A 57,671-nucleotide genomic window follows, 5' to 3' on the forward strand; every position below is an offset into this window, starting at 1 on the left:
TCGAATAGCTACAGTCTGATAGATCGACTCTTCAATTTTCTTCTTGCCAAACTTCCCTTTCTTAAAGGATTGGGTTGTTTCCAACTCATCCTCAATAGTAATACCCAAGCCGGCAAGCAGTTCAATATGTCCTTGATCGCTTACAATTTCTGCAGCATCCAGAACAATTTGTCCTCCTGCAATCAGCTGGATGGTTTCTTCCGCGGTAAGCTTGGATTGTAAGTAACTAACTCCAGATTTCTGTATGTACCAACCACCTTTCTTACCGTCATAACTTGAAGTTACTTCTTCAGTTCCGATTGAAATATTGCCATTCGCAGCGAAGGTTAGTGTACCTCCTGCATTAACGGTGACGCCGTTAAGGGTGATATCAGAGTGACTACGCACCACGACACTTCCATCGGCTGAGATAGAAGATACCTCACCAAAGAAACCGCCAGTCTCATCTCCAAAGTCGTAACGGTGAACAAGCGTCTTGGCTTCAACGCTGCCGGCAGCAATAGATAAGTCACCACAGTCATCAAATTGACTGGACAGTAAAAGAAGAGAGCCTCCGGCCACTAGACTCAAATCACAAGCAGTCACATTGCTGTTCACGGCTGTGAAATGACCGGCCACGTTTAGGAATTTCTGACGGCCAAGCTTGATAGCTACATCTTGAAGGGTGATACCCGCAAAGCTGGCATTGCCATTTATCTGTACTTGGTGATCTGTAACTTTGTGATCTCTAACGGTGCTGGCACTGAGATATACCACTGGTACAACCACGGTTTCACCCCGAATAACCCGACGCTCAGGCCAAATCATGTCGTAGGGGCTGTTCTCACGGCCAAATTTACTCGAAGGAATAGGATCGCCATAGACTTCTGTTGTGCTCGCCGATGTCGCATAAAGATAGGCATTGTCATAAAGCGTCTTTAATTGAGATGCTTCATCTTTAAAACGCTGATCCGTCGAATCGATCAGATGGCGTCCTAATAACTCGTGAATCTGGTCACGTACATACCGGGATTGAACAAAGGAGTCGCCTACCAGTTTAGGGTTATCATATACCGGTATTATGGTGGTGATGTCTCCAACCCCGATTGGTACATAGGTGACCTCTCCCAGGGACTTAATATGTCCATCCCTCAAGCGCCTATAGAAGTCTTCGATACTTGTATAGCCATTTTGTACGGCAGTATCAATATAAGGTGCCGCAGAGTATTGGTAACTTCCACTACCGGAAGTAAACTCAATTTCCGCAATTGAATCCAAAACCTGCTGAATCTGCCCAGAGGTTAATGCCACCGCATAAGCCGGCAACATTGTCTGAAACAAGAAGAAAAAAACGATTAAATGGGTGAAAAATCGCATACCCATGCCTTTCCTTTGACAGGTGTTTATATCTCTATTCATTTTTAACAACCGACTCCTTAGGTCCACCAGTCAAATTCTGCAAAGAACTTAGAGATCGTACTTTTCAAGGATTCGTACATATCTTTCATCACTTCGAAAAGAGAGAATTCTTTACTTTCGGCTTTACTTCTTTCGCCGGAAGTCAGATTGAGAGGTATACAGCTACTAGATGAACATCCAGTGGCATCACTTACCTCAAAATACCAATCATGGGTCCAGAATAATTTAAGGGTATCATTTGATATCTGCGTGCTTGGAGTCCAAGTTTGATTAGTCATCCACCCCCCCCAAACGGGAACACGACCATCTGTTGCCCAAGCTAAAGGGTGCATATAATAATATTCGTCTTCCCACCATTCAGGGGCATGAGCAGTAATCAGATTACCTATAGCTACCTCTTGAAATCCATCAAAAGTATTTAATGTTCTACTTACAAATTGAGAATTACTTTTCACATTTCCATGAATATAAAATAAGGAATCCGCATACCTCGCATCATTAACAACAATCTGTGTGTCTGGACCACTGCCTCCCCCTTGACACTCAACATCAAAACCAACAGGTAGGTTAGAGGAACCTATACACACACTGAATTTATCAACTGTGGTCTTACTTACTCCTTTATACCCAATTCCATAATCATGGAGGCGACCAACGGTAACTGTCTCCCCTTTCTCATTGAGAACGCCTGTGGTAAGGACTGCATTACCAAATATCTCCAGATAGCCGGTACTATTGATAATCCCCTTAGATGCATAAGCTTCCAAGTCTCCTAAAGAAACAATAATTCCGGGGGGGGAGTAAGTATATGCCCGGCTATCTATGGTTTCTTCGGTCTCTCTATCCCAGTTTGACGAATCTATGCCTGTATAATAGTTCCTATCCAGAAGGGTGAGGTTTCTATATCTCTCATTAATAATATAGGGTGCATCAATCTTAAATCCGCCAGACTTATTGTTTACACGTAAAACAGCCGAAGAGTTTAAGATATAATTTCGGGCCTCGATTTCTAATCCATTCTCACCAGCCACTGCAGTTTGATTAACCCGATTACGAGACAATAGGGTATATTGGCTTTCTGGAACCTGCTCCCAATAGGGATTAATATTTTCAAAGCCTTTCGCCTTGATTCGCACTTTTTGACCATGAATCTGAGCCGAGGTATCTGCTGGCTGGTGATGGCTATTTGTGGTACTTACATTTATTTCACTTCTATAAAAGGTTCCCAGCTCTGAAGTCTCTGACGTTGTTAATATCAAATCATCTGAAACAAACGTGAGCAGCTTGTTAACACTGGACTCTGGAGCCAGGTATGGAGTACGTGAACCATTTCTCACAAATCCATTTTGCGACTGAACATCAACAGTTCCACCGGTAATACGGCCACCAAACTGATTGTATACATTTTTATCAGCCCAAACTGCAAGTGTACTACCACCCTCAAGTTGACCAAAATTGACAAATTCATCGGCGGCCAATTCCAACTTATGGGCAAACAAATCCGCCTTATTTTCAATACGCCCTTTGGCGATTGCCACAAGGTTATACCCTTGTATATCACTAGCTGAGATGGGAAAGAGAAGATCACTATTTGACTTTAAGGTGATATCGCCATCACTTTTAATATTACCTTCTATTTTTGAGGTGCAGTTACCAAATGACTGAACGGTAATCGATTCACCTGAAGATAAGACTTGATCCTTGTAACGCACCGAAGACAGAAAATCAGAGGTCGTATCAATATCTGTCTCTAGCAGTAAACATCTGGAACTTGTCAACTTTACAGAGGCCGCTTGAATCTGCCCCTTTAGAAGGTCGGCCGAAGAAGAAGCTATAGTCGTTATATTTTCTATCTGTTGTGAATCATAATTCCAATTCACATTGCCAATCAAGGCATTGACTAAGCCGGTACCGAGCTTATATTTTCCATCCTCGGACGGTACATAGCCATAGCCCTCTTTATTTACTGGCTGCTGAAGGTTTATGCTTCCATCTAGATTCAACTCATTGGCAAGTACCTCAAACAGCAAAGCGCCAGGCGCCTCCATGTTTTTAATGGTAACTGCGCCTTGTTTAACTGTTAATGCACCAATATTTGAGCTTGTATCCGTGATACTACTGGCAGGGCTGCCGACTGCAAATGTTAATCTAGCAATGTTATCAAAACTGCAGTTGCTACACTTGATAGTGCCGTAGTTATCTTTAGAGATAAACAATACATCAGCCGGTGCGCCTAGAATTTCTACGGAACCGTTTATATCTATATGATTGGCTGCAATAACAATTAATGATGCAGGTTCAACAGATGAAGAGTCTTCCAGCTGGCCAGGGATATTTAACAGTTGCAGGGGCTGACCTGATACTGAGAAGGTGTTGAACTGGTTATAAGAGATGCCGCTAGAATTCGCGGATCTAATTCTTAGCGTATCGACACTTTCATTATCTATTAATGATATTTCATCTGAATGACCGCTCCAGGGCGATATTGTAGAAGCATATGCCCCTCCCTGCACCCCAAGAAGCATTAAACCTAATAACACTCTCTTTGCAATATTCTGCGAATATTTCCTCATTTGCTCCCCATAATTTACCAATACGATTCAGCCAATTATTCAACACCTAAAAACAGGGCACCATTCCCAGGCATATTTGGGCGCGGAGGTTAGCAGGCACATACATGGCCGGTCAACCAACTTCTAACTCAATCTCAGTCTTTTATCTTAAGCGATCATATATTTAATAAATGCACCTCCTGACGGGCACCACAAGAGCACAAGAGGGAGGTAGCAAATAATAATGAGGAAAAAGAAGAGAAAGTTTCTACAGAGAGTATCTGAACAACCCAAAAAGCCCTATAAAAGACCCATTCAAGCCTTGCACCTCGCTGCAAAACTTGATTTCAGCGCAACATTACATTTCACTTAATTATCATAAGATCTTATATACGGAGTAGTACAGGGACATCTCCATTTATCATTCTAAGCATTACCGCATGTTGAGCCTTTTAATTGGCAAGAATTCACGCATACATCTTTACTGAATTATCCAGGATGGTCTGGCCAGGTAAGATAATGTTCGCTCCTATTCGCCCCTAGCAGTACAGTACAATTTAAATAGTTCTTGAGCACACTTCGAGGCTTTACCAAAGTGCCATTTGAAAATACGGTTACCCCAGACATCCCTGACTTTCAGTAATCTGCACTATTGTCAGCATGTGCTAAATTTATCCCCCAATACAAACATTCCTGCTATTACTTGCAGGAATGGTTTTAAAGCTCACTGTTACCCCTAATCCATCTATTCAAAAGATGTTAAAATCCGCTCTTCTCTGAAAGCGCAACTTATGCGCGCAACAGCTAAGTAACTCCCCAAGACTGGAATTGATTTAACCTATGTCAAAGTATCTACTTTTTTTCTCACTCCTCCTGCCTAGCCTTGCTTTTTCCGCTGGTGGTTCAACTGACACTGGTGTCATTGAGGTTATGTATGTCAATGGAGGCTGGACGATGGTTCGACTACCCGCTTTAGATGGCGCACAACCTGGAAGCAAAAACAACCCCGATAGCTGCCCCAATAGTAGTTACTATGCACTTCAACCGGATACCGCTAACTATGAAGCTTTGCATTCAACTCTTTTAGCCGCTCAGTTGGCCAACAAAAAGGTAAATTTCTGGGTAAGTGGATGCGGCGGACAGTCTAATCAATATCCAAAGATAAGTTCTGTCTATTTGTATTCAAACTAAAGAAACTCTAAAAGCAGTCATCTATTACCAGGTTACAGTCATTACGGCAATAAATGACTGCTTTTTAGTCTCAGTTTAACCACATATTACAATTAACATACATTTGTTCATCTATATTTATTTGCACATCAAGGTTAAAACCAGCAATGAAGACAATAGCTTTAGCATTCCTCCTATTACTTTCTAGCTTTGCTCAAGCTGGCGCTAAGTCAGACCAGGAAAATAAACTTTATATTAGATGGATTGAAACCGGGTGGAGTAAAGACGGAATTGTAATCAACTTCGATAGAGTTATCACCTATAGCGATACGGCCCCAAATTGTAACTGGGGAAGTAGTGTATATGTCAGTAAGAACAATAACGCAATGATGGATCAAATATTATCCATTGCCTTGGCCGCGCAAATGGCAAACAAACCTGTAGCAATCTATGTATCTGATGTCTGCGCAGGAAATCGTGCTGAATTAATCTCCATTCAAATATGGAGAGAGTGAAGTCTTTGCACCCCATTTAAATAAAGATACCCACCTACTACGAATGCTCGCTGCATTTAATTCTGATAATTTAAAACTAAAAAGAGGCGATGCTATATTTACATCGCCTCTTTTGTAGGGATCACATATCGTCATTTAAATGCAGATGATCACTTAGGCTGACTACTACTCACGTAGAAATTTTATTTGATAAGCAACAGGAATAATATTCGCTCACTCCAAGCCTTACAGTGGTCTTTGCCATCATAATCTCTAAAGCCACTTATTACTGCTCAAGACTGACTCTACTTCTCGAACATTCCAATAACCTTACAGGTGGTTTCATCAACATTCACAGACACACTTACCCCCCGAGCTTTAGCTGACAATAAGAAAGCATATTCTTGATCAAAGCTATCACGACTTCTATCAAGACAATTCCTTGTTGGCCACGCAGGGTAACAGGTGCAACTATTTCTCGAAACTCCAACCTGAGAAAAAGTTATTGTCTTTCCATCATAACCCACCCCCACATATTCTAACTTCCCCTGATGCCAATCAGCTGCACTTACCGAAGAAATCAAAGATAAAACCAACACCAATAGATATTTCATTTCACCCACACATTAACACTTATATAAACTTACAATTTAAAGAAGCGATTGTTACTACAAAGAATATGTTACAGCTTCAAAAAGGAACGACTCAATGTTGGAACCGCCTCTTCTGAAGCACTAACACACGCCATCTAAATACATATGATCACTCTACAAAATTATTACTATTTACGTAGAATATCTATTCGATAAGCAACAGGAATAGTATTTGCTCCATTCCAAACCTTACAGCGATCTTTACCGTCATAAGCGCCAAAGGCCACCTTGTTTCCGCTTAAGTAGGCAGCCAGTAAGGCGCTGTACATCTCTTGACCTTCTTCTGTATCAAACTCAATAGCTATATATCTTCCAGCCCCCCAATTCTTCCAAGTCGCAGTACAACCGTTAGGGTTCGGCCCCTCATCGGTAAGAGTGGCAATAGCATATCCCTTATAGGTGCGAAGATACTCAACAGGACTACTCCCCACATCATAAGAAAGAGCCTGCCCACTCAGTAAAACTAAACCACTGAATAACCACTTGGCAGAATGTAAAATTTTACCCATCTATTAACTCTCTTTAAAATTTTTGAATCATAGCCTTAGAGGCGGAAATATATCAAAGACCCCACTTGCAAATATACACCTTCATAATTTTTATGATCTCCCCGCAATCTGCGCAATTACACCTCACCGGATTTAAGCATGTTGATAACATAGCTTGAGCAGAGATGGTCATGCTTTAAGTTTCCACCCCAGAAACAGTTAATCAACCAGCAGATTTTGCCCAGCGACAGGAAGAGGCTCAGTAGATGCTAGAAAATGTGATCATAGCTCATTCACTAAATTTTTTTGGAAACCTTATAACCCATCAAGTATTTACCGGGTCCATCTGAAAGCGGAAGTTCTCTGCAATCCTGGCCACCAAAAGAGATAGATCAGGTAACGAACTCCCAATGCCATGGATGTCTACGCTTACCAGCCTGTCATCACAATAGAAGCGAGAAGGTCACCCATCTCTACATCATTTTACTTGCAAATATTTCCTGCCAATATATCGCCCACCAATAATACAGGGAATATATATTACTAATGCATAAATAATGGCCCACTCAGAAGAATTCATAAAAGCAATAAAGGTAACCAGCAAATAGGGGACTGCTGCAACAGCCAATACAATTTTGGCATTCATTGAGGCCGTATCCTCACTTGTACGCGCCGCCAAAACGCCACCCATTAACAATATCAGGGGTAATGAGATAATACTCATCAGCAAGTACAGGGAATGGAAAGGAATAGCAGATAATAGATACAACCAAGAGGCCAAACCGGCAGTAACGGTAAAGAATGCTATACCACATGCCGCCGGGCTTTGCGGTATATTCTTACTGTTTGCTGCACGGTAAAGTGCAATCAATATAGTAACAGCCCCAACTATTAATAAAACATTCATATTAAACCTCAATTCTGTTATCTACAGCCGCACAAAAAAGCCTAGAAAAGAAAATTCATCGAAAAATACATATCAAAAAAAATAACAACCCACCACAAAAAGTGAACTCTCCCAGCCTTACAACTAATTTTCAGGAAAAATAATCAAATACCTTACCTATAAGTTCTAGGTCCTGATAACCTTCAGGATCAATCTCTCTGTTTAGCACCCTTTTTATATAATCCGTATCGCCAAGCAACCCACGTACAACACAATAATGTACGCATCGCATTCCTCGCGTTACTTCAGGAACACTTAGGTATAATTTTTCCTTAGTATCTAAGCAATACTGCTCGTCTATATACTCCTTACCAAACTGAATTATTCTACCCAAATTAGAAAAAACTTGTTCCACTGCCTCTTGCTGACTGCCAAAATCTTTAACATAGACGGTAAATTCCAGAGGATACCCCAACTCTTTCCTATGAATTTTTTTTGAAAAAGTAGCAACTTTACCAACTGGAAGACCTGACAAATCAGATACTATAACTTCGACCTCCTTAATATAAACACCTACCGCAGGCTGTATCACTGCTGCGGCGGGAGAACCATAAAAAAACCAAAAAGGATCAATTATGAGGTCACAAAATTTTACCGGGCGAGATTGATACCGTTTAGATACAAACTTCCAATCTTCAAGTTCTTCCGCCTTCAGTTTGGCTGCCGCAAGAACATCTGCTTTAAATGTCATATAACCTCTAGAAAAGCAAAACTGCTTAAAAATGAGCAAGCAGCCAATCAAGTCTTTATTGCACTAATAAATTTGCTCTACAACTCCACCCGATCCCCATGGCTAGGCGGCATTGAAGTAACGATAAAAACCAAATCTATGGAGGTCTTATTGAACAGCTGATGAGGAATCCCAGCGGCTATATGCAAACCCTGGCCGGGAGAGAGCAAATACTCTTCACCACCACATTCAATCGTGGCCGTGCCCTGTAGTACAAAGAAAAACTGTTCAGATTGCCGGTGCAGGTGTCGAACTTCTGAGCAACCAGGAGGCACTCTCTCCTGAATCACACTGAGAGAATTGGTTCGTACCAAGTGCCAGCCATCGCAGCCCTCTCCCCAGGAGTAGTGGGCAGCATTTTCTTTTGTGACTACTGGCATCACCCCTCCCCCCGCAATCTACGCAAATACTCCTCGCGGGATTTACGCATATTGATGACATGGCTTGCGCTGAGGCGATCGTGCATCAGGTTTCCACCTAAGAAGCAGTTAATCAACCAGCCGATCTTGCCCAACGGTAGGGTGAGGGTGAAGCTCAGTAGGCGCCAGAGGCCGTGGCCATAACCTATTCGCTCAAATTTTTTGTTGGTGACTTTGTAGCCCATCAAATATTTACCCGGCGTCGCCTGAAAGCGGGAGCTCTCTGCAATCCAGGCCATCAGCAGATAGGCCAGGCAACAGATTCCCAACGCCATGGTTATGGCGGCGCCTTCTGGCATATCGTATACCTTCATCATCACAATGGAGGCGATAAAGCCAACCACGACGTACAACAACAATACATCCAGTAAGACAGCAACGCCTCGGGCCAGCAAGTGGCCAAAGTAGTATTGATCGTAGGTTTCTTCCGGCTGAGTTATTTTCTGCCGGATCAGCTTGCGCCCACCTCGGAGCCCTTGGGCGGGGTCCACAGTAACTTCTTCGCTATGCAGCGAATTAAAAATGCAATCACAAAGGGACTCGCCCAAGGCGCCGTATAAATAGGAGGCATTACCATTCCAGTCGAACAAGCTATTGCAGTACTGAAGAATATTGTTAGAAATCTGAGCTTGTTTTTTACCTTTAGAGGTAACTTCACTAGCCTGCAAATTTATTCTGGCAAAACGTTCGAAGATTGAAAGGCCCAGATTCCAATTATATTCCTCATCGAGCATATAAGGTGTATCGGTGAGAAAACGCCAATTCTCTTTTACATTGAATTTACTGGGCGCTTGCAGCAGCCTATCCACTTGCTCCAACACCCGATGGTACTCGGCAATTCGCAGTGCTCGCTGTGGGTCTTGTTCAGTGTCATCCTCTTCAATAGGATTTTCTTGCACATTATCTTCTTGTGCATTCTTAACTTCAGGATGCTGCTCTTCAGCATGTTTCTCTGTAGAGGCCCCCTGCTGTCTCTCACCCCCAGTTTCCTGATCCTGGGCTTGATTCAGGTCAAGAGTGTCTTTTGATGGAGCTTGCTCAATAGCTTCTGAAGAGACTGGGGAGTGGTCTTGATGATTTGGCTCACTATTTTGTTGCACCTGGGGCTCTACTTGACCCTGTAATTGCACGGCCTCAGGGGAAAGTGCAGCCCGCTCAGCACTTGCAACTTCCGCAAGCACCTCGGTACTTTGCGGTTCCTCACTTTCCTTTTTCTCTTCTTTAAGCTCCTCAGCGGCTTTCAGGGCCCATTTATAGGCGCTGTGTAACTGCTGAAACTCTTCGGGCTTTTCATCCGGGCGGGTTTGCTTCAGTTTTTTTGCGTAGGCGCGCTTGATCGCCCGCGCATCATCGCAGGGTGCTAGCTCGAGTATCTCCCAGGGGCTCATTAAATCCAGTCCTCACCGTCGAGCTTATCGAAAATCTCCGTGAGTTCGGTACGCGCCTTGCCAATCTCCACCAGGTTTTGTTTATCCAAAACCCGATCGAAGCTGGCGAGCAATTTAGCTATATAATCGCGCTGCTCGCCGAGGCTCGCTTCATACAAGCGTTCACCACGGGCGAGTAGCGCCCGGTTTTCCTCATCTTCACGGGGATGAAATTTGAGCTTGGCCAGTTTTCCCAACGCTTGGGCTTTATCCTGTTCATTCAGGGCGCCCGGCGTAAATTCCACTAACTTATTATATGTTTTACCGGTGGAAACGACGGTGACATCCACTTCCAGCAAACCGTTCATATCATAGCTATAGCGCACTTCCACCACTTCCTCGCCCCGGGGTTTCTTGGGTACCGGCACCGTGAGCTCGCCCAGATAAACATTTTTCTTTACCAGGCGATTTTCCCCCTGGTAAATATCGATACAAACTTCGTTCTGATCATCGCGGGCAGTGCAGACGCTACGCACAATACTGACAGGTACCACGGTGTTGCGCTCAATAATCGGCAGGAAGTAATTGCCCAGCTGCGGGCTGTCTTCATTCACGATGCCGGTACCCAGGGTGTAGGGGCATACATCGGTGAGGACGATATCATCCAGCGCGGAGTTTTTTTCCTTGAGCCCGGCTTGAATGGCCGCTCCCATGGCGACAACAGTATTTGGGTCCAGGTGGCAGGAGGGTAAGCGGCCAAACATACGTCCCACCATAGAGCGGAACAGTGCCAGGCGGGTGGAACCGCCCACCAATACCACTTCGTCAATTTTAGCGGGCGGCAAATCAGCATCGCGCATGGCGCGCTCAATCGGACGCTTGGCTCGCAGCAGTAACGGGGTACTGAGTTTCTCAAACCATTCGGGAGTCGCTTTCCATTCGAGTTCGCGTCCACCGAGGTTTAATTTAAGTAACTGCTCTGCCTGCTGGCTGATACGGCGCTTGGCCGTTTCCATCTGCATATACAGGTTCTGCAGTTCGCGCGGTTTCAGGGAAGATTTTTTCAGCTGCAATTCTTCCAGAACGCTATCGATCATCGCTTCGACAAAATCCTCACCGCCCAGGTAGTTATCCCCAGCACTGGCATGTACTTCCATAATGCCATCGAAGAATTCCAGGATGGAGACATCGAAAGTACCACCGCCCAGGTCTAGCACCAGGAAATTCCCCTCCCGCTTATCGTGCAGGCCGTAGGCAATTGCCGCAGCAGTAGGCTCGTTGATCAGGCGCTCTACCTTGAGGCCTGCCAGCTCTCCAGCCAATTTTGTCGCCTGGCGCTGGTTATCGTTAAAGTAGGCGGGCACACTGATTACCGCTTCGCTGACCTCTTCCCCCAGGAAAGCCTCTGCATCCTCTTTGAGAGAGCGCAGTACCAAGGCGGAAAGTTCAGTAGCAGTAAATTGTTGGCGACCCAGTTTGACTTGATGATCGGTGCCCATCAGGCGTTTAAAGGCGGCAACGGTGGTATCACTGTGATTGATCAGGCGCTCTTTTGCGGTTTTCCCCACCACTAGCTTGCCAGTGTCATCCAAACCAACCACCGATGGGGTCAAGGCCTCTCCCAGGCGATTGGGAATCAGCTTCACGCCATCTTCCGTTAAAACCCCACAGGCGCTATTGGTGGTACCCAGGTCAATACCAATAATGGCCATAAATCCCCCTACCTATTTTTCTCAAAACTTGATCAAGCACAGTCGTACCAACGGGTTTTTATACGGTATTTCCCGCAAGCTGGTTGGCGCGATATTCTAAGCGTCCCTGCACAAAAATAGCCAGAGAGTGCAAGCACACGAAAGGCAAGTGCTGAAAACCACACAAATAGACTGGCCGTAAAACAACCCTCCTTCTGGCAGTTCCACATAACTGCCATATCCTTAGAGTCATTCGAAATCCACGAAGAGGCGCGGCCTTGTTGATGGGTAGATTTGAGGGAGTGAACCTCAAAGGGGATCTCTTTGGTGGAGTCACCACAGCCGTGGTTTCGCTACCCATGGCACTGGCGTTTGGGGTTGCTTCCGGGGCAGGAGCCAGTGCAGGGCTGTGGGGGGCCATTCTGATCGGGCTATTTGCCTCCTCGTTTGGGGGTACCCGAACCTTAATCTCTGAGCCTACCGGTGCCATGACAGTAGTAATGGCTGCGGTGATCACCACCATGATGGCAGAGCACCCCGACCAGGGACTGGCAATGGCCTTTACCGTGGTCATCATGGCGGGCATTTTTCAAATTGCTTTGGGGGCGTTAAAGCTTGGCAAATATATTGTCTTGATGCCCTACAGCGTGGTCTCAGGATTTATGTCCGGGGTGGGTATTATTCTGGTAATTTTGCAGATTGGTCCGTTACTCGGCCAACCCACGCCCGCTGGCGGGCCGATGGAAACCGTGCAGGAACTGCCGGAGCTAGTCAGAAATACCCACTATGGGGAACTCTTCCTCGGTTTACTCACCCTCGGAATGCTGTTTTTTTTACCAAAGAAACTCAAACAGCTGGTTCCACCCCAACTGGTGGCACTAGTCGCCATTACCTTGCTTTCCATGGTGTTGTTCGACAACGAAGAGATCCGGCGCATCGGCGAAATTCCCAGTGGGTTGCCCTCCCTGGTTTTACCCAACATCACTTTTGATATGTTGTCCACCATGCTGATTGAAGCGTTGGTGCTCGGCACTCTGGGCTGTCTCGATACCCTGTTAACTGCGGTAATAGCCGATAGCCTGACACGCAGGGAGCACAACCCCAGCCGGGAATTGATCGGCCAGGGCATCGCTAACACCGTATCCGGTTTGTTTGGCGGGCTGCCCGGCGCGGGTTCCACTATGGGGACCGTGGTGAATATTCAGGTAGGGGCACGTTCTCCTCTGGCCGGTATAGTGCGTGCGCTGATTCTACTGCTGGTAGTGCTCTGGTTTGCCCCCCTGACGCAACCGATTCCTATGGCGGTATTAGCCGGTATCGCGGTGTTCGTCGGCATTAATATTCTCGACTGGAGTTATATCCGACGCGTTCACCATCACCAGGTGGCAATATTCCCAACCTTTATTATGTACAGCGTTCTGCTGATGACCGTGTTTGTGGGCTTGATTTATGCCGTGGCCATTGGTGTATTCCTCGTCAATATCATCACCATTGAGCGGCTCAGCCGTATCCAGGAAAAAAGTGTTAAAGCGATTTCTGATGTCGAGGAAGGCGACCCCCTCAACCGGCAGGAAAGGGAGATGCTGCGGCAATCGAAAGGCCAGATCCTGTTTTTCTTTTTATCGGGCCCAATGTTGTTTGGTGTATCCAAGGCCATTACTCGCCAGCAAGCCGCAGTGGGTAAATTTAAAGTCATCATTATGGATTTAAGTACAGTACCCATGATTGATACCACCGCTGCATTGGCACTGGAAAACACCATGCGTGATGCCATTAGTTTGGGTTGCAAAGTCTATCTGTACTGCCCCAATGAGCCAACACTGGACAGGTTGGAGAAATTACATATCCGGGATTGGATGGACGAGGATTGTTTTGTAGAAAGCCGGGTTGAGGCCCTCATCAAAGGCTTGGATTTTCTCAATCGCGAAGGCGAAAAAAAGGCCTGACCCGCCCTACTAATAAATGCAGTATTTATAGAATAAAACATCTATTTAACCTGCAGCCTTAAAATGACATTTTAATGGGTAAGCTTTTTTAATTTGGCAAATATTCATTACCCTTTTCTATTTTGCCTGAATGTAAAATGATAAAAATCAAAGCAAAAAGCGGAGTCATAACCCCGCTCAAATTTTCCACGCCACACTTTAGCTAAAATTCTGCAGCCATTAGGGAGACAAACGATCCAGCGTCCACAAACCTCTATCATCGGCGCGATAAATAAAGCGGTCGTGCAGGCGATTGGCACCACCCTGCCAAAATTCCACCGAGTGTGGCACTACCCGATAACCGCCCCAAAAATCTGGCAGCGGCACTTGTCCATCTGCAAAGCGCGCCTTTTCTTGGTCAAACTGTTTTTGCAGTTCCTCACGGGATGACAGTGGCTGGCTCTGGCGCGAGGCCCAGGAGGCCAGCTGACTTTCCAGTGGCCGGGACTGGAAATACTGCTCGGCATCCTCACGCGTCACCGACTCCACATTGCCGCTAACAATGACCTGACGCTCCAGGCTGTGCCAGGGGAACAGCAGGGATACCTGCGGGTTCTTCTCCATATCATGCGCTTTTTTGCTCTGCAGGTTTGTGTAAAAAACAAAGCCGCGCTCGTCAAAACCTTTTAGCAATACAATGCGCTGGGTGGGCTGGCCGCTGCTATCGGCCGTGGCCAGACACATGGCACTAGGGTCAGAAAGTTTGGCCGCCAGTGCCTCCTCAAGCCATTCGCGAAACTGCTCCACCGGGGTGGCTTTTAACTCCGAACGGCGCAAACCGCCAAGCAGATATTCACGACGCCATTGATCGATTTCCATGGTGCTACTTCCTAAGTTATTCAAGCTCAAAATATATCCAGCCAGCTGAAGCAAAGCGATTTTTATTCCAGCTACGCGACAAATCTTCTTGTATCGCAACTCCCTTTACACAAGGAATCTTGCGGCTCGAGCGCCAAGTTTCCTGTCGCGATACGGGACGAATCTCAATTTTCCTGCGTATTTCCCCTCGCAGGTGCAGACTCTGCGGGCGCTTGCGTGCTTTTTAGTGGGCCGCTAGGCTCACGGCATTTTTACACAAATAAGGAAAATGGTGGCTATGTCCTCTGCGCCCACATGCGCCCAGGTGCTCATGCGCCTGCTGCGCGACTACCAGGTGGAAAAAGTCTTCGGCATCCCCGGTGTCCACACCATCGAACTGTACCGAGGTCTGCCCGGCAGTGACCTGATGCATATCACTCCGCGCCACGAACAGGGTGCCGCCTTTATGGCGGATGGCTATGCCCGTGCCAGTGGCAAGATTGGTGTCTGCTTCCTGATCACCGGCCCCGGTCTCACCAACGCCGCCACCGCCATGGCGCAAGCCTATTCCGATTCGATTCCCATGCTGGTGATCTCCGCAATCAATCGCCGCGAAGACCTGGGCATGGGCCGCGGTCGCCTGCATGAACTGCCACAACAGAGTGATGCCAGCCGCGGCTTCTGTATCTGGCAGCACACGCTCAGCCAGGCTGAGCAATTACCAGAGGTGATGGCACGGGCATTCCAGCTGCTGCAGTCCAGCCGCCCGGGGCCTGTGCATATCGAAATCCCCATCGACCTGTTCCCGGCTCCCATGCCCGGCCAACTGGAAGACTACAAAGCTGCACCAGCCGCTATGGCCCCGGCGGCAAATAGCGCTGCTATATCCACGGCCGCCGAATGGCTGCAATCCGCCCAGCGCCCGGTCATCCTCCTCGGCGGCGGTGCCCAGAGCGCCGGCAAAGCGGCTACCCAAATTGCTGAAAAAATTGCTGCCCCGGTATTTCTGTCTCTGGCCGCCAAGGGCGTTGTGGATGAACGCCATCCACTGTGTGGCGGTGCCAATCTGAGTTTCGATTGTGTACGCAACCGCGTGCAGAATGCGGATGTGGTGCTGGCCGTGGGCACCGAACTCTCTGAAACCGATCGCAACCTGGTGCGGGACGATTACGCCTTCTCCGGCAAACTGATTCGTATCGATATAGATGCTGCACAGCTGGTATGCAACGCCCAACCGGATCTGGCGATCTGTGCTGACGCCAAAGAGAGCCTGCAGCAATTGGAAGCCGCCCTGATCCAACGCGATGCAACAGCAGGCGAACATTCTGAAAAAGAGGTAGCCCAGTTACTAAAAGACTGTCGTAAAGAATGGTGGGATGGCTCCGAACAACGCTTCCCCTGGGTTGAGGCCCTGCGCGAAGCCCTGCCGGAAAACGGTATCCTGGTGACAGACTCCACCCAGCTGGCCTATAACACTAACCACGCCCTGCCCCTATATCATCCGCGTAGCCATGTGACCTGCACTACCGGTTATGGCACCCTGGGCTTCGCCCTGCCTGCGGCAGTTGGCGCCAAGCTCTCTAGCGAGCGGGATGTGATCGCCCTGATCGGCGATGGCGGCCTGATGTTTACCCTGGGCGAATTGGCGGTGGCTGTTGAGCAACGTTTACCTCTGCCCATCCTGGTATGGAATAACGCCGGCTACGGCGAAATCCGCGACTTTATGGATGCGGCGGAAGTGCCGCAGGAAGGTGTAAACCTGAGCACCCCGGATTTTGTTGCCCTGGCCAAGGCCTTTGGCGCCGAGGGCTGTCGTATCGACCAGCCCGGCCAATTGGCGCAAGCAGTAGCCGATGCCCTGGGCCGCCAGACCCCAACCCTGATCGAAATCAGCGCGCCTTCAGGCGCAGAACAAATGGAAGCGTGACATGACAGATCTCAGCAAACTGCCCACGGGCAAGCTGTTTATTAACGGCGAATGGCGCGAGCCTCTGGGTACCGGGACTCACCCGGTGATCAACCCGGCCACCGAAGAATTAATCTGCCAAGTGGCCGAAGGCTCGGCCGAAGATGTGGATCTCGCCGTGGAAGCCGCGCGCCAAGCCTTCCACAGCTGGCGCAACAGCACCGCACAGATGCGCCGCGAACTGCTCAACGCCATTGCCGACGGTATGGAAAAACGCAAGGAAGATCTGGTTCAGGCCGTGTCCCAGACACTCGGCTGCCCCGAACATATCACCCGCTGGTTGCATGTGGATGGCCCTATCTATGCCATGCGCTACTACGCCGAGCGCACCGCAGAAATGGAAAAAACAGAGAAGGCCGGCCATTCCGTACTGTTCCGCGAGCCCGTGGGCGTGTGTGGTTTTATCACTCCCTGGAACTACCCACTGCACCAGTTTGTGGGCAAAGTGGCCCCGGCCCTGGCCGCCGGCTGCACCATGATCACCAAACCCGCCGAGATCACGCCGCTGCAAGATTTTGTGATGGCGGAAATTATTGAAGAGGCAGGAGTCCCCGCCGGCGTCTTCAACTTGGTACCCGGTGCCGGCTCCGAAGTGGGTGCGGCACTCTCTGCCCATCCCGGTATCGATATGGTCTCCTTCACCGGTTCCACTCGCGCCGGTGTGGAAGTGGCCAAGGCCGCTGCGCCCACGGTGAAGCGCGTAACCCAGGAATTAGGTGGTAAGTCCCCTCTGATTATCACCCCCGATGCAGATCTGGAAGCCGCCGTGCGTTGGGGCTGTGAAGATGTGTTTATCAACAGTGGCCAGACCTGTACCGCCCTCACCCGTATGCTGGTACCTGCCGAACGCTATGACGAAGCGGTAGAAATCGCCCGCCAGGTAGCCGAAGACATCGCCATGGGCACCAATGAAAATGCCTTTATGGGCCCACTCTCTTCCGCGCGCCAGCGCGAGATAGTGCGCGGCTATATCCAGAAGGGTATCGACGAGGGTGCACGCCTGGTCACTGGCGGCGCCGAGGTGCCCTCTGGGCTGGAGAAGGGCTTTTATGTGAAGCCCACAGTATTTGCCGATGTACACAACGATATGAGCATCGCCCGAGAAGAGATCTTTGGCCCTGTGACCTGCCTGATCCCTTACAAGGATATGGATGAGGCAATTACCATCGCTAATGACACCGAATACGGCCTATCCAGCGGTGTTTGGGCAAAAGATGCAGAGAGCGCCATGCCTCTGGTGCGCCGCATCGAGGCAGGCCTATGTTTCGTCAATGGCGGCGAGTTTAATTACGACGCACCCTTTGGCGGCTACAAGCGCTCTGGCAACGGGCGCGAATTTGGCGAGGCCGGCCTCGGCGAGTTTATCGAACTGAAATCCGTGCAACTGCCGGCATAAACTTCTGCACCGCCTGCAATCGTGGGCGGTGCAGTTGACTGCCAATCCCCTCCCCGCTATCTTTGCTCGCACATCACGAGAGTGGCTGACGCCAACGCCAACCTGCCGACCGGGGCAAGGTGGTTCTCTCTCTGCTGGCACACCAAAGCCTGCGGGGAGGATGGGGCTCTACAAGAGCAATCCAACCGGATTAGCGAATACCCTTTCGCCGCTTCCACGTCAGCCCTCCAAAGTTTTACCCTTGGAGGGACCATGTCCGAATCACCGTTATCCAGTAAAGACGTTATAGAAATTCAAATTGCCAACCAACGCAGCCGCACCGCGGTGAGAGCCGTGAGACGGGCCGATCGGCAATTGTTGTGGCAACTACTGTTCGACACCGCGGAAGAAGCTTTAAAATTCGCCACCAGCTGCCGTGCCAGTGAGCAGCCAATCACTGCCCACAAGGCCTGCGAGCTGGCGGGATAAACGAGAATCCAGTGGCGCCATTTTGATTCGCGCCAGATACCTAGTGCCACGAGCACCCGACAGGAGCTAAAAACAATATCATGTCCAAGCCAGAACAATTCTTTGAGCACCTGCGCAACGAGCTAAAACAAATTGAAGCCGACGGCCTCTATAAGCGGGAGCGGATCATTACCTCCCAGCAGGCCGCCGAGATACAGGTGAACAACGACACCCAGGTACTGAACTTCTGTGCCAATAACTACCTGGGCCTGGCCGATCACCCGGACCTGATCAAAGCCGCCAAAGAAGGCCTGGACCAGTACGGTTTCGGTATGGCCTCAGTGCGCTTTATCTGTGGTACCCAGGACATTCACAAGGCACTGGAATCGCGCCTGTCAGAATTCCTACACACCGAAGACACCATCCTCTACACCTCCTGTTTTGATGCCAATGGTGGCCTTTTCGAAACCCTGCTGGGTCCAGAGGATGCAATAATCTCCGATGCCCTGAACCACGCTTCAATTATTGACGGCGTGCGCCTGTGTAAGGCCAAGCGCTACCGATACGCCAACAACAATATGGCGGAGTTGGAGAAACAACTACAGGCAGCTGACGCCGAAGGCGCCAAAACCAAGCTGATCGCCACCGATGGTGTCTTCTCCATGGATGGTGTGATCGCCGACCTAAAAGCGATTTGCGATCTGGCTGACCGCTACAATGCCCTGGTGATGGTCGACGACTCCCACGCGGTAGGCTTCCTCGGTGAACACGGCCGTGGCACCCACGAATACTGTGATGTCATCAATCGTATCGATATTATTACTGGCACTCTGGGCAAGGCCCTGGGCGGTGCTTCCGGCGGTTTCACCTCTGGCCGCAAGGAAATTATCGATCTGCTGCGCCAGCGCTCTCGCCCCTACCTGTTCTCCAACTCAGTAGCCCCAGCTATTGTCACTGCCTCCCTGAAAGTGCTCGATATGCTAATGGAAGGTGGCGAACTGCGGGAGCGGTTACGCGAAAACTCTGCGTATTTCCGCAAGCGTATGTCCGAAGCTGGCTTCACCCTGGCTGGTGCCGACCATCCAATTATTCCGGTCATGATCGGCGATGCCGCTCTGGCTCAAAAAATGGCAGACAAGATGCTGGAGCGCGGCATTTATGTAGTGGGCTTCTTCTACCCTGTAGTACCTAAAGGCCAAGCCCGTATTCGCACCCAGATGTCTGCGGCGCACACTCAAGAGCAACTCGATCAGTGCATTGATGCCTTCATTGAAGTGGGCCGCGAGCTGAAAATTATTTAATTCCCAAATAATCGCGGCGCTGTCTAACAACGGATCAATCCTATTGCCAGATGGTGCTGCGCCTTTCTTTTTGTAGTTTTAATGACAATGAAAGCACTTTCTAAACTGAAGTCTGAAGTGGGTATTTGGCTTACCGATGTGGAAATCCCCGAGCCGGGCCATAACGACCTGCTGATCAAAATTCACAAAACCGCCATCTGCGGCACCGACATGCATATTTATAACTGGGATGAGTGGTCGCAAAAGACCATCCCAGTGCCCATGGTAGTGGGGCACGAATATGTGGGTGAAGTAGTTGGTATGGGCCAGGAAGTTGCCGGTTTTGAAGTGGGCGACCGCGTTTCCGGCGAAGGGCATATCACCTGTGGCCACTGCCGTAACTGCCGCGCCGGCCGCCGCCACCTTTGCCGTAACACTTACGGTGTTGGTGTGGACCGCCAGGGCGCTTTTGCCGAATACTTGGTAATCCCGGCATTAAACGCTTTTAAAATTCCAGACAACATCTCCGATGAGCTGGCTTCCATTTTTGACCCCCTCGGTAACGCCGTACACACCGCCCTCTCTTTCGATCTGGTGGGCGAAGATGTATTGATCACCGGCGCCGGTCCTATCGGCATTATGGCCGCAGCAGTCGCCAAACATGTTGGCGCACGCCATGTGGTCATCACTGATATCAACGAATATCGCCTGGATCTGGCCCGCAAGATGGGGGCCACCCGTGCCGTGAATGTCTCCAAGGAAAACCTTAAAGATGTGATGACAGAATTGGGCATGAGCGAAGGCTTCGATGTGGGCTTGGAAATGTCCGGGGTTCCCGTTGCCTTCCGCGATATGCTCGAGGCAATGAACCACGGTGGCAAGATAGCCATGCTCGGTATTCCCGCCGGAGAAATGGCTATTGACTGGAGCCAGGTCATCTTCAAAGGTTTGATCATAAAAGGGATCTACGGCCGCGAAATGTTCGAAACCTGGTACAAGATGGCCAGCCTGATTCAATCCGGTCTGGACCTGACCCCGATTATTACCCACCAGTTCCCAATCGACGATTTCCAGAAAGGCTTCGACACCATGGGCTCTGGTGAGTCCGGCAAAGTGATCCTCAACTGGCAATAACTATTGCTCTTGGCCGTGGATAACTCCACGGCCTTACCTCCCGCTTTCCCCTCTACTAATAGATTTTTTGCCCAGCTCTTCCTCTTTTTGTATCTTGTAATGCTCGCAGCTGAAACAGCTGTATTGATAAATAAGATCTGATGAATTAGACCTATAGATGCAAAAGGAATTTTCGGCGATTTGGCGTAGCCCAAAACACAGTGGCATAGAACTATTTCATGCACACTTTCGCAGTTTTGCCTTTAATAAACATTGGCACGATGAATTAGCCATTGGCATTATCCAGGCAGGCGCGGAGAAATTAGATTATCGCGGGCAAAGTAATATCATCCCCCAGGGGAACATTGTCGCCATTAACCCCGGTGAAATACATACAGGTTACAGCGGTAGCGAGCAAGGCTGGCATTACCGGATGTTTTATTTTGATACAAAGCTGGTTACACAAATATTGCGGCAACATAGTAGCCCTGGTAAAACCCCGATGCCTTTCCTTAAGGGCCCTATTATTCATGATCCTGAGCTTTTCAAGCTACTCTTTCAACTTCACTGCAGCCTGAATGGTACTCACTTACCGCTTGCCGTAGATAGCCTTTTAACGTTGGCGCTTACCAAGCTATTCGCCAATCATGGCGACCAGAACATCAGCCCTCGAAATACAAAAGATATCTCAGCCGCAATAAAAATCCGCAACTATTTGTGTGATCACTGGCAATACAACGTAACGCTTGAGCAACTATGTCAGCTCACGGAAATGAGCCAATACCAATTAATCCGCTGCTTTAGCAAGCACTATGGTATAGCTCCCCATCAATTTTTGGTTCTTTACAAAATTCATCAGGCCCGCCTTTTGCTACAGCAAGGGCTAAATGCTGCCACAGCAGCAACTGAGTGTGGTTTCTTTGATCAAAGCCATATGAGTAGAAACTTCAAGAAGACTTTTGGTATTACGCCTGGGCGTTATCTAAAATCGATATAGCGCAATTTTATACAAGATAGTAATAGCTCCTCTCTATAGACTCATCCCTCACCGCCAGTAAAGCTGTTTCCACAACCCTCAACTGGTAACTTCTGAATGTTTGGCATAGGTACGTCTTATGAGTATGAAATTTGTTCTCGCGTGGATGGCTGTTATGTTTCCACTTATCTTTAGCCCTGGTCCTGCCAATATCACCTTCGCTGCAGCCGGCGCAAGCTTGGGTATCCGCAGGTCACTGCCACTAATGGCCGGAATAGATTTTATTTTTATTGTGAAAGGGTTCTTAGTTGGCTTTGGCTTAATGACTTGGTTAACCAGCTACCCTTTTGCCTTAAGAGCACTTCAAGTTGGCGGTGTAATCTATCTAATCTATCTCGCTTATCATTTCGCCAAACCTAAGTCGCCACTGAGCCAGGGAGAAGCGCCGAAGATTTCAATATGGAATGGAATGTTGATTCAAATTCTAAACGTTAAAGGCTGGATTATAACATTTACCATGTTTTCTATCTTTGCGCCTAACCTTCAGTACGAACCCACCACAACCATCCTATTACTAATCGCACTAATGACTATCCTTAATCTATCAACACACCTCTGCTGGATTGTATTCGGAAGTGCACTCGCAAAATTCGCCACTAATGATAGAAGCCAAAGAGTACAGGGAATGCTATTTTCTTTGAGCTTGCTCTCAGTGGCGTTATGGATAGCATTAGACAATCCAATTATGTTGATCTAAAAAAGAGTGATTGGCAATTAAATGCTTTAGACACGAAAAACAACACTGGCTGGCAATGGCAACCTAGCAATATGCTCATAGCATATCTATTGAACCCGGCATCCTTTCTCTGCAAGTTAGCAGAAATCCAACATCTTCTCTTGAGGAAATATTATGTGCCAAAATAGGTCCATATCATACATTCCAATTTGATAGCCTTTACAGCCCTGTTAGTATTGAAGGATTATACAAACTTCAAACAACTAAATCGTTGACTCAAAATTTATAACCAATGTGGATATCAATCAAATGGGCTGATCAATGAATGATCAATATCCTACTGAGCAACATCGATTTTTCAGTTAAGTAATTATAACCACTACAACCAATACAATGAATTTAACTTCCATTACCCATACACTTTTCACTCTTGGAACTTTTGCTGAAAGAAAAATATCGGGCCTAAAGCTCAAAAAAATTGAAATTGAAGAGGGGGAAATTAGTTACTTGCAGGGTGGGTCAGGTACACCGCTCGTTCTCTTACATGGTTTCGGGGCTGACAAAGATAACTGGGTTCGCTTAGCTAGATATTTAACCCCACACTTTCAGATCATTGCACCCGATTTACCTGGATTTGGAGAGAGCTTTAAAGATCCAGACTTAAACTATGATGTCCTACCCCAAACTCAACGCCTGAACAGCTTTGTGAATGCAATGGGTTTAGAGCACTTTCACCTTGCAGGCAATTCAATGGGTGGATACATAGCTGGAAACTATGCTGTAGAGTTTCCAGAAAAGATAAATAGCTTATGGCTTTTAAACCCTCTTGGAGTGGAAAGTTCACCCAGCAGTCCAATGTTTGAGCAAATTTTACGCGATGAATTACCTGTTATTCTGTCCAAGAACAGAGAGGAGTATGAATCGCTATTAGATAATGTTTTCCACAAAAGACCTTTTATACCAGGCTTTGCAATATCAGAGCTATCAAAAACAGCTGAAAATAACTTTTCACTGCACCAAAAGATATTTAAAGATATTCATCAGATAAAAGATGGAAGTATCAAATTTTCATCTCCACTAGAGGGAAGATTAAAGGGGTTTTCCAAGCCTACTTTAATCACCTGGGGCGATAAGGATAGAATACTTCATCCTGGCGCAGGCACAATCTTATCGAGAGAAATTATTAACTCCCAACTACAGCTGATCAAAGACATTGGGCATTTACCAATGCTTGAGTCCCCAAAAACTACAGCCAACCAGTTTATCTCATTCAAATCATCCCTACCTGAAGCAGGCTCTTACTAAAAACCGCCTTAACGTAAATAGAAAAGCACAACAGCAAATGATAAACCTTAAATCACAACGCAATTAAGCAGAAATATCAATAACATCTCTCGAACTTTATTCCCAGATTACTCCTGCCCATAATCAAACAGAAAAAACCCAGTAGTTAAGCTTTAGATATCCAGCTTTCTTATTAAACGCCCGCTGGTAGTTCCTTGCACCAGCAAGGAAAAAAGTACTACACCAAAAACCATAGATTGGATAGTCCACCAGTAGGGCAATTCAACGGGAAGGGAAAGTACCAGGGCTACAGCAATCACTCCACGCAAGCCACCCCAACTCATCAGCAGTCGCCAAGACTTTGGAATTGGCGGACCCACGAAGCGCGTTAATGGTGCTACCAGCACCACCGACAGGGCCCGAGCGCCCAGTGCTGCGGCCGTGGCAATTAACATCGCCAACCATTGATGGGTAAACATTTCGAAAGTAATGACCAACCCCATGATCACAAAAATAATTGAAGTAAAGAGAAGCCCCAACCACTCCCAAGTGGTTTCTGCATCTACCAGATAGGTTTTCCTTTGTTTTCGCAAGCAGGCTCTAGCCACTATGGCACAGGTCATAACAGAAATAATACCAGATACATGCAAAATGCTTTCCGCAAGGTAAAAGCTACCAAAAGCCACAATCACTAGAGTCATTAATGCTGCACTTGGTGTTCGTAGGAACAAAATAACCAGTGTTGTCAGCAACCCCAAAATCAAGCCTACGGCAACGCCACCAAAGAATATCATGCAGAAATACAGCGTTACTGAACTAACACTCAGCGATGGAGCCTCAGCGCTTACTCCGGTCCCCTGTACAATTGAGTAAGTGGCCAACCCTAGGACCAGAGAATAAAGGACTACCGCTGCGGCATCATTAAATAAGCTTTCCCCTTCAACAAGAGAAAGTAAATCTTCCCCAGTTTTTTCTTGTCGCAACTTATTCACTACCGCTACAGGATCGGTAGCCGCCAGAATAGCACCAGTCAACAATGCCGCTATCCAGGGAAATCCCGCAGGATGGCCAATTCCATAATAAGTAATTGCTGCGATCAGGAAGGCACAAATGACTAACCCTAGAGTCGAAAACAATAGAATCGGACCAATCCAGCGCTTTAAAATCCTTGGCTCAAGCTGCCAAGCAGACTCAAAAATTAGAACGGGCAAAATCACAAAAAAAACCAATTCCCTTAAGCTCGTTGCCCTCAACCCTGTATCATAATCGATTACCGGTAACAGAAAAGCAGCCAATACACCAGCCAATAAGCATCCTAGTGTATTATCAATTCTTAATATCCGGGAAATACCCAAACCAATAATTGCTGCCACAGACAAATAGAGCCCTTGCCCTACAATGACAACCACATCATTCACAAGTTTACTCTCCAGTGGAATGTACTATCACCCATCTCCTCAGAAGGATACAATCTTGTGCCATCATCTGTATAAAGCACTATGAAATTAACTCTTTCCCGCCAGCTAATTAATAAACTCCTAAATAACCACAAGGCCTTAGCTACATATGATTTGATGACTTTGATCAACTTGTAAAAATTCCTAGCAATCACAATTTATTAGGGTCGATAACTCATCAAAAATGCCGATAAAGTTCATGACTAATATTCATCCAACCGAACCACATCACAAGGATCTCTCACCCTGCCGGACAACATTACTCAATAGAAAGTCAGCACTAGTACTGCTCAGAGGTTTGATGCTCCCCCGCTTAGAAAGTGAAATTTGGCCCCCAAAATACGACCTGACAGTCACCCTCTTAGAGTTAGCATCTTGGGAATGCCGCTCGAGAAAAAATGGCTCTAAGTGCATGTTTGAGCCCTACATTGGTGGAAGTTGTCGTATAGAAAGGCTATACAATCAGTATTCAGTATAGGAGAAAGGGGGGAAATGAACGGCAATATATCAATTTAAAAATTGAACAAACAAGGGTTCATCAGTTCAGACCTCATGAGGAACAAACAAGCTCTTGCAATAACTCCATATACTGATCAGCCATAGCTTTCGCACTATTTTTACTAATAAGTGGCTCACAATACCCAAAAACAAATACCCCATTTTGATTGGTAGTATAGGCAATCACCATCATAGGGTAGTGACCATGATTTTGAACAAGCATACCAGCAGCTATATCAAAATGTTTCAATTCACCACACAATCCTCTCATACTGCCTAAATTCGAAACACAAATGCCCGCTGGAAATGACTCTCTTTTATGGGAGTATTCATTTGCAGCTTGCATGATATCTTTTAGCCTGCAACTAGACTCAAAAATCAAGCCTTTCAACTCGCTGGGATTAAATCTTTCATTCAAATTATTTTGTATTTCTATGGCCAAGTCCAAAACTCCCACACCAGAATTGTGCGGTGAAACTTCCACAGTTGTTATCGCGGTAAAGGCCCCAATAACATTTAAACCTATCTTTGGTTTACACAGACCACGTACATCCATTGGCAATACGATCTCTGTCCAGGATCGATGATTGGCCAACTGCTGAGATGAAATAACTGCCAAAGCACTGAACAGCGCAGTAAAACCTATTTTTTTCTCTTTGATTATTAAGGCTAATTTTTCTACATCATCGAAACATAGAGTACGCAGGATTGCTCTACTTTGACGCCTGGCCAAGTCTGCGGTTTGCTCGACCGGCCATGCAAGATAGTCCTTACCTGGTAGAAGCAGATGATCACCACCACTGTACCCCGCTTCCTTGAGATATTCCTCTATAGGCTTATATAATGGCAGCGGCTCTAGCTCTAGGTTTCCACCTTTATTCAAATATAAATCTAGATAAAAGAACAAGACCATTATTGATCTACCGTCAATAGCCGCATGATTTGCAACTAAGGAAATCCATTCCACACACTGGTTATTACCAATGTAAAGTGTAATCATATAAGTATACTTTTCTATATCTATAATTTTTTTAGACTGCCTCACATACTCCAACTCAAAATTGAAACTATGTTCAAGCACATAAATTTCTAAAGGGATTGAGCTAAAGTCCACATTACAATGCCATTCGAAATTCGCCCCCAATTTAACCCTTGCTCTCAACATAGGATGCAAATGGTGCACCCAGGCCAGCCCGTCTTGCAAAGTCTTCACATTTAATGGTTGAAGTACCTTAATAAAGGAGACAATTTGAGTCCCACCATGACACTCCCTGGCAAACTCGACCATCAAGGCCTCGACCGCACCTAACTCTCGTGAATATGGCTCTGATTGCATAGCTTCAATCCTGCACAGATGTACATCACAGGTTAAGATGACTATTTAATTAGTATAGAAAAATAAATAGATTACTTAATATCGACACACCCAAACGTATTTTCATTTAAAATTCTTTAAACAAAAAGAGACCGATATCCAAGGTGCAGTCAATATACCTGTAAACCCTTAAATCTATTCATCTACAATCAATAGCCTATCTAACCTCTACTGTCGGCAATCACCGCAAACTTGAGAAACCTTATACTCTGGAAATAACTCAAATGAGAGTAAAAAACTGGGGGATTCAGGAATGCATCTATTAACTATAAACTTAGGAAGAACTGCTATACTTTTAAAGCAGCTTTATTCAACAGCATAACTATTGGAAATATCGGTAATTAATTCCATGTAAGTTTTCACATATTTAAGCGCACTCTCCTTACTGATAAGTGGCTCACAATAACCAAAAACAAAAACACCTTCCCCACCTAGAGCGTAAGTCACCAGCATTATTGGGTGCGCCCCATGAGTTTGAACAGTCATAACCAAACCAAAATCAAAGAATTCCAATAAACCCGTATACCCAAACACATCCCCCACATTAGAAACACAAAGACCTGACGGGAAATAGTTTTTTTCAGAAGCATAATACTCAGCCAGACCTTCTATCTCCACGAGCCTATAATCGAGCTTCAAAGGAGGCTCAAAAAAACTTTTACGCCTTAAACATAAACGAACTTTTTTTTGTATTAGCCGTGCAAGACTCAACAAATCGAGGCTGGTATCTTTTGCGGATAAGGATAAAGTTATTGTAGTCGTACACTCTCCTACAACATCTTGATCTATTTGAGATTTACACAAGTATTGGGCATTAATAGGTAACATTAATTCTGTCATGGGATGGAAGCTTGGTAACGATCTTGCAGCGAGGACAGCAATAGCACTATAGATTGAAGTGGTTTGAACATTCTCCTGTTTTGCAAGCAAACAAAAATGATCGTGCAGCTTTTTAGGGAGAAGCCGATAAATAGAGCACCCACTCCGAGAGGAAGCATGTTCAGCCTTTTCAACCGGCCATTTTACGGTTTTACAATTATTGTTGTAAACGGATAATTGTGGCTTTTTAAGCCTCTGCCTTGAGCTAATATATTCCACCATAGACTTATCCATTATGGAGGCGGAAAACTGGTTTTTTTGCTGCCCCCTCAAGAACCTATCCAAATCACGAATCAAAATTAATGCTGAACGTCCATCAATGGCAGCATGACTTACAACAAGAGCAACCCACATTACACATCCATGCTTATCGGTGTAAATCGTCAAGCGATAACTATATTTATCCAACTCAAGAATTTCATTTCCCAAGCGGTTAAACTCTGCTTGATAATCAAAAGAAGATGTATCGCTCTTAATCTCAGTAGGAATATCTCGGAATCCTACATCACAGAACCATTGAGCATAAGATTTTTTTTCCACACGAGAACGGAGCATAAGATGACGATTATGTAGGTATTCCATCCCCTCCATTAACTCTTCAACACCTATAGACTTGCATGCTCTGAAGAAGACAACCAGTTGTACTGCACCATTAGACCTCTCGGTCAACTCTACAAAGAGAGCCTCCTGAGCGCCAAGCTTACGAAAAGGTTTTGTTTTTTTCATAGCAGGCTCGCCCCTAAAGGGAGGTTACTGCCAATTAGTATAGAAAAGAAATAATATAAGGCTTAATCATAAATCAATATCCCCTCCCGGCTTCCCTATGTCATTGCGAGCATCAATCTCACAGGGTTAGAAACCACAATCAATGAATATATGTAACGATATGGTCGCAAGAGATCCGGCTCACCAGTCAAGCACCTTAGCTGTAAGGCGCTATTTTTCAAGAAATTGACTGTATAGCAGATAGATTGCGGAAGTTGCTAACAACGCCCCCATCACTCTATTAAATATTTTAATTCTCACTTCAGCCCCTAACACCAGCCTGATTCTATCCCCCATAAGAGCCCAGGCGGTTAATGACAAATAACAGACAAAAAAATAAATCCCCACAAAATAAAATAAACTGTTACTCTGAGGGCTTGAAAACAAGGCAACACCAGATACACAGGCAATCCATGCCTTTGGATTTAACCATTGCAGAAGAAACCCCTCATGGAAGCGCGGCAGGGTACGTTCAGCAACAGCTATCTCTTCCGTGGGCCCGCTGGCAACCTTGTACCCTAGATAGATGACATAGAGTGATCCAGCGATAGCAAGATACTGCAACACCTGTGGATAACGCTCCAGTACCTGGTAAAGTCCAAAGCCGATCATGGCAAGCAGTAAGGTAAATCCTATTGTCGCCCCAGATACAAATGGAATGGTACGAGCAAAACCATACTGCACTCCAGATGAGACGATCACCATGTTTACAGGCCCTGGCGTAATCGACATAGTGAGCGAAAACCCAAACATCGCTAAGAACAAGGACATATTTACACTCGAATATTATTTAATTTATCATCTTAAAAGAATGATTGTTATTGGGACGCAATCAAGATAAATAAGCGCTACTGAGAATGGCGAACCCTAAGAGAGTTACCCCAATTTAACTAAAGGAAATCAAGTTGAAAAGAATTATTCTCCTAGCAACCTTGCTCATGTGTACCAGCTTTCAATCACTCGCAGAGCCCACAGCCGAAGAACATATCACAGACTTCATTAATGAATTTTCTTCGAACAACATAAAAGGCTCCGCATCTCACTTCTTCACAGAATCACCTCACTTTATCTTTGGCCCACACATTTTAACCCCACAAGATTCAGCACAAGTAGAAGAAGTACTATCTAAAATACGTGATGGTCTAGCCAAGCGAGGCTATAAAAATTCCGAGATCCTTGAATTCAAGACATTCTTTCAGGGTGAGAATATGTCCGTTACAACAATACTGCTTAAACGCTACACCTCAGAAAAACAGGTTCTGGATCATCGATGCAGCACTTATACATTGGTCAAAATTGAAGAAGGGTGGAAAATCTTATCTTGGCTCCCTTCCGAGCCAGAAAGTAATACAAAATGTTTTACAGGTAAAAGTTAAACAATAAAATAGTAGTAGCCCCTAAAAAACCTAGAGGGATTTAGAAATGAGATCTCATAGTGAAATCAGAGTGCTTCTTACAGAATTGTATCAAGTGATTTCTGGCCCAGAAGGGTTCAAGCGCGACTGGAAAAAACAATTATCGCTATTCACACCTTACGCTAAAGTCATTCGAACCTCTTTAGATCGTGAAGGTAATCCCCAGGCGCTGGTCATGAATATCCAGGATTACCCTGAAAATTTTCAGAGGGTGGTTGGAGATGCCGCTTTTTATGAGGTAGAAATTCACAATATTATTGAGTCTTTCGGCAATATCGCTCATGCATTCAGTAGTTACGAAGCCTGGAGAGATAGTGATAAAACCCAGTTTATCAAACGGGGAATTAACAGCATTCAGCTTTATCACGATGGGCATTCATGGAAAATCGTCAATATGATTTGGGATGATGAGCGGCCCGGACTAACCATGCCACCTAAATATAACCCCCAGGCCGAAACCGAAAGTGTCTCGTAATTCCAAATTGGCCCCAAAATAATTGATATCTCGGAAATAAGATTCATTAAGGTCAATAAAACCCTTACGCATTGGAGACGGAATAAATAATCTATAGCCAATTAGTAGAGAAATTCTAACAATTTCTGACATAGCCAGGTTATGCCAGTTTCTGCCTGCGTAACACTGAGGCTCTTAAAATGGATGAGGGCTTTATGGGGGGGCGGCTCTCACCTTGTAGGGTGAACCAGCTTCTACTGCAAGCTTCTCTTCCAGGCCCTTATTTCCTCGACATATAATTCGGGCTGTTCAAAAGCCGAAAAGTGCCCTCCCCGTTTCAAGTGATTCCAATAACAAATGTTCTTATAACGCCCCTCAGCCCAAGAACGGGGTATTCTTACCATCTCTCCAGGATAAATACTGACTCCAGTGGGCAATTGCACTACCTTTTCCTGATCGGGGCCATAGGGGGCATCGAAGCTTTCCCAAAATAGTCGCGCAGAAGAGGCCGCTGTATTTGTCAGCCAATAAAGCATGATATTGTCTAGTAATTCATTCCTGGTAAAAATACTCTCCAAAGTTCCCTGGCAATTGCTCCATAAATGAAACTTCTCTAATATCCAGGCAGCCTGTCCTATGGGAGAATCCGCAAGACTATACCCCAGTGTTTGAGGACGGGTACTCTGTTCCTTGGCAAAACCGGAATCCCAACAATTGAAGAATCGTATTCCGGCCAGAGCCTCTTTCTCTTCCTCGCTGGGCCAATGCAAGGCTTCAGCGGTTGGCTCTTCCTTGGGATTATTGATATGAATAGCCCTGCACGCGCCCAGATTCTGTATGCCAATTTCAGTGGTCACCGACCGGCCCCAATCTCCCCCTTGAGCCAAGTACGATTGATACCCCAGGCGATGCATTAGGGTATCCCAGGCAGCGGCAATTCTTGGGATACCCCACCCCGTCGTTACAGGCTTACCCGAAAAAGCGAAACCAGGGAGCGATGGGCATACCACATGGAAAGCCTCCTCAGCACTCCCCCCATATTGAGTCGGCTCAGTCAGGGGCCCTATCACTTTGAGAAATTCCACAAAAGAACTGGGCCAACCATGGGTTATTACGATTGGCGTGGCGCTTCTATGACTGCTTTTGACATGAATTAGATGAATTTCCAGGTCGTGAATGGTTGTTATGAACTGGTCATATTGATTCAGCCTCTGCTGAGTGGCATACCAGTCATAGTCATTTAGCCAATAATCACAGAAATCCTTAAGATAATTCAAAGGGATTCCCTGCGCCCATCCATCTACGGTTTCTGCCTCAGGCCAACGTGCCTCCCGTATCCTTCGGTGCATATCAGCCAGCTGAGATTCTTGTATATCAATCCTGAAAGGTTGGACCTGAGCCATTCGTAGATTCCATCTCCTGAGTGAGCTGACTAAGTAGCCGCGGATAGACAATTACAAAGATTGATTGGCCATTGCTTTGTACTGAACCAAAACCGTAAACTGTACAAACATACAGCACCCTAGTTCCGATGAAAAAAATAGAATCAAACAATCCTCAGCCCTTACATAAAGGGCGCGGAGCCGCCAGTAATATCACTGGTCGTTTTGCCGAGCACATCAGTACACGGGAAAGCGATGGTTGGCAAACCGAGGCTGAGCCTCTGGAGCGACTACTGACTACCGCCATTGAAGAGAAGGCCAAGTCGATTATCGCCACCAATCAATCGCCCGACATCCCCTTTACTCAGTCTATCAATCCTTACCGTGGCTGTGAGCATGGTTGTGTCTATTGCTACGCGAGACCAGCTCATGCCTATATGGATCTTTCCCCAGGGCTCGACTTCGAAAGCAAGATCTTTTTTAAGGCTAACGCGCCCGTATTGTTGGAGCAGACGCTGCGCAAACCAAGCTACACCTGTAGTCCCATAGCACTAGGCGCGAATACAGACCCATATCAGCCTCTAGAGAAAGAGAAAGGCATAACCCAGGCATTGCTTACAGTAATGCAGCAGTTTCGACAACCGGTCACCATTGTCACCAAGAGCCAGCTGATTTTACGGGATCTTCCCATCTTGGCTGAGATGGCACAGGACAACCTTGCTCAGGTGGCAATTAGTGTGACTACTCTGGAGAGGGATTTAAAAAGGAAATTGGAACCCCGCACAGCGGGGCCTTCTGCCCGCCTGCGTACTATCGAACAATTGAGCAAGGCTGGGATACCCACGGCCGTACTTGCAGCTCCAATGATCCCGGCACTTAATGACTGTGAGCTGGAAGCTATTTTGAAGGCCGGGCGGGATTCAGGTGCCGAGAGGGCGGCCTATATCCTCCTGCGGCTACCCCATGAGGTGGCGCCACTTTTCCGTGAGTGGCTATCACTACATTACCCACAAAGGGCCGACCATGTAATGAGTCTGATACAACAGAGCCGCGGTGGGCGGGACTATCAAAGTGACTTTTCCCAACGCAGAACCGGTACAGGGGTTTTCGCTCAGTTACTGCGGCAGCGGTTTATTGTCGCCATTAGGAAATTGGGGTTAAATCACCGGCGCCTATCCCTGGATAGCAGCCAATTTAATGCACCACCCCTAGCCGGCGAGCAGCAGTCTCTTTTTTAACTGAGCTATGCGTTTTAACCTACAAGAAACTGAGAAAAACCCCTTGCGGACAAGATTTTAATGGATGCCTGGTTTTTGTATTTAATCCGCACTTCCAGCGGTACCCTCTATACGGGGATAACTAAAGATATTCAACGACGCTTTGCCGAGCACTGTGGTGGCGGGGCCAAAGCGGCCAAGGCCCTTCGCGGTAAAGGGCCTCTCACACTTGAATATCAGGTAAAAACTCAGGATAAATCTTCTGCACTGAAATTGGAAATCGCCATCAAGAGGTGGCCCAAGCATAAAAAAGAAGCGCTTATTGCCGGCACAATGGCATTGCCTGATTTACCCAGCTAACCATCATTGTGCCCTCGTGAGCCCTAAGCGACTAGCGCCTGGTAAGCAGCCAAGCCACTTCCCTCGCTGGTACCAGCCCTTTTAAGCCACCTGGCACATCCCTGGAGGCCAGCATCTTCAGGTGGTAATCCGCATTGTAACGCTCAAAAATCTCCTGAGTGCTGATGGAGAAGGGGGGGCCCGCTAACTCAGACTGCTCATACTCAAAAGATATCAGTAATTGAGGGGCCACTTTTGTCATCGCCATCAAGTGCTGGGCATACACTGGGCGAATGTCTTGTGGCAACGCCACCAAGGCGGCACGATCATAGATACCATCAACTTCCTGTAGTATTTCCTTATTCAGGTCGAAAATATCCCCTACATAAATATCAATATTGCTGGCCTTATAGCGCTTAAGGTTGGCAATTTGCTCGACTTCTGGGGTTATATCCATCTCTTGAAAAAGTTGCTCTACCGCCATTTCACTCAGCTCGGCACCAACGACTCGATAACCTCCAGAAAGCAACCAGGCGATATCACGGGTTTTGCCACATAGTGGAACAAATACTCTATCGCCTTTGGAGAGAGAAAGCTGTGAAAAGAACTCCGACAGTAAGGAATTACCACAGGCTTCGTGGAAAGCTATATTATTTTTCTTCCACTTCTCATGCCAATATGTCGCTTCCATGTTGCACCCCCGTGTGCATTCTAACGGTTATTTCTGATAACTCTAACGGATAATTCAGAGATCCTTCACACTCACTAAACCTAATATAAAAGGTATTCCAGTTCAGACTCTGCTTCAGGACCGGAAGCCTCGGGCTCAGTGAAAGCCAGTGCAGTTAAAAAAACAAAGGCCCCTGTAAATACGATGCTCTTCAACATTACCGATACCTCAGGTCATTTCTTTCACAGATGTAATGGGAAACCGGAGTACTCACTCTGTCTTCAACAGCCACAAGTTATTTGCTTTTCGTCGATCCAGAGATAAAGAGTTTTCCCGGCAAGATAAAATCAACCAACCCCGCGACTATCGCGCCAAGTACAGCAGCAGTAATAAGCAGGAAATAACCATCTAAAGAGATCGGTTGCTGAGCTGTGAAAGCGACCAAGATACCAATCCCATAACTAATAATATTGCCAACCCCAGTAACCAAACCCATTGCCCAGGCCCCAATGGCCGATAATAATAAGGCCATAGGTAAAGCTAACCATGGTTGTTCCAGTTGCCACCCTGCAGTTCCCACAATTGCGACCAATCCTAGCCCAAGCCCTGTAACTGCACAGGCCAGGTTATAGCCACCGGAACGCAAACTGCCGCCTCTGGCAAAATAGGTAACAGCACCCAGGGCCGCCACCCAGCTGGGCACACCAACAAGCTGAGCTGCCACAATCGCCAAAGAGGTACTCAGAAAAATCCGCAACCCAGTAAAAAGACGTTCCTGAGATTGCCCGTTACTATGCTCGAGACTTTCAGTTACGCTATTCATTACTTTCTCTCAATCTCCGCTGCACGCATTAATGACTGGCAATTCCTTGCCTAAATGCTTTCTACGCCACGCTGACTACTGATAACAATAAGTGGAGGAGCTATAGTCATCCCTCCATTAAGTGTATTTTCTCGCGTCTTTTGAATTTGCGGGTAGCAGACTTCTTCCGCATCCTTGCCCAATCTTGCAATCGGTACAAACATGCGGCAAATTCAGGGAGTGGTTCTACCTACCCAAAGGGCGTTTTCTTAGTAGGTGATCAACAGAGGCCAATTGAGGAGATATGGGGATTACCAGGGGATTTCACTGCCATCATAATTATAAAATCGTCCACTCTTACCCTGACCCGCTTGCGTAAGCAGTTTCTTCAGGGCCGCCACACTTTGTGCCGTTGAAATCAGGGCACCGGGACCTCCCATCGCAGTTTTCACCCAGCCCGGGTGCAATGCCATAACTGTGATTCCGCGATCATGGAGATCAATCGACAAGCTTTTAACAATCTGGTTGAGTGCTGTTTTGGAGCTTCGATAAATATAGCCACCGCCAGAGCGGTTATCGGCGATACTGCCCACCTTGCTACTCATCATGGCTATCAGCTTGTAGTCGCTGGCCGATACGTTATCGCAAAAAGTTTCCGCCATCATATATGGCGCAATGGTGTTGGACTCCAATACGCGGCGCCATTCTTCCCGGTCCACTTTGCCAAAACCAGTGCCTTTTGGGCCGTAATATCCCGCATTATTGAGCAAGATATCGATAGGCTCCCCTTTCAAGGCCTTACCGAGAGCAATCATTTGCTCATAGTCGGTTACATCCAACTGGATGGGCTCTATCAATGGGTATTTAGCCTGTAACGCGTTGAGTTCATTGGCCTTTTTCAGATCTCTACAACAGGCAAATACACGCCACCCATCCTTGGCAAACTGGGCAGTCAACTCCAGGCCTATGCCTCTATTACAGCCGGTGATCATTATGGTGCCAGACATCGCCTCTCCTTCAGTGTTATTCTTGCGGATCGCGATCATAGCAACTGTAGAACAATGTACTACTCACCCGACAATCTACTTTGGTTATTACTATTAGCTACCGTGGCTTGGTATATCTGGGCCAATATGGCAGCAAAAGAACATGTCAGGCGCGCTGCGGCCAATCACTGCAAACAACTGGGAGTGCAACTTCTCGACGATACGGTTGTGCTGGTACGCACCCGCTTAAAGCGTGACCGTCGTGGCCAGATCAGCCTGCAACGCAGTTATGAGTTTGAATTTACTTCCACTGGAGAACATCGCTATTCCGGTGTAGCAATTCTCCACGGCCGCCGTATTGAGCAGCTACAGCTGTCTCCACACCATTTGAGTTAACTTGGTATTTGTTGATGAAACCCGGCCTTTATCGCCACTACAAAGGAAATCTTTACGAAGTCCTGCACACGGCCATCCATAGCGAAACAGAAGAGCTCCTGGTGATCTATCGCGCTCTCTACGGAAACTATATTGTTTCGGCTAGACCTTACGCTATGTTTAGCGACACAGTCTCAGAGGATGGAAAAACATTCCCCCGCTTTAAACTCGAAAAAGCCTTCGAAATGATGGATAACACCCACTAAAAAAAAGCGCCAGAATAAATAAATCCAATCAGTCTCTAATCCCTGTCTTGCGCCATTTAATGCCAGAGGGATAACCTCTCGTGTCAGACAGAAGCCGATATTAATCGATAAAATTTGGCGCCTGACAAACAAGCTTGATCCTCTCGGACAACCCGCTCTCGAACCCACAAGGAAAACCGGTGAACAACAAGAATATTATGATCTATGGCGCCTATGGTTACACTGGTGAGCTGATTGCCCGCCAAGCTGTAGCGCTGGGTTATCGCCCCATTCTAGCTGGTCGCAATGCTCAAAAATTACAGCCTCTGGCAGAAGCCCTTAATCTCCCGGCCATGGCCATCGGCTTGGCTAATACGGAAGTCTTGGAACGCAGCTTGCGGGACGTTTATCTGGTTATCCACTGCGCCGGTCCATTTTCTGCTACCGCTGAATCCATGATGAGGGCCTGCCTCAACACCCATACCCACTACCAGGATATCACTGGTGAAATTTCCGTTTATGAGACCGCACATCGTCTTGATGATGTAGCCAAAGCCAAGGGAATCGTACTTTGCCCTGGTGCGGGATTCGATGTCATTCCTACTGATTGCCTCGCTGCCGCATTACACAAGGCTTTGCCGTCAGCCACGCACCTGGCGCTTGGCTTCGACTCGGAGTCGAGTTTAAGCCCCGGTACAGCCAAGACCTCTATCGAAAGCCTCGGTATGGGAGGCGCCATTCGACGCAATGGCAAAATCGAAACCATTGGCCTTGGGCAGCTTACCCGCACCATCGATTTTGGCCGAGGTGAAAAGTTTGCTGTCGCAATTCCCTGGGGTGATATCTCTACTGCCTTCCACTCAACCGGTATCCAAAACATTGAGGCCTACATCCCCATGAGCCCTGCAAGGGCAAAGAAGCTAAAGCGCCTGAATGGATTTCGTTGGCTGCTTCGTACCCAGTGGCTACAAAACTGGCTGAAAGCAAAAGTGAGCAAGTCTGTTCGAGGCCCCAGTGAAGAGCGTCGTGCCGGCCAGAAAACCTGGGTTTGGGGAGAAGTGCGCAATGACCGTCGCGGTGAGCGTAAAGTTGGCCGACTCACCACCGCCAACGGCTACGATGTCACCGTCTCTGGTTCCCTGGCAATCATGCAATATCTCCTCGACTATCAGGGCGAGGGGGGCTATTTCACGCCATCAAAACTCTGCGGCCATAAGCTGGTGGAGGATCTACACGGCTCTGGAACGATCGAAATCAAGCCGGCCTAGCCACTATTCTCAACACCTTTCTGCTTTTTTCTAACGGGCAATTCATGGAGCCGCGGACAGCTGCTCCTACTCTATCTTTCCAGCCATTCCTTTCTTAGCGCCTTATTCACCTATCCTGGATCAATTTTCTGCCAAGCTTTTAAAAGCGGTATATAGGCGTAAATAACATCTATTTTGAGATTTCACTATTACGACATCATTTGGTCAACTCCGTGCAATAATCAATTTTTAAGTTTGCGACATGCGAGACTTATCCATGAATTTGAAGAGTATTGATGTGTCCCTGGTTCTGTATCTTACGGAACGGGCGTCACGTCCCACTTCACGCAGACGGTACCTTTGGCTATCCAAATCTGGAGATGGCTGGCTCACCGTCGCCGTACTCCTCAGTTATATTATTTCCAACGCCGCCACTCAGCTTTTTATTGCCGCATTCTCTGGCTTGGCGGTAGAACGTTCTCTCTATTGGACAATCAAAAACACGACCCGCCGCAGGCGTCCACCTCAGGCTATCCCCGGTATACGCCCGATTATTATCGCCCATGACCGTTTCAGCCTGCCCTCGGGACATACCTCTGCAGCCTTTCTTTTTATTACATTTATGACTCAGCAAGTCAGCCCAATGTGGGGGTTAGGCTATATCTGGGCGACCGGGGTGGGCGCCGCCCGTGTAGGCCTGGGGGTACATTTCCCTTCTGATATTTTCGCCGGTGCCCTTCTCGGTTCATGTGTCGCATTAGCCTCTGGTGCCGTCCTTTTATGAAAATACTCTATGGCGTTCAGGCCACCGGCAATGGACATATTGCCCGTTCACGCACATTGGCAAAGGCATTGCAACAATACCCAGAGCTCGAAATCCAATGGCTGTTTTCAGGTAGACCCAAGGAAAACCTGTTTGGCATGGAATTGTTTGGCGACTACTGGTGGCGGGAGGGAATGACCATTGTCCACAGTGAGGGGCGCCTCAGAAGCTTGGCCACGGTTGCCCAGGCTAAATTGCGCCAATTAATCCAGGATGTCCGCAAACTGCCAGTCAGCGAATACGACCTAATTATCAGTGACTATGAACCTATCACCGCCTGGGCGGCGAAAATGCGCAAAAAGCCCAGTGTGGGTATCGGTCACCAATACGCTTTTTTACACTCGATTCCCATGCCCAGGTATAACTGGCCTCTTCATACCGTTTTACGTATCTTTGCTCCCACAAAAAAAAGCCTGGGTTTGCACTGGCATCACTTTGGCAACCCCATATTACCGCCCATAGTCCCCCCTCAACCCAAACCCGAGAGTGACACAGAAGATTACATTCTGGTTTACTTACCCTTTGAACACCCAATACCCATGCTGGAGGAACTGGCCAAAGTAGAACGGCAATTTATTGTTTACGGTGTGCCAGAAAATCTGCCCACGGCAAACAATATCCAGATAAAGTCGCCTTCCACACTAGGATTCCAACAGGACTTGGTCAATGCCCGTGCAGTAATCTGTAACAGTGGTTTTGAATTACTGGCAGAGACCCTGGCTCAAGGCAAACCCATTCTAAGCCGACCATTGGCCTATCAATTTGAACAGGAAGCCAATGCCCAAGCACTGGAACAACTAAAGCTGGCGAAGATCGTACGCTCCATAGATGCCAATAGTATTCACACTTGGTTGGAGGAGGGGCCAAAGTCTGTACGTATCCAATGGCCAGATGTCGCACAAGCTATTGCTGCCTGGATAGCGCAGGGCTGCAAGCGCGATCCCGCAGATCTCGCCCGCAGTTTATGGCGACAAGTGACCCCTCGCCCCACCGAAGGGACTGTACCCACCTACCAGAACGCTACCGACTAACCCTTCTTTTTTTTGCGCTATCCGCAGTTGTAAAGACCATTGCCAGTCTATGGCCCACGGTCTTCTACCACCATATCGCCAAGCGCATTCACACAAAAAGTCATTGCCCAATTTTGAGCCTCAGCGTTTACTTGTCTGCCATTCAATCACCAACTAGACATTTATTTATCCAGCACTTAAAAAATATTTGATCAGCACGGCACGAGTGTCTATCTCCAGCAATAGTGCAGTGGATTTGAAATTTTTGTAGTCGGACTAATATGTACATTTGCTCCATAAAAAAAATAATGAGGTAAGCATGACTAATTCATTGCTCAACGACCGTGATACCGAATTTCTACTCTATGAATTTCTCGATACCGAAGCGCTGCTACAGCGACCACGTTACAAGGAGCATTCCAGGGAAGTTTTCGATGCAACACTGAAAACCGCACGCACTATTGCCGAAAAATTTTTCGCCAACCACAATGCCAAGGGCGATGCCAATGAGCCCAACTTTGATGGCGAAAAAATACAGATGATCGCAGAGACCAAGCAATCTTGGGATGCCCTCTCGGAGGCCGGTTTTCTCGCGGGGCATTGCAATTTTGATGAAGGCGGCATGCAGCTGCCCAAAGCGATAATCAGCACGGCCCTTGGCTATGTTAGTGCCGCAAATATTGCCAGCGCTTGCTACCCCTTCCTGACTATTGCCGCCGCCAACCTACTGCGCTCATTTGCCAGCGACAGCCTAAAGGCACAGTTTTTGCCGCAGATGCTCGATGGCCGCTTCGCCGGCACTATGGCCCTCACAGAGCCCGATCAGGGCTCAGCTCTGGCCGATATCCGCACCAGTGCCGAACAGGCCGAAGATGGCAGCTACCGTATTCGCGGACAAAAGATGTATATCTCCGGTGGCGACCAGTCTCTGACAGAAAATATCGTTCATCTGGTATTGGCAAAAATCAAGGGTGCTCCCGCCGGCGTTAAGGGAATATCCCTATTTTTAGTGCCTAAAATGCTCCTTGATGAAAACGGCCAGGTAGCCCAGCCCAACGATGTAAAACTGGCGGGATTGCTGCATAAAATGGGCTTTCGCAACACGACCTCTACAGTATTGAGCTTTGGTGAGGATCAGGGCGCAGTGGGCTACCTGATCGGTGAGCCTCACCAGGGGCTCAAATATATGTTCCAGATGATGAATGAAGCTCGGATCAGTGTCGGCGCAGGGGCCTCTATTCTGGGCTATCAGGGCTATGCCTACTCCCTGCAGTATGCCAAGAACCGCCCCCAGGGACGCCTGCCTTCCAACCAGGACCCCAGCACCAAGCAAGTACCCATTATTCAACATGCAGACATTCGCCGTATGCTGCTGATGCAAAAGGCCTATGCCGAGGGTGGCCTGGGCTTAAGTATGTACGCCACTTCTCTTTATGAAGACCAGCACAGCGCACCCACGGAAAAAGAGAGCCAGCTGGCAGCCACTCTGTTAGACCTGATTACTCCGGTAGTGAAATCCTGGCCCTCCAAATACTGCCTAAAAGCCAATGAACTGGCCATCCAGGTACTCGGCGGCGCCGGTTATATTCGGGAATTCCCCCTGGAACAGCTTTATCGGGATAATCGCCTGAACGCCATCCACGAGGGCACTGAAGGTATCCACGCCCTCGATCTACTCGCGCGCAAAGTGCCCAGCAAAAATTTCCAGGCCTACCAGCTGCTGCAAACGGAAATCCGCAAAACGGTATTGGAAGCACAGCAGAAAGAGAGCTTGGTTAGCATGGCCGATACCCTGGAGGAATCCTTGCAAAAGCTCGACGAAACGGGCATGGCCCTGTTTACGCAATTACAGGAGGATGTGGATCGCGGGCTCAGTAATGCCACTCTCTACCTGGATGTTTTCGGCTGCATTATGGTGGCCTGGATCTGGCTGCGACAGGCGGTTATCGCCGCGAATGCCCTGGAAGGAACTACCAGCGAGGAAGATGGCAATTTTTACCGTGGCAAGTTGCACACCGCCCTCTTTTATTTTGAATGGGAACTACCCAATATCCAGCCGCAAATAAGCCTGCTGCAAAGTGGCAATAACCTGCCGTTCGATATGCGAGTCGATTGGTTTTAGCGAGTGACGATCCGGAGGGGCCACGTAGTAACTACAGCAGTACAGTAATTTCCGTGCCCCCTTTGGGAAGAGATTCAGCGCTGATTTGCCCCTGGTAACTCTCAACAATGTCCACCACAACAGCCAGGCCAATACCCTGGCCAGGCTGCTGCTGGTCGGCACGTACTCCGCGCTGGGTTACTTCGCGCCATTTATCGCTATCTAGGCCGGGCCCATTATCAGCGATCTGGATAGAGAGCTTGCGCCCCTCCTCGGGGTTCTCAATAACAACTCGAACCTGGCCGGCACCGTACTTGTAAGCATTATCGAGCAGGTTGCCAAGCAGCTCCATCAAATCGCCCTCATCCCCATAGAACAGAGCGTTCTCAGTACACTCCCTTCGCACTTCACAGGGCCTGCTGCGATAGACTTTTTCCAGGGCATCCAGGATCTTTTCCAGAAGTGGCGCCACGGCAATACCGCGCAGGATAGATTTGGGAGAGCTGGCTACCGCACGCTGAAGTTGGTAGCTAATAATGCTGTCCATACGCTGTACTTGATCCGCAAGGGTTTTTCCGGCGGCATCGGGGTCCTTTTCCAGACTCAACCCTTTGAGTACCGCCAGTGGCGTTTTCAGACTGTGGGCCAGGTCCGCCAGGGTATGGCGGGTCTTTTCACGCTGACGCCGCTCATTTTCAATCAACAGGTTCAGGTTGTCGGTAAGCGGGCGCAACTCCAGCGGGAAGTTTCCCTCTAGGCGATCGCTGCCACCCTGCTGCATATCGCGCAGGGCCTGCGCCAGTGCGCTTAACGGCGCAAATCCCCAGCGCAATACCAGCCATTGAGCCAAGACCAGCAACAGCGCCGCCACCCCCAGCCACTGCCAGATGGTCGAACGGAACTGCCCGACCTGTGCCTGTAGCGGCGCCGCATCCTCCAGCACCACAAAGGTAAAAGGGTGCTCATTTTCCAGACCCCAAGCCACTCCCTGGCGGAAGCTGCTGTAATTGGCATCGCCACCTGGCAGGGAAATACGCATAAAAGACTGCTGCCCTTGCGGCAGCGGGGAAAATTCCACCTCTGGCATTGCCAGGGCCGATTCAGAACGCCAAATTACCCGCCCTTGCCCATCCAAAACTGCGCCAATCAGGCCGGAATCTGGCTGGTTGAAGCGCTGTTCGGGCAGCTCAGGCGGCAGCACCAGACTCTCGCCCTCGGGTTCTGCCAGTGCCAACAGGGTGTAGATATAAAGCTGCAGCTCGCGCTGTTTGGCCTCATTCAAAGAGGTGCGATAAGCGTGCTCCAGCACCCCGGAAATCAACAGCACAAATGCCACCAGCACCAGGCTGGTAACCAGTGCCAGGCGGCCTTTTAGGGAATTCAGCCAAAAGGAAAACAGTCGCATTACAAATTAGGGTCAACTGGGAGCCATAAAGCGGTATCCGCGGCCACGCAAAGTTTCGATGGGCTTAAGCTGTGCGGCCGCATCAAATTTCTTGCGCAGACGCCCGATAAACACTTCGATCACATTGCTATCCCGGTCGCAGTCCTGTTCATAGATATGTTCGGTGAGGGTGGTCTTGGAGACTACTTCATCCGGGTGCAGCATCAGGTATTCGAGCACCTTGTATTCAAAAGAGGTCAACTCCAGTTCGGTGTCGTTGACTGTGACCCGCTGAGAGCTGGTATCCAGCAGTATCGGGCCCGCTTTGATCGTGGGTGAAGAAAACCCGGCGGAGCGCCGCACCAGCGCATTCAATCTCGCCAGTAACTCCTCGGTGTGGAAGGGCTTTACCAGATAGTCGTCACCACCAGCTTCCAAGCCGGCCACACGCTCCTGCCAGTGGCCGCGAGCGGTGAGAATCAGGATAGGGAAATGCTTGTCTTCGCCACGCAGTGTCTGAATCACCTGAATGCCATCCATTTTTGGCAGCCCCAGATCCATAACCGCAACATCGTAAGGATATTCACGCCCCAGGTAGAGCGCTTCTTCTCCATCCGGCGCCTCATCTACGGTATAGCCAGCGCCGCGTAGTGATTCTGCCAGCTGCTGGCGCAGTAAAACTTCATCTTCGACTAATAGTGCGCGCATATTCTTTCCCTTGTACTGCGAGTCTGTGGTAGCGGGTGATTAACGGGAGATCCTACCGCTCTTCTTGTCCACAAAAACTACATAGACCTGACTCTTATCGGACAGCCCCTTTACCCGGTAGACCACCTGGCCTTGTTTGCGGGTTTCAGAGACCGATAATATTTTGCCGCCAAAACGCCGTTTCACAATCGAAGCGGCCTTTTCCCGGGAAACACCCCCATCCTGTACCCAGCGGAACTCATGCCGGAAGTTTTCCCTCTGCGGAGCCGGCCCACCCTGCCAGGAGGCAGCACATAGACCGGGAAACAAAACGATAAGGAAAAGAAAATGCCGAATAAAAGTGCGGCTCAATTTCACTGTGCGGCTCCTGTGGATGTCCTGGTTTTCCACCTTTTACTATTTCGACCGCCTTCCGCCGGCTCAAGGCGCCGGCGAGACTGCGACACGAACCCGGATTCTCTCGCCCGGGTGGTAATCTGTACGAGTCAGATAAACCTGACCATTATACCGATAGCGCACATCGTATCCGACTAATTCCCGCTGTGTACTGAACTCGTCGACAACCTGGCAACGAGATTCAGTGGCGTAATAAGTTGGGGCGTTGGCCCGACTGATCTGGTTACCCACCAGCGCTCCCACCAGTGCGCCCGCAACAGTGGCTCCAGCCCGTTGGCCGTGATGGTGGTGATAGCGACCGTGATGACCGCCACGTCCCAAGCTGTTGCCAACAGCGGCACCGATCAGCCCGCCAACCACAGTACCCGCCGGAGAAGCGGGCTCCCGGTAGGCCACCTGCTCATCCCGGCAGTAAGTGCGCGGGTTACGGACCTGAATATCGGTGTAAACGGGAGTAACCTCGGTGACGCGGGCAAAGTCGTAGCTATCCGCACCGTAGGGGTCTGTGTAGCCATTGGGGCCCGCTTTGGCGGTAGCACTCAAGGCCACCAGCGCGGCGACTGCCGCGCCAGCGATAAACTGCTTGAAGAGTTGCACAATCGATCTCCCGTTATTCATCAACGGGAGCCAGAGTAGTCAAATTCATCTGAATAGACGCTGAATTACACCTGAGGTGGTAAGAAATATCAGGTTCTCTCCGTTTCCTCTCGCCTCTGCCGCCGCCGCTCCTGTCTCTCCCTGCGGCGCCGTTCCCGCTGGTTCCGCCTTTCCCGATTCTCCGTACGGCCGCGTTTATCCTTCTCCCATTGTTCCCGCAACTGTTTGCGCTGCTGGGGAGGCATCTGACGGAAGCGCTTGCGCGCCTCGCGAATACGCTGACGCTCCTCCTCGGGTAGGTCCATAAAGCGGCGATAAGAGTCCCGCAACTGGGCGCGCCGCTCCCTGGGTATATCCTGCCAGCGCTTATACTGTTGACGCGCTTCTTGGCGCTGCTCGGGGTTCATTTCACTCCAGCGCCTGGCCCCGCGTAACAATTGTTCCCGTCGATCTTCACTCAGTTGTGACCAGCGCGTCTCAAAATTCTGTAAAAGTCGGCGCTCACTGTCACTGAGACTCTGCCAATCCTGTGCCTGGGAAATATTCACAAAGAGCGATAAATACACGGCGGCCAGCCAACCACACAATATGGTTCTTCGCTCACTCATCGCTCAGCTCCTCGTGGGTCTCCCCTCCCCCGGTATTTGGTCTGCCTGTTATGGCTGGTTTTTCCGGCTTGGGCAACAACATCTCCAGCGTTTCCGGCGCTTGTATATCTCCCTGCTCATCGGCCCACTCCCCGACAAACATCAGGAAGTCCTCATCCAGTGGCTGCAGATCCTTCGCCAGTAGCGGGTCTGTAAAAAAGAGCACCGTATAGAAAAGGCCTTTAGCGATACTTTTCTTAGTAAAAAGCACTTTTTCATCACTAGGAGGATTGCCCATTCAACTCTTCCGCCAACCACTGGTAGAATTCCATATCCTCAACCATTTCGACATCCATTTCCTCATATAAATACCAGTCAGTGGCACTCAGCAATTCGGTAGCGGCCTGCTCGCTGGATACAGGCCAAAACAGCAATAACAACAATGATGCACAAGCGCCAGTGAAAACTAGCCGGCCGGGAGAGTCGCGATAATACGATTTCTTTGCCGCCACTGCGCGTTGTCTGGCTGCAGCAAGCCGCGATAGAGTCTCTGTATCAATATCACCCTCCCGTCGGACAACTGCATACTGCGCAGCTTTCTTTAATGAATCACTCTGCACGACTGGATTTTCTTGCCGACTATTCATTGCGTTGCCTCTAGTTGGAATGCCTCTAGATGGTTGCGCAAACTGCGCATAGCTCTTGATAAATGGGTCTTAACACTCCCCTGACTGCAGGACATTGCCCGCGCAGTTTCGGCAACATCGAATTCCTCGACACAGCGCAGCAGGAAGGCCTGCTGTTGGCGCAGGGGCAACTTGGCCACAGCACTATCGATGGCTTCCAATAGGCGTTCGCCAGCAAGGACCTTATCCGGGGTGGGATTATGGCTATCGACCCATTCCAGCGGCGCTGGATCTAGCTCATCGCTGTTTGCCGGTAGCTTTTCCCGAAATAGTTGCCAGCGGGATAACTTATTGTTACGCCGGTGCCAATCGGTAATCCGGTTGTTGAGAATAGTGAAAAACAGCGGCCGCCACTCGGCCCGATCGCGGCCACTATATTTCCTCACCAATGCCAACATGGAATCCTGCACGATATCCAGTGCATCATCCCGATTGCCAACAGCGTAATTCGCCATGGTGAATGCCCGTTTCTCCACCTGGGCGAGGAACTGATTCATAGAAACCGGCTGAAGTCCTTGCGCACAGAATACTCTTCCAGATTCTTTTTATTGATTTTGAAGTCGTCATACAAAGACTTCGCCCGCACTTTTTTATTTATGCCACCCCAGTTCTCGGGATCATCCCTCTTCACGCTTGCGAGCCTTGGCACGTCGATCCATACGGCGATCTGTGCGCTCTCCTTTTTTGTCTAGCCGGTTATTGATTTTTGTACCCTTGTTATCCAAGCGTTCGTTAATTCGCTCGCCCTTCTGGTCAAGCCGGTTGTCGATACGATCCCCTTTGCGGTCTAGTCGCTCAGCCAATTTATCATTGCCATTAGCTGCAGCCTGCTCAGCTCTTTGATCCAAGCGTTCATTGATGCGATCACCCTTGTTATCGAGGCGCTCTTCAATATGATCTCCCTTTTGATCCAATCTCGCCTCTATGCGATCGCCTTTTTGATCGAGACGATCTTCAACATGGTCACCGTGGTCATGCGGTTCGCTCTCATCACTCTGTGCATAAAGGGAATAAGGAAAAGCCAGGCCAATAGTCAACAGCGAGAGTCCAATCAGTTTTTTCATAAATCGCTCCAGTTCCATTTGAGGAAAGCCAATAAGATTTAAACTGCACTGATTAGAACGCTCTACTGGACCAGAGGTTGACAAGAAATTTTATTTTTTCAGGTGCTTATTCCACAGGCCTGCGACTCTTACTTATCCTTCTACGACCTCTGGACCGGGCACCTCATCCCCAAGCCAGCGCTGGGTCAAGGTACCCGCCGTCATAGCGCCATTCACGTTGAGAGCAGTGCGCGCCATATCAATCAGCGGCTCCACAGAAATCAATAGCGCCGCGATGGTAACTGGCAAACCCATTGCCGGCAGCACCACCAGTGCGGCAAAAGTTGCCCCACCACCCACTCCGGCAATACCGAAGGAGCTGATGACCACCACTGCCAACAGGGTGCCCAACCACATTGGGTCCCACACGTTAATACCCATCGGCACCGCCACCATGGTGGCAAGCATCGCAGGATAAATTCCCGCGCAACCATTTTGACCAATAGTGGCACCGAAGGATGCAGAGAAATTGGCAATAGCCGGTGAATTGCGCAGCTCATCTACCTGGGTTTCCACATTCAGGGGAATGGTGGCGGCACTGGAACGGGAGCTAAAGGCAAACACCAGCACCGGCCAGACCTTGGTGAAGTAGTGCAGTGGATTCACTCCATTTACCAACAGCAATAGACCATGCACCAAAAACATTAGGCCTATCGCACAGAAAGAAGCCACGACAAAACCAAACAGATTGGCAATATCCGCCCAGCTGGATTTGGCAATCAGTCCAGCGACCAGCGCCATAACTCCGTAGGGCGTGAATGCCATAACCAAACGCACCAACTTCATAATCCAGACTTGTGCGACATGCACAAATCGCTCGATAGCGGCACCTTCCTGCGGAAACTCACGGCGTACAGCCAGGGCCGCAAGCCCCAATAGCACAGCAAAAATAACCACTGAAATTACAGAAGTGGAGCGGGCTCCGGTCAAATCCAGGAAAATATTGCGCGGAATAAAAGAGGTGATAATTTCGGGAATCGAGAGATCGCTGACCCGCCCAATTCGCTCATTGAGCACTTCTACCCTTGCCGCCTCACGGGTTCCTTCGACAAGACCCGCAGCAGAGAGCCCAAACAAATCGGCCATGGCCACACCTATCAGGGCGGCAATTGCAGTAGTGCCGAGTAAAACCCCCAGCACCGACACACTAATTTTACCCAGCGCCTGAGTGTGACTCACTTTTACCACTGCCACCAGAATAGAAGTGAGTACGAGTGGCATAACCAACATATACAATAGGTTTACATAGCTATCGCCCAACATCTCAATCCAGGGCAGAACCTCACCCGGAGCAACAGCCCAGTTACGCGATAGCTGTAGAAGCGCCCCAAAAGCCACACCCAGTAACAGCCCAGCAAACACACCAGGGGCAAGGGTGTCCCTGCCACGCTGCCAGCGGTACAAGCCAAACATTAAAACCACAAAACCGAGAAGCAGAACAAAAGCGCCGATGTGCATGGTATGAGAATCCCACCCTGGGCAAACTAAAAAAGTGGCGGCATGCTATCAGCGATATGCCAATGCCCTATAGTTACCTTGGTTATAGATACTTTGGTTATAGTTATATTGATTAATTTTTTTTAATTATCTTAGAGAGACAACTTTACTGGATAGCCACCTTTAAGTCCTCAGCAGTCTGAGGGCCAACCAGTGTTTTTATCCAGCGACCATCTTCACCAATCACTAAAGTTGTAGGCAGTACTTCAGGCCAGGGTTGCCCCCAGCGGCCATCTGGCTCTTGGGCCAACAGCGGAAATTCTATGCCCAGTTTCTGCGCCTGCTCTATTGCTGCAGGTGTGGGCAAACCATCAAAATTAACCCCCACCACTACCACATCACTATTGGTTTGCGCCAACTCATTAAGTACCGGCACTTCTTCCCGACAGGGTTTGCACCACTCCGCCCAATAGTTGACCAGGACTATTTTCCCCTCGGTAACAACCGGCGCACCACTCACTGAGTGCAAACGGCTGTCACTCTCACAAGCGCTGATTACGCTTACCAAGAATAGAGAGGTTACTACCAGAGTTTTCTTCATTTTTTTTATTATCAGCAACATCATCCTGACCCTCCGTTTCCATAATTTCATTTTCTAAGTATTTTGGTACTTCCGTTTCACTGGCTTCGGCCTGCTCCTTTTCTAAGGCTGCGGTAAAAAGAGATCCAATTGTGATTCCCAGCTGTTCCCCGGCAGTCCCGCGCGCCTTGGCAAAACGACTCTCCACTTCGCTGTACCACTCGAACCCTTGTAAATCGCTTGTGTTACCACTGGGAATCCACTGAGGATTCAACCAACTGGAAAGCTCCATAAGCGATACGGCATTAAGATCGCGCAGTAGGACATAATCACTCCCGTCGGTCTGGGCAATCACCCGATGTGCTTGTAAAACGTCCCGCAAGCGGCGCCACTGGCCAAATTTAATTCCCAGCAATGAAATATCACGCTCGCGCAACGGTTTGCCATGCCATCCACCTTTAAACATTTGCCAGAGGACAATCAAAGTGGCGACCAGGTCTGAATGCTGACGGCCTTGGGTTGCAGCGCGATACACAGAAAGGGTTCGCACCAGTACACAGCCTGCCAGCACCAACATCCACATCATATAAATCCACAACAGGAACAAAGGCACAAAGGCAAAGGCCCCATAAATAGCCTGTACAGAACTGCGCGCAACGATGGCACCAAACAGGTATTTCATAATTTCAAAGGCAATAGAAGTGACCACCCCTCCCTCAATACCATGGCGCAGGGACACATAGCAGTTAGGCACAGCGACAAAAAGCAGGGTAAAAACAATCGTGGTGAAAATAAAAGGCAGCACCCTCAGCACCACAGCCATCATGCCGATACCCTCTTCCCCACCTAAAAACAGCTTCTGTGAGAGCAAGAAAGTACTGGCAGCAAGCCCTGCCCCTAATAAGATGGGCCCAAGACTGAGAATGGCCCAGTACAATAGAAAGCTCGAAACCCCACTGCGCCCACGGGATACATCCCATATAGAATTAAAGGTGCCCTCAATGCTGCGCAGTGTAAGTCCCGAAGTTACCACCAGCATGGCAATACCCAACCCGGTAAGCCGCTGCGCCTGGGCGGAAAAACTGCTGATATACTCCTGAACCTCACGCCCACTTTGCGGTACAAAGTGGGAAAAAAGCTGTTCCTGCAATCGAGTTTGCAGGCCGGCAAAGTCCGGGAACAGCGACAGCATCGCAAAACTCACTGTCACCAGCGGCACTATGGCGAACAGAGTCATATAAGTGAGAGCCGCCGCACTTTTTTGGCAGTTTTTCTCCACAAATAAAGACCATAAAGAGGTCGCAAAGCGCCGCCATTGAACGAGCCAGTCTTTCACGCTTGATTTCAATTTCATTCCCTGTGTGCGACCTCCGCCAAATGCAGCGGGTACTCGACTTGCGCCTTAGAATTCCGCTACGGTATTCGGTTAGAATACGCCAAACAGTAACAGGATACCGACATAATGTGGACGATCTACCACAACCCGCGCTGCTCAAAATCCCGTCAAACCCTGCAATTGCTGCAGGACAACGGTGTGGAACCGGAAGTGATTCTCTACCTGCAAAACCCTCCTTCTGCTGAAGAGCTAAACCAGGTACTGCAAAAACTCGGCATCCCTGCACGCGACCTGTTGCGCACCGGAGAGGAGCCGTATAAGCAACTCAACCTGAAAGACGGGGACCTTGACGAAGCTCAGCTAATCAAGGCCATGGTAGAAAATCCCATCCTGATCCAGCGCCCGATCGTAGTAAGAGACGACAAAGCCACGATCGGCCGCCCACCAGAAAATGCGCTGGAGCTGCTCTAAATGTCGCCCGAAAGCGAAGCCTATGTGCTGATTCTCTATTACAGCCGCAGCGGCGCCACTGCGCGCATGGCTGCTGAGCTAGCACGGGGGGTGGAAGCCAGCGGTATCGCCGCACGCCTGCGCACCGTACCCGCAGTGTCTCCCGACACCGAGGCCAGTCTGGCCCCTGTGCCAAGTGAGGGCGCGCCCTACTGCACCCTCGACGACCTGCGTCAGTGTGCGGGCCTGTTGATGGGCAGCCCCACCCGCTTTGGCAATATGGCATCACCGCTGCGCTATTTTCTCGACCAAACCAGCGACATTTGGCTGGATGGCAGCCTCACTGGCAAACCGGCTGCGGTCTTTACCGCCACCGGCAGCCTACACGGTGGGCAAGAGACCACACTTACCTCAATGATGCTGCCACTTCTGCATCACGGCATGTTGATTGCTGGCATCCCCTACTCCGAAGCGGCCCTCATGCGGACCAGTACCGGCGGTACGCCCTACGGTGCTTCTCACTGGAATAAAGGGCATACCAGCGACCTGAGCGAAGATGAAATCACCCTGTGCAGGGCGCTCGGTACACGTGTCGGCCAACTGGCCCAGACCCTTGCGGTTCCAGCTGCCAAATAAAGGATTCAACGTGAACGACACTATTCAGCGCAAACTACACATTGCGCTCCGTATCAATTGGTTTTGCTATATCGGCCTGTTGGTGCTGTTTGTGGTGCGGAACCTGTTTGTCGAGGGGGGCTCTCTCTCCCTTTGGCTGATTCAGACAGTACCGTTACTGCTGGTGCTGCCGGGCTTGATCAAGCAACGTTATCGCAGTTATCTCTGGCTCTGTTTTATTCTGCTTTTGTACATTACCACCAGCATTGTCGACGTAATGATGCCTACACGAGGCTGGGAGGATGGCGTAATGATGGTTTTGAGCCTTATCCTATTCTTTTCTGCAATGATGAGCAGTCGCTGGCATCGCATGCAGTAACCCCATGACGGAATTTCCGCCAATGGTTCCAGACACAAAGGCGTGGAAACATGCGCTTTCCACGCACTGAGGAGTTTTGAGGTTTGACTGATTCACCCCAGAAAAAAGGGTTTGCCCGAGGCTTTTTAGCTGCGATTGGCGGCTCCATCACTTGGTTACGACGAGTATTCACCAATATCGTCTTCCTGCTGATTTTGCTGTTTCTAGGTATCGCCATTTTCAGCAAGGACGAGCGTTTAGTGGTTCCACAGGGCGCGGCCCTGCGCGTAGCGCCCCATGGCTTTCTTGTGGATGAACTGGCCCAGCCCGCCACTTTACCGATTTTCCTGGGCGGCAACCGCGGCCCCGCAGAGATACGCGTCAAAGATCTGGTAGACGCTATCGACAATGCCGCCACGGATAAGCGTATCTCCTCACTAGTGCTAGAGCTGGACCACATGTTGGGTGGCAGTCTCAGCAAGCTCGATGAAATAGGCGCGGCTCTGCAACGCTTTAAAGCTGCGGACAAACCTATTTACGCTGTGGGTGACAACTTCACGCAACCCCAGTACTTTCTCGCCAGCCACGCAGATAAGGTCTACCTCAATCCTATGGGCTCAGTGATGCTCACCGGCTTCGGTGTTTATCGCAACTATTACAAGAGCGCCCTGGAGAAACTCAAAGTCAACTTCCATGTGTTCCGCGTGGGTGATTACAAAGACTTTATCGAGCCCTACACCCGTGACGATATGTCCCCTGCCTCGCGTGAAAACAACCAGCGCTGGCTGAATGAACTCTGGGGAGAATACAGCGAGCAGGTAACCGGCCTGCGTAACCTGCCCGCCGAGAGCATCGACCTGTTTATCAACGAGTTGCCACAAAAACTGCAGCAGCATCAGGGCAGTTGGGCCGAAGCCGCACTAGCCAATAAACTGGTGGACCAGCTCGCCAGCCGCATTGAGGCAATGGAGGAGCTGAAAAAGAGCATCGGCGAAGATGATAGTAAAAAGCGCGAGTACAAGTTTATTGACGCCCTCGCCTACTTGCGCAGCCATAAACTTGCCGAGGCAGCCAAGCCTATCCGGGAGTCCAAGAAAATTGGTCTGATTACCGCCAGTGGTTCTATTGTCGACGGCCAGGCACCTGCCGGTCGCATCGGCAGTGAAAGTCTCGGCAAATTAATCCAACGCGCCCGAGAAAAAGAAGTGGATGCCCTGGTACTGCGTATCGACAGCGGCGGCGGCTCCGCCTTTGCCTCCGAGGCCATTCGCCAGGAGTTGCTGGCTACCCGCGCAGCAAAAATTCCAGTGGTGATTTCCATGGGCAGTCTCGCCGCTTCCGGTGGCTACTGGATCGCTACTGGCGGCGATCGCATCTGGGCCTCCCCGGCCACGCTCACCGGCTCTATCGGTGTATTTGGCGCCTTCCCAACGTTTGAGAACTCCCTCGAGCATATCGGTGTTTACACCGATGGCGTAGGTACCTCGGACCTGGCCGGCAGTATGCGCCTGGATCGCGCCCTGTCGCCAGCAGCAGCCAGCATTCTGCAGCAAGGGGTGGATAACACCTATGCACGCTTCCTGCGTATTGTCGCCGAAGCCCGCGGCAGCACTCCCAAAGAGGTGCACAAAATTGCCCAGGGGCAGGTATGGACCGGCCGCGCCGCCAAGAAATTAGGATTGGTAGACGATCTCGGCAATCTCAGCGACGCCATCGCCGACGCCGCGCAGCTTGCTGAAATCGAAGAATACGACGTAGTAGAGATCCAGCGTGAACTGAGCCCCGGCGAAAAATTCCTGCGCGCTTTGAGCGACAATGTAGACGCGAAAATTGCCGCGAGCCTTGAAGCCAATCTGCCACTCGGCGCCTGGCTAAACAGCGTGCAGCCGGTATTGGCGCCAATCGCCGAGCTGCAGAGTTATCGCGACCCGCGCGCCCTCTATGTGCGCTGCCTGCCCTGCCAAGCGCCCTAAAGTTTTTCATCTCAACACCACATTCCGCCGCCGGCTCAATGCCGGCGCGGACGCCCGTAAAGCCCGCGCAATTCTTCCTTGGCCTGTTCCAGTAGTCGCCGCCTTTTCGCCGGCAGCCTCTGTCCCGCCCGGTTGATATAGAACGTCAGCATAGACATAGCGGAGCGATAGGAGTCAGACTTGCGCCGCTGGCTGGATTCCGCAGCCGCTTTCAATCCCTGTGCGATCGCTTTCGGGTCCTCCAGGCTAAAGAGGCCCTCACTCAAATCCAGGGCATGACTGTGGCGCGTGACCTCTTCCGACCAATTGGCCTTTTTGGCGGGACTCACCAATACCTCCACTCTTGGCTGACCCACCTAACTATATGGTGGCGGCGTCTATGTTGGTCGCACGAAGCAACTCAGACCTCGCTGTCAGTGATTTTGACCCGGCGCAGGGCACCACTTAAAGCCACCAGGGCAAAGGCGAGCAGACTTAAAATCCCCGCCCACAGCAAGGTGGTCAGGGGGGCAGCGTATTCACTCAAGACTCCAGCGGCCAGTGCCCCAAGAGCGGCGGAGCCAAACAGCGCAAACTGATAAATGGAGATGATGCGGCTGCGGTATTCCGCTGGGGCGAGCAACTGTACTATGCCGCGACCGAGGCCAGCGGAAGCCGCCGCCACCGCCCCCCAACACAGACACAGCAGGATTAGGCCAAACTTCGTAGGACCGAGGCTGATGGCAATCAACAGCGCTGCGCTATAGAGCAGGCACATAAGAATACCGCGACCAGGTTCAGCCCCCTGGCCACGGCGCAACATAGTCACCGTAGCAATTACGGTACCAGCTACGAAGGCCAGTTGCAGCGTGGCGTAATAACCGGCGCCGCGACCGTAATCCTCCGCCAGCAGCGGCAGTACCACCAGAAAAACACCGATATGCACAAACCCATTAAAGGCCATCAACGCGGTCAACTCACGCAGTACTGGGTGCCGCCAGGCCTGGGATAAGCCATCGAGAATCAGGCTGTGGGTGATTTTTTCCTTAGTCATGCGGCTGGCCCCACTCGCGCGCAGACTAATCAAGGCTGTTGCCGCCAACAGCAATACCCCTATCTGTACTAACAGCAGGGCTTGCAGCCCCCAGTGTTCGAAGCGGCTCGCCAGCAACATCCCCACAGCCTGACCACCGTATTGGGCCAACATCATCCAGGTCACAGTTTTCTGCACCCGTCGCTCGGAGGTTTGCCCACCGCCTTGGCGTGCACTGCGCTGTACCAGATTGTCCCGCGCCGGTTGCAGGAAAGCGCTACAAATCCCAAGGCAAATACCGTAGAGCATCAATATCGGCAGGGAGATCATGGACAGGAGGTAAACCAGCAGCAGAGTTGTGTGGCAGAGGACCAGACCAATGCAAGCCAGTGCGGAGACAGTGGCCGGATCACGGCGGTCGGCCAGGGCACCGCCGAACAGCAGGAACACCAGATTGGGCAAAAGCACCGAAGCCTGCACCCAGCCCAGTTGCAGAGCCGGCAAATCCACCACGGTGAGCGCAATCCAGGGCAGGAGAATCACCTGCAGCCCGGTAGCCAGGGAAGTGCCACTGTAGCCCAGCAGAAATTTTTGCAGCCTATGAGGCATCTTACGCGATAGACTTTCCAAGAGTTAATGACCCGTCAGCCGGTTTTTACGTACCGACACCCCAAAAGAGAGCCCCAAGCGCCAGCGCAGTAGTCGGCGCAGCTCATTCAATGCTTCTTTATCCCCGCCATAAGCGGCACGCTCAAAGGCGTCTGTCGCACGCCCGGAAAACTCTGCCAATGGGGGACTCTCCAGTGCGATACGTTCGGCGAAGTCCCGCGGCGCCTCACCGGGTCGCCGTTTGATACCTGCCCGAGCCATGCGCTTACAGAAAACCGCATAGAGGCGCTCTACCACAGGCTGTTTTCGTCCTCGCCCAGTAAAACGGGTCCACAGAAGAATGCCAAATAGTACAACCGCCACCGGTGTGGCAAAAAAAAGGGCCATCCGCAGGGGGGAGAGCTCTCCCACCAGGCGCTGCAAGGTGTCCCGCTGCTTCTCACTATCAAAACTAATCACGGTCTGATACCAGCGGTAATTGATCATGTCCCATTGCAGGCGCAGCTTCACCAGAATATCGAAGCGGTGCACCGGCAGTAGCGAATCCCGCATAAACTCCTCCCCGGCAGCGCTCTCCAGACCATCCCGGACCCGCTCCGGGGCAACCGCAGCAGTGGGGTCCACCCTCTGCCAGCCGCGTCCATCGAGCCAGATCTCGGCCCACGCATGGGCGTCGTACTCGCGCACCAGCAGGTACTCCTCACCACTCACCCACTCGCCACCCTGGTAACCCGCTACTACCCGTGCCGGCACTCCGGCGGCGCGCATGGCAAAAACATAGCTGCCGGCAAAGTGCTCACAGAATCCCTTTTGGCTGTCAAACAGGAATTCATCCACACTGTCTCTGCCGAGTGCCGGTGGGCTCAAGGTATAAGTGAATTCGCGATTGTAGAGGGCCAGTAACTGTGACGAGATCTCCTCACCGCTCAACCCCCGGCGGCGCAGGCGCTCCACCCAGTCTCGGATGCGCAAGTTTCCATCTGCCGGTAGCTGCAAATTGCGACGGCGCTCGGCACCGCTGAGTGTGGACTGAATAACCTGGGAATCTTGGGGCCAGGAACGCACCTCATAGGCAAAGCGACTATATACCGGGGAACGTTTTACCAACCGGTCATCCGTGGTTTCTCCCACTCCCGCACTGTCCGAGGCGGGTCTTGCCAGGGCGAACAACCAAGGGCTGCGGCTCGCCTCCTGGATCACCTGGTAGCGGTAGCGTGGACCGACTTGTGGCAGTGGGCGCTCTCCACTATTCCAGTACACCCGGCCACCATTGCGCGGGTCCACACCAAAACCCTGCCGCCAGGTACGCCCATCGAATTCGGAGTACACCAGCCCTCGCCAATAACGTTGCTCCGGCGGCGGTATGGGTCCATCGAAAGAGATACGCAGTGCCGGCTTGGCGGATTTGGATAAACGGGTGAAATCACCCGGTGCCATAGAGTCACTCACACCAGTGCGGCCGGCAGAAGTATCCTGGGGCACATTCCACAGAGGGCCCAGGCGCGGCATAACCACAAACAGCAGCAGCATCAAGGGTGTAGCCTGCGCCAACAATCTTAAGGAGAGCCCCAAGGCCCGACGCGGCCGCGCACTGAAGCTTCCCAGCTGTGCTGCCAGTGCAGCGGTAATCACCAGGGTCGCGATCAATCCGTAGAGGGCATAGGGAATCGATTGCTCACGCACAAACAGGGTCGCGGCAACAAAATAGGCCAGCAACAAACTGACAAAGGCATCGCGGCGGCTGACTAATTCCAGGTTTTTCAGGGTAAAGGACAGAGCCAGCAGCGCCACCATCGGCTCCAGTGCAAACCAACGCTGGTAGGTTTGCGCCAAACCCGCCACTGTAAGCGCAATCACCAATAGTTTGAGGGCGCGCCCCGGCAGATCACGGCGCCCGCGAAAGACCTCCAA

At 49.4% G+C, this 57,671-nt stretch carries 58 protein-coding genes and 1 riboswitch (2 of these 59 only partly in view); of the genes, 25 read left to right on the forward strand and 33 right to left on the reverse strand.

What is annotated here, in order from left to right; all coding sequences use genetic code 11:
* Together ACJJIV_RS04045 and ACJJIV_RS04050 are read right to left on the reverse strand one after the other, a co-directional pair.
* Positions 1-1,356, reverse strand: the 5' end (the start) of a protein-coding gene (locus ACJJIV_RS04045; RefSeq protein ID WP_444890834.1) for a DUF637 domain-containing protein. The gene continues 2,604 nt to the left of window position 1, outside the view; 1,356 of the gene's 3,960 nt are visible here — the first part of the coding sequence; it begins with the start codon at positions 1,354-1,356; its stop codon lies beyond the left edge, outside the window.
* Positions 1,357-1,415: 59 nt separating this feature from the next.
* Positions 1,416-3,971, reverse strand: a complete 2,556-nt coding sequence (locus tag ACJJIV_RS04050; RefSeq protein ID WP_444890835.1) for a hypothetical protein — start codon at positions 3,969-3,971, stop codon at positions 1,416-1,418.
* Positions 3,972-4,790: 819 nt separating this feature from the next.
* Here ACJJIV_RS04050 and ACJJIV_RS04055 point away from each other — a divergent pair.
* The gene (locus ACJJIV_RS04055; RefSeq protein WP_444890836.1) at positions 4,791-5,141 is read left to right on the forward strand and encodes a hypothetical protein; all 351 of its coding nucleotides are present in this window, start codon (positions 4,791-4,793) and stop codon (positions 5,139-5,141) included.
* A gap of 146 nt (positions 5,142-5,287) precedes the next feature.
* Complete coding sequence (locus ACJJIV_RS04060; protein ID WP_444890837.1) at positions 5,288-5,635, forward strand: hypothetical protein; 348 nt, start codon at positions 5,288-5,290, stop codon at positions 5,633-5,635.
* A gap of 284 nt (positions 5,636-5,919) precedes the next feature.
* On the opposite strand, the gene ACJJIV_RS04065 is transcribed toward ACJJIV_RS04060, so the two are convergent.
* From ACJJIV_RS04065 to ACJJIV_RS04095, 7 genes are all read right to left on the reverse strand, one after another.
* Complete coding sequence (locus ACJJIV_RS04065; RefSeq protein WP_444890838.1) at positions 5,920-6,237, reverse strand: hypothetical protein; 318 nt, start codon at positions 6,235-6,237, stop codon at positions 5,920-5,922.
* Between the two features lie 158 nt (positions 6,238-6,395).
* The gene (locus ACJJIV_RS04070; protein ID WP_444890839.1) at positions 6,396-6,776 is read right to left on the reverse strand and encodes a hypothetical protein; all 381 of its coding nucleotides are present in this window, start codon (positions 6,774-6,776) and stop codon (positions 6,396-6,398) included.
* A gap of 457 nt (positions 6,777-7,233) precedes the next feature.
* Positions 7,234-7,662, reverse strand: a complete 429-nt coding sequence (locus ACJJIV_RS04075; RefSeq protein ID WP_444890840.1) for a hypothetical protein — start codon at positions 7,660-7,662, stop codon at positions 7,234-7,236.
* A 130-nt stretch (positions 7,663-7,792) separates the two neighbouring features.
* On the reverse strand, positions 7,793-8,392 hold the full coding sequence (locus ACJJIV_RS04080; RefSeq protein ID WP_444890841.1) for a hypothetical protein: 600 nt from the start codon (positions 8,390-8,392) through the stop codon (positions 7,793-7,795).
* 77 nt (positions 8,393-8,469) lie between these two features.
* Entirely contained in the window at positions 8,470-8,811 is a 342-nt protein-coding gene (locus tag ACJJIV_RS04085) for a cupin domain-containing protein (protein WP_444890842.1), read from the reverse strand.
* Positions 8,811-10,238, reverse strand: coding sequence for an RDD family protein (locus tag ACJJIV_RS04090; protein WP_444890843.1), 1,428 nt, complete (start codon positions 10,236-10,238; stop codon positions 8,811-8,813). Before ACJJIV_RS04090 ends, ACJJIV_RS04085 begins: the two co-directional genes overlap by 1 nt.
* Positions 10,238-11,929, reverse strand: coding sequence for an Hsp70 family protein (locus ACJJIV_RS04095; protein ID WP_444890844.1), 1,692 nt, complete (start codon positions 11,927-11,929; stop codon positions 10,238-10,240). Before ACJJIV_RS04095 ends, ACJJIV_RS04090 begins: the two co-directional genes overlap by 1 nt.
* Positions 11,930-12,192: 263 nt before the next feature.
* Between ACJJIV_RS04095 and ACJJIV_RS04100 the strand changes: the two genes are divergently transcribed.
* A complete protein-coding gene (locus ACJJIV_RS04100; RefSeq protein ID WP_444890845.1) occupies positions 12,193-13,854 on the forward strand; it encodes a SulP family inorganic anion transporter in 1,662 nt (553 codons plus the stop codon).
* A gap of 219 nt (positions 13,855-14,073) precedes the next feature.
* Here ACJJIV_RS04100 and pdxH read toward each other — a convergent pair whose 3' ends face one another.
* Positions 14,074-14,712: a pyridoxamine 5'-phosphate oxidase gene (gene pdxH, locus ACJJIV_RS04105; RefSeq protein ID WP_444890846.1), complete on the reverse strand. Its 639-nt coding sequence runs from the start codon at positions 14,710-14,712 to the stop codon at positions 14,074-14,076.
* A gap of 277 nt (positions 14,713-14,989) precedes the next feature.
* Here pdxH and ACJJIV_RS04110 point away from each other — a divergent pair, with 277 nt between their 5' ends.
* The 8 genes from ACJJIV_RS04110 (at position 14,990) to ACJJIV_RS04145 (ending at position 23,910) form a co-directional block, all read left to right on the forward strand.
* Positions 14,990-16,618, forward strand: coding sequence for a 5-guanidino-2-oxopentanoate decarboxylase (locus ACJJIV_RS04110; protein ID WP_444890847.1), 1,629 nt, complete (start codon positions 14,990-14,992; stop codon positions 16,616-16,618).
* A gap of 1 nt (position 16,619) precedes the next feature.
* Positions 16,620-18,053 (forward strand): aldehyde dehydrogenase family protein, encoded by a 1,434-nt coding sequence (locus ACJJIV_RS04115; protein WP_444888476.1) that lies wholly within the window; start codon positions 16,620-16,622, stop codon positions 18,051-18,053.
* 65 nt (positions 18,054-18,118) lie between these two features.
* A riboswitch (SAM-I-IV-variant riboswitch) is annotated at positions 18,119-18,247 on the forward strand.
* A 58-nt stretch (positions 18,248-18,305) separates the two neighbouring features.
* On the forward strand, positions 18,306-18,521 hold the full coding sequence (locus ACJJIV_RS04120; RefSeq protein WP_152454298.1) for a hypothetical protein: 216 nt from the start codon (positions 18,306-18,308) through the stop codon (positions 18,519-18,521).
* An 80-nt stretch (positions 18,522-18,601) separates the two neighbouring features.
* Complete coding sequence (locus tag ACJJIV_RS04125) at positions 18,602-19,801, forward strand: glycine C-acetyltransferase (protein ID WP_444885565.1); 1,200 nt, start codon at positions 18,602-18,604, stop codon at positions 19,799-19,801.
* Positions 19,802-19,888: 87 nt separating this feature from the next.
* Positions 19,889-20,914, forward strand: a complete 1,026-nt coding sequence (tdh, locus tag ACJJIV_RS04130; protein ID WP_444885566.1) for an L-threonine 3-dehydrogenase, zinc-binding type — start codon at positions 19,889-19,891, stop codon at positions 20,912-20,914.
* A 157-nt stretch (positions 20,915-21,071) separates the two neighbouring features.
* Complete coding sequence (locus tag ACJJIV_RS04135; protein ID WP_444890848.1) at positions 21,072-21,890, forward strand: AraC family transcriptional regulator; 819 nt, start codon at positions 21,072-21,074, stop codon at positions 21,888-21,890.
* 118 nt (positions 21,891-22,008) lie between these two features.
* Positions 22,009-22,626 carry a LysE family translocator gene (locus tag ACJJIV_RS04140; protein WP_444885568.1) on the forward strand — a complete coding sequence of 206 codons (618 nt, stop codon included), beginning with the start codon at positions 22,009-22,011 and terminating at the stop codon, positions 22,624-22,626.
* A gap of 372 nt (positions 22,627-22,998) precedes the next feature.
* The gene (locus ACJJIV_RS04145; RefSeq protein WP_444890849.1) at positions 22,999-23,910 is read left to right on the forward strand and encodes an alpha/beta fold hydrolase; all 912 of its coding nucleotides are present in this window, start codon (positions 22,999-23,001) and stop codon (positions 23,908-23,910) included.
* 152 nt (positions 23,911-24,062) lie between these two features.
* Here the strand turns inward: ACJJIV_RS04145 and ACJJIV_RS04150 are convergent, their stop codons facing one another.
* From ACJJIV_RS04150 to ACJJIV_RS04165, 4 genes are all read right to left on the reverse strand, one after another.
* The gene (locus tag ACJJIV_RS04150) at positions 24,063-25,307 is read right to left on the reverse strand and encodes a cation:proton antiporter (RefSeq protein ID WP_444885570.1); all 1,245 of its coding nucleotides are present in this window, start codon (positions 25,305-25,307) and stop codon (positions 24,063-24,065) included.
* Between the two features lie 589 nt (positions 25,308-25,896).
* The gene (locus ACJJIV_RS04155; RefSeq protein ID WP_444890850.1) at positions 25,897-27,180 is read right to left on the reverse strand and encodes a hypothetical protein; all 1,284 of its coding nucleotides are present in this window, start codon (positions 27,178-27,180) and stop codon (positions 25,897-25,899) included.
* Positions 27,181-27,525: 345 nt separating this feature from the next.
* Complete coding sequence (locus ACJJIV_RS04160; protein WP_444890851.1) at positions 27,526-28,824, reverse strand: condensation domain-containing protein; 1,299 nt, start codon at positions 28,822-28,824, stop codon at positions 27,526-27,528.
* Positions 28,825-29,034: 210 nt separating this feature from the next.
* The gene (locus ACJJIV_RS04165) at positions 29,035-29,634 is read right to left on the reverse strand and encodes a LysE family translocator (protein ID WP_444890852.1); all 600 of its coding nucleotides are present in this window, start codon (positions 29,632-29,634) and stop codon (positions 29,035-29,037) included.
* 134 nt (positions 29,635-29,768) lie between these two features.
* Between ACJJIV_RS04165 and ACJJIV_RS04170 the strand changes: the two genes are divergently transcribed.
* The gene (locus ACJJIV_RS04170; RefSeq protein ID WP_444890853.1) at positions 29,769-30,239 is read left to right on the forward strand and encodes a DUF6841 family protein; all 471 of its coding nucleotides are present in this window, start codon (positions 29,769-29,771) and stop codon (positions 30,237-30,239) included.
* Positions 30,240-30,285: 46 nt separating this feature from the next.
* The gene (locus ACJJIV_RS04175; protein WP_444890854.1) at positions 30,286-30,753 is read left to right on the forward strand and encodes a hypothetical protein; all 468 of its coding nucleotides are present in this window, start codon (positions 30,286-30,288) and stop codon (positions 30,751-30,753) included.
* A 233-nt stretch (positions 30,754-30,986) separates the two neighbouring features.
* Here ACJJIV_RS04175 and ACJJIV_RS04180 read toward each other — a convergent pair whose 3' ends face one another.
* Positions 30,987-32,135: an epoxide hydrolase family protein gene (locus ACJJIV_RS04180; RefSeq protein ID WP_444888467.1), complete on the reverse strand. Its 1,149-nt coding sequence runs from the start codon at positions 32,133-32,135 to the stop codon at positions 30,987-30,989.
* Positions 32,136-32,263: 128 nt separating this feature from the next.
* Here ACJJIV_RS04180 and ACJJIV_RS04185 point away from each other — a divergent pair, with 128 nt between their 5' ends.
* Together ACJJIV_RS04185 and ACJJIV_RS04190 are read left to right on the forward strand one after the other, a co-directional pair.
* Positions 32,264-33,352, forward strand: a complete 1,089-nt coding sequence (locus tag ACJJIV_RS04185; RefSeq protein ID WP_444890855.1) for a PA0069 family radical SAM protein — start codon at positions 32,264-32,266, stop codon at positions 33,350-33,352.
* Positions 33,353-33,412: 60 nt separating this feature from the next.
* Entirely contained in the window at positions 33,413-33,691 is a 279-nt protein-coding gene (locus tag ACJJIV_RS04190; RefSeq protein ID WP_444885578.1) for a GIY-YIG nuclease family protein, read from the forward strand.
* Positions 33,692-33,722: 31 nt separating this feature from the next.
* Here ACJJIV_RS04190 and tmpT read toward each other — a convergent pair whose 3' ends face one another.
* The 3 genes from tmpT to ACJJIV_RS04205 form a co-directional block, all read right to left on the reverse strand.
* Positions 33,723-34,361, reverse strand: a complete 639-nt coding sequence (gene tmpT / locus ACJJIV_RS04195) for a thiopurine S-methyltransferase (protein ID WP_444890856.1) — start codon at positions 34,359-34,361, stop codon at positions 33,723-33,725.
* 274 nt (positions 34,362-34,635) lie between these two features.
* On the reverse strand, positions 34,636-35,163 hold the full coding sequence (locus tag ACJJIV_RS04200; protein ID WP_444890857.1) for a DUF1097 family protein: 528 nt from the start codon (positions 35,161-35,163) through the stop codon (positions 34,636-34,638).
* A gap of 290 nt (positions 35,164-35,453) precedes the next feature.
* A complete protein-coding gene (locus tag ACJJIV_RS04205) occupies positions 35,454-36,149 on the reverse strand; it encodes an SDR family oxidoreductase (RefSeq protein ID WP_444890858.1) in 696 nt (231 codons plus the stop codon).
* 54 nt (positions 36,150-36,203) lie between these two features.
* Between ACJJIV_RS04205 and ACJJIV_RS04210 the strand changes: the two genes are divergently transcribed.
* The 6 genes from ACJJIV_RS04210 to ACJJIV_RS04235 all read left to right on the forward strand — a co-directional run bounded on the left by ACJJIV_RS04210 (position 36,204) and on the right by ACJJIV_RS04235 (position 41,950).
* Entirely contained in the window at positions 36,204-36,524 is a 321-nt protein-coding gene (locus ACJJIV_RS04210; protein ID WP_444888462.1) for a DUF3301 domain-containing protein, read from the forward strand.
* Positions 36,525-36,538: 14 nt separating this feature from the next.
* Entirely contained in the window at positions 36,539-36,769 is a 231-nt protein-coding gene (locus ACJJIV_RS04215) for a DUF1653 domain-containing protein (RefSeq protein ID WP_444890859.1), read from the forward strand.
* A 179-nt stretch (positions 36,770-36,948) separates the two neighbouring features.
* Complete coding sequence (locus ACJJIV_RS04220) at positions 36,949-38,016, forward strand: saccharopine dehydrogenase family protein (RefSeq protein WP_444890860.1); 1,068 nt, start codon at positions 36,949-36,951, stop codon at positions 38,014-38,016.
* Positions 38,017-38,272: 256 nt separating this feature from the next.
* Complete coding sequence (locus ACJJIV_RS04225; protein ID WP_252085195.1) at positions 38,273-38,779, forward strand: phosphatase PAP2 family protein; 507 nt, start codon at positions 38,273-38,275, stop codon at positions 38,777-38,779.
* Positions 38,776-39,849: an MJ1255/VC2487 family glycosyltransferase gene (locus tag ACJJIV_RS04230; protein ID WP_444890861.1), complete on the forward strand. Its 1,074-nt coding sequence runs from the start codon at positions 38,776-38,778 to the stop codon at positions 39,847-39,849. The genes ACJJIV_RS04225 and ACJJIV_RS04230 overlap by 4 nt, the downstream gene beginning before the upstream one ends.
* A gap of 298 nt (positions 39,850-40,147) precedes the next feature.
* Complete coding sequence (locus ACJJIV_RS04235) at positions 40,148-41,950, forward strand: acyl-CoA dehydrogenase (protein ID WP_444890862.1); 1,803 nt, start codon at positions 40,148-40,150, stop codon at positions 41,948-41,950.
* 31 nt (positions 41,951-41,981) lie between these two features.
* On the opposite strand, the gene ACJJIV_RS04240 is transcribed toward ACJJIV_RS04235, so the two are convergent.
* From ACJJIV_RS04240 to ACJJIV_RS04295, 12 genes are all read right to left on the reverse strand, one after another.
* The gene (locus tag ACJJIV_RS04240) at positions 41,982-43,334 is read right to left on the reverse strand and encodes an ATP-binding protein (protein WP_444890863.1); all 1,353 of its coding nucleotides are present in this window, start codon (positions 43,332-43,334) and stop codon (positions 41,982-41,984) included.
* Positions 43,335-43,346: 12 nt separating this feature from the next.
* Entirely contained in the window at positions 43,347-44,021 is a 675-nt protein-coding gene (locus ACJJIV_RS04245; RefSeq protein ID WP_252085191.1) for a response regulator transcription factor, read from the reverse strand.
* A gap of 39 nt (positions 44,022-44,060) precedes the next feature.
* Entirely contained in the window at positions 44,061-44,378 is a 318-nt protein-coding gene (locus ACJJIV_RS04250; RefSeq protein WP_444890864.1) for a PepSY domain-containing protein, read from the reverse strand.
* A gap of 63 nt (positions 44,379-44,441) precedes the next feature.
* The gene (locus tag ACJJIV_RS04255; RefSeq protein ID WP_444888455.1) at positions 44,442-45,014 is read right to left on the reverse strand and encodes a glycine zipper 2TM domain-containing protein; all 573 of its coding nucleotides are present in this window, start codon (positions 45,012-45,014) and stop codon (positions 44,442-44,444) included.
* A gap of 89 nt (positions 45,015-45,103) precedes the next feature.
* On the reverse strand, positions 45,104-45,622 hold the full coding sequence (locus tag ACJJIV_RS04260) for a DUF3106 domain-containing protein (RefSeq protein WP_444890865.1): 519 nt from the start codon (positions 45,620-45,622) through the stop codon (positions 45,104-45,106).
* Positions 45,615-45,899, reverse strand: coding sequence for a hypothetical protein (locus ACJJIV_RS04265; protein ID WP_444890866.1), 285 nt, complete (start codon positions 45,897-45,899; stop codon positions 45,615-45,617). Before ACJJIV_RS04265 ends, ACJJIV_RS04260 begins: the two co-directional genes overlap by 8 nt.
* Complete coding sequence (locus ACJJIV_RS04270) at positions 45,883-46,248, reverse strand: hypothetical protein (RefSeq protein WP_444890867.1); 366 nt, start codon at positions 46,246-46,248, stop codon at positions 45,883-45,885. The genes ACJJIV_RS04265 and ACJJIV_RS04270 overlap by 17 nt, the downstream gene beginning before the upstream one ends.
* Positions 46,245-46,784 carry an RNA polymerase sigma factor gene (locus ACJJIV_RS04275; protein ID WP_252085185.1) on the reverse strand — a complete coding sequence of 180 codons (540 nt, stop codon included), beginning with the start codon at positions 46,782-46,784 and terminating at the stop codon, positions 46,245-46,247. The genes ACJJIV_RS04270 and ACJJIV_RS04275 overlap by 4 nt, the downstream gene beginning before the upstream one ends.
* Before the next feature lie 120 nt (positions 46,785-46,904).
* Positions 46,905-47,351: a hypothetical protein gene (locus ACJJIV_RS04280; protein ID WP_444885592.1), complete on the reverse strand. Its 447-nt coding sequence runs from the start codon at positions 47,349-47,351 to the stop codon at positions 46,905-46,907.
* Positions 47,352-47,483: 132 nt separating this feature from the next.
* Positions 47,484-48,848, reverse strand: coding sequence for an L-cystine transporter (locus tag ACJJIV_RS04285; protein ID WP_252085183.1), 1,365 nt, complete (start codon positions 48,846-48,848; stop codon positions 47,484-47,486).
* A gap of 145 nt (positions 48,849-48,993) precedes the next feature.
* Positions 48,994-49,428, reverse strand: coding sequence for a TlpA family protein disulfide reductase (locus tag ACJJIV_RS04290; protein WP_444890868.1), 435 nt, complete (start codon positions 49,426-49,428; stop codon positions 48,994-48,996).
* Positions 49,370-50,761, reverse strand: coding sequence for a YihY family inner membrane protein (locus ACJJIV_RS04295; RefSeq protein WP_444890869.1), 1,392 nt, complete (start codon positions 50,759-50,761; stop codon positions 49,370-49,372). Before ACJJIV_RS04295 ends, ACJJIV_RS04290 begins: the two co-directional genes overlap by 59 nt.
* 108 nt (positions 50,762-50,869) lie before the next feature.
* On the opposite strand from ACJJIV_RS04295, the gene arsC reads away from it, so the two are divergent.
* The 4 genes from arsC to sppA all read left to right on the forward strand — a co-directional run bounded on the left by arsC (position 50,870) and on the right by sppA (position 54,139).
* On the forward strand, positions 50,870-51,214 hold the full coding sequence (gene arsC, locus ACJJIV_RS04300; RefSeq protein ID WP_252085180.1) for an arsenate reductase (glutaredoxin): 345 nt from the start codon (positions 50,870-50,872) through the stop codon (positions 51,212-51,214).
* Positions 51,215-51,829: an NAD(P)H:quinone oxidoreductase gene (wrbA, locus tag ACJJIV_RS04305; RefSeq protein ID WP_252085179.1), complete on the forward strand. Its 615-nt coding sequence runs from the start codon at positions 51,215-51,217 to the stop codon at positions 51,827-51,829.
* Between the two features lie 10 nt (positions 51,830-51,839).
* Positions 51,840-52,187 (forward strand): DUF2069 domain-containing protein, encoded by a 348-nt coding sequence (locus ACJJIV_RS04310; protein WP_444890870.1) that lies wholly within the window; start codon positions 51,840-51,842, stop codon positions 52,185-52,187.
* A gap of 83 nt (positions 52,188-52,270) precedes the next feature.
* Complete coding sequence (sppA, locus tag ACJJIV_RS04315; RefSeq protein ID WP_444890871.1) at positions 52,271-54,139, forward strand: signal peptide peptidase SppA; 1,869 nt, start codon at positions 52,271-52,273, stop codon at positions 54,137-54,139.
* Between the two features lie 35 nt (positions 54,140-54,174).
* Here sppA and ACJJIV_RS04320 read toward each other — a convergent pair whose 3' ends face one another.
* The 3 genes from ACJJIV_RS04320 to ACJJIV_RS04330 form a co-directional block, all read right to left on the reverse strand.
* A complete protein-coding gene (locus tag ACJJIV_RS04320; protein WP_444890872.1) occupies positions 54,175-54,468 on the reverse strand; it encodes a DUF3175 domain-containing protein in 294 nt (97 codons plus the stop codon).
* Positions 54,469-54,539: 71 nt separating this feature from the next.
* Entirely contained in the window at positions 54,540-55,760 is a 1,221-nt protein-coding gene (locus ACJJIV_RS04325) for an MFS transporter (RefSeq protein WP_444890873.1), read from the reverse strand.
* A 24-nt stretch (positions 55,761-55,784) separates the two neighbouring features.
* Positions 55,785-57,671, reverse strand: the 3' portion of a protein-coding gene (locus tag ACJJIV_RS04330) for a transglutaminase TgpA family protein (protein ID WP_444890874.1). Its footprint extends 138 nt past the window's final position; only the last 1,887 of its 2,025 coding nucleotides appear in the window; its start codon lies off the right edge, out of view; the stop codon is at positions 55,785-55,787.

The organism is Microbulbifer mixtoriginis (SeqCode) (assembly GCF_052466765.1).

Bases quoted from the DNA above. Each gene is read 5' to 3' on its own strand.
- ACJJIV_RS04325 (WP_444890873.1), bottom strand. From the start codon at position 55,760: ATGCCTCATAGGCTGCAAAAATTTCTGCTGGGCTACAGTGGCACTTCC.
- ACJJIV_RS04265 (WP_444890866.1), bottom strand. From the start codon at position 45,899: ATGGGCAATCCTCCTAGTGATGAAAAAGTGCTTTTTACTAAGAAAAGT.
- ACJJIV_RS04235 (WP_444890862.1), top strand. From the start codon at position 40,148: ATGACTAATTCATTGCTCAACGACCGTGATACCGAATTTCTACTCTAT.
- ACJJIV_RS04215 (WP_444890859.1), top strand. From the start codon at position 36,539: ATGAAACCCGGCCTTTATCGCCACTACAAAGGAAATCTTTACGAAGTC.
- ACJJIV_RS04295 (WP_444890869.1), bottom strand. From the start codon at position 50,761: ATGAAATTGAAATCAAGCGTGAAAGACTGGCTCGTTCAATGGCGGCGC.
- wrbA (WP_252085179.1), top strand. From the start codon at position 51,215: ATGTCGCCCGAAAGCGAAGCCTATGTGCTGATTCTCTATTACAGCCGC.
- ACJJIV_RS04285 (WP_252085183.1), bottom strand. From the start codon at position 48,848: ATGCACATCGGCGCTTTTGTTCTGCTTCTCGGTTTTGTGGTTTTAATG.
- ACJJIV_RS04160 (WP_444890851.1), bottom strand. From the start codon at position 28,824: ATGAAAAAAACAAAACCTTTTCGTAAGCTTGGCGCTCAGGAGGCTCTC.
- ACJJIV_RS04060 (WP_444890837.1), top strand. From the start codon at position 5,288: ATGAAGACAATAGCTTTAGCATTCCTCCTATTACTTTCTAGCTTTGCT.
- ACJJIV_RS04135 (WP_444890848.1), top strand. From the start codon at position 21,072: ATGCAAAAGGAATTTTCGGCGATTTGGCGTAGCCCAAAACACAGTGGC.
- ACJJIV_RS04290 (WP_444890868.1), bottom strand. From the start codon at position 49,428: ATGAAGAAAACTCTGGTAGTAACCTCTCTATTCTTGGTAAGCGTAATC.
- ACJJIV_RS04075 (WP_444890840.1), bottom strand. From the start codon at position 7,662: ATGAATGTTTTATTAATAGTTGGGGCTGTTACTATATTGATTGCACTT.
- pdxH (WP_444890846.1), bottom strand. From the start codon at position 14,712: ATGGAAATCGATCAATGGCGTCGTGAATATCTGCTTGGCGGTTTGCGC.
- ACJJIV_RS04145 (WP_444890849.1), top strand. From the start codon at position 22,999: ATGAATTTAACTTCCATTACCCATACACTTTTCACTCTTGGAACTTTT.
- ACJJIV_RS04225 (WP_252085195.1), top strand. From the start codon at position 38,273: ATGAATTTGAAGAGTATTGATGTGTCCCTGGTTCTGTATCTTACGGAA.
- ACJJIV_RS04100 (WP_444890845.1), top strand. From the start codon at position 12,193: ATGGGTAGATTTGAGGGAGTGAACCTCAAAGGGGATCTCTTTGGTGGA.
- ACJJIV_RS04280 (WP_444885592.1), bottom strand. From the start codon at position 47,351: ATGAAAAAACTGATTGGACTCTCGCTGTTGACTATTGGCCTGGCTTTT.
- ACJJIV_RS04260 (WP_444890865.1), bottom strand. From the start codon at position 45,622: ATGAGTGAGCGAAGAACCATATTGTGTGGTTGGCTGGCCGCCGTGTAT.
- ACJJIV_RS04125 (WP_444885565.1), top strand. From the start codon at position 18,602: ATGTCCAAGCCAGAACAATTCTTTGAGCACCTGCGCAACGAGCTAAAA.
- ACJJIV_RS04230 (WP_444890861.1), top strand. From the start codon at position 38,776: ATGAAAATACTCTATGGCGTTCAGGCCACCGGCAATGGACATATTGCC.
- ACJJIV_RS04175 (WP_444890854.1), top strand. From the start codon at position 30,286: ATGAGATCTCATAGTGAAATCAGAGTGCTTCTTACAGAATTGTATCAA.
- ACJJIV_RS04120 (WP_152454298.1), top strand. From the start codon at position 18,306: ATGTCCGAATCACCGTTATCCAGTAAAGACGTTATAGAAATTCAAATT.
- ACJJIV_RS04245 (WP_252085191.1), bottom strand. From the start codon at position 44,021: ATGCGCGCACTATTAGTCGAAGATGAAGTTTTACTGCGCCAGCAGCTG.
- arsC (WP_252085180.1), top strand. From the start codon at position 50,870: ATGTGGACGATCTACCACAACCCGCGCTGCTCAAAATCCCGTCAAACC.
- ACJJIV_RS04095 (WP_444890844.1), bottom strand. From the start codon at position 11,929: ATGGCCATTATTGGTATTGACCTGGGTACCACCAATAGCGCCTGTGGG.
- ACJJIV_RS04140 (WP_444885568.1), top strand. From the start codon at position 22,009: ATGAGTATGAAATTTGTTCTCGCGTGGATGGCTGTTATGTTTCCACTT.
- ACJJIV_RS04210 (WP_444888462.1), top strand. From the start codon at position 36,204: ATGTACTACTCACCCGACAATCTACTTTGGTTATTACTATTAGCTACC.
- ACJJIV_RS04190 (WP_444885578.1), top strand. From the start codon at position 33,413: ATGGATGCCTGGTTTTTGTATTTAATCCGCACTTCCAGCGGTACCCTC.
- ACJJIV_RS04275 (WP_252085185.1), bottom strand. From the start codon at position 46,784: ATGAATCAGTTCCTCGCCCAGGTGGAGAAACGGGCATTCACCATGGCG.
- ACJJIV_RS04070 (WP_444890839.1), bottom strand. From the start codon at position 6,776: ATGGGTAAAATTTTACATTCTGCCAAGTGGTTATTCAGTGGTTTAGTT.
- ACJJIV_RS04050 (WP_444890835.1), bottom strand. From the start codon at position 3,971: ATGAGGAAATATTCGCAGAATATTGCAAAGAGAGTGTTATTAGGTTTA.
- ACJJIV_RS04180 (WP_444888467.1), bottom strand. From the start codon at position 32,135: ATGGCTCAGGTCCAACCTTTCAGGATTGATATACAAGAATCTCAGCTG.
- ACJJIV_RS04090 (WP_444890843.1), bottom strand. From the start codon at position 10,238: ATGAGCCCCTGGGAGATACTCGAGCTAGCACCCTGCGATGATGCGCGG.
- ACJJIV_RS04110 (WP_444890847.1), top strand. From the start codon at position 14,990: ATGTCCTCTGCGCCCACATGCGCCCAGGTGCTCATGCGCCTGCTGCGC.
- ACJJIV_RS04270 (WP_444890867.1), bottom strand. From the start codon at position 46,248: ATGAATAGTCGGCAAGAAAATCCAGTCGTGCAGAGTGATTCATTAAAG.
- ACJJIV_RS04115 (WP_444888476.1), top strand. From the start codon at position 16,620: ATGACAGATCTCAGCAAACTGCCCACGGGCAAGCTGTTTATTAACGGC.
- ACJJIV_RS04205 (WP_444890858.1), bottom strand. From the start codon at position 36,149: ATGTCTGGCACCATAATGATCACCGGCTGTAATAGAGGCATAGGCCTG.
- ACJJIV_RS04185 (WP_444890855.1), top strand. From the start codon at position 32,264: ATGAAAAAAATAGAATCAAACAATCCTCAGCCCTTACATAAAGGGCGC.
- ACJJIV_RS04080 (WP_444890841.1), bottom strand. From the start codon at position 8,392: ATGACATTTAAAGCAGATGTTCTTGCGGCAGCCAAACTGAAGGCGGAA.
- ACJJIV_RS04200 (WP_444890857.1), bottom strand. From the start codon at position 35,163: ATGAATAGCGTAACTGAAAGTCTCGAGCATAGTAACGGGCAATCTCAG.
- tdh (WP_444885566.1), top strand. From the start codon at position 19,889: ATGAAAGCACTTTCTAAACTGAAGTCTGAAGTGGGTATTTGGCTTACC.
- ACJJIV_RS04055 (WP_444890836.1), top strand. From the start codon at position 4,791: ATGTCAAAGTATCTACTTTTTTTCTCACTCCTCCTGCCTAGCCTTGCT.
- ACJJIV_RS04240 (WP_444890863.1), bottom strand. From the start codon at position 43,334: ATGCGACTGTTTTCCTTTTGGCTGAATTCCCTAAAAGGCCGCCTGGCA.
- ACJJIV_RS04085 (WP_444890842.1), bottom strand. From the start codon at position 8,811: ATGCCAGTAGTCACAAAAGAAAATGCTGCCCACTACTCCTGGGGAGAG.
- ACJJIV_RS04155 (WP_444890850.1), bottom strand. From the start codon at position 27,180: ATGCAATCAGAGCCATATTCACGAGAGTTAGGTGCGGTCGAGGCCTTG.
- ACJJIV_RS04165 (WP_444890852.1), bottom strand. From the start codon at position 29,634: ATGTCCTTGTTCTTAGCGATGTTTGGGTTTTCGCTCACTATGTCGATT.
- tmpT (WP_444890856.1), bottom strand. From the start codon at position 34,361: ATGGAAGCGACATATTGGCATGAGAAGTGGAAGAAAAATAATATAGCT.